This is a genomic window from Myceligenerans halotolerans (genome assembly GCF_054782975.1).
The window spans coordinates 1-46,584 of record NZ_BAAGRL010000042.1 but is presented as its reverse complement, the minus strand read 5'-3'; the positions used below and the strand labels follow the sequence as shown (position 1 = coordinate 46,584).

Annotated in this window: 32 protein-coding genes and 1 pseudogene; 14 read left to right on the top strand and 19 right to left on the bottom strand. The window is 69.8% G+C overall.

Annotated features, from left to right (window positions below):
• Positions 1–500: 500 nt before the first annotated feature.
• Positions 501–1,565, bottom strand: coding sequence for a LacI family DNA-binding transcriptional regulator (locus tag ACYVK5_RS21530; RefSeq protein WP_460708020.1), 1,065 nt, complete (start codon positions 1,563–1,565; stop codon positions 501–503).
• A 339-nt stretch (positions 1,566–1,904) separates the two neighbouring features.
• Here ACYVK5_RS21530 and ACYVK5_RS21525 point away from each other — a divergent pair, with 339 nt between their 5' ends.
• The 4 genes from ACYVK5_RS21525 (at position 1,905) to ACYVK5_RS21510 (ending at position 8,551) form a co-directional block, all read left to right on the top strand.
• The gene (locus ACYVK5_RS21525; protein WP_460708019.1) at positions 1,905–2,306 is read left to right on the top strand and encodes an L-rhamnose mutarotase; all 402 of its coding nucleotides are present in this window, start codon (positions 1,905–1,907) and stop codon (positions 2,304–2,306) included.
• A 474-nt stretch (positions 2,307–2,780) separates the two neighbouring features.
• Positions 2,781–3,944, top strand: coding sequence for an L-rhamnose isomerase (gene rhaI, locus ACYVK5_RS21520; RefSeq protein ID WP_460708018.1), 1,164 nt, complete (start codon positions 2,781–2,783; stop codon positions 3,942–3,944).
• 288 nt (positions 3,945–4,232) lie between these two features.
• On the top strand, positions 4,233–6,545 hold the full coding sequence (gene rhaD, locus ACYVK5_RS21515) for a bifunctional rhamnulose-1-phosphate aldolase/short-chain dehydrogenase (RefSeq protein WP_460708017.1): 2,313 nt from the start codon (positions 4,233–4,235) through the stop codon (positions 6,543–6,545).
• Positions 6,542–8,551 carry a rhamnulokinase gene (locus ACYVK5_RS21510; RefSeq protein ID WP_460708016.1) on the top strand — a complete coding sequence of 670 codons (2,010 nt, stop codon included), beginning with the start codon at positions 6,542–6,544 and terminating at the stop codon, positions 8,549–8,551. The genes rhaD and ACYVK5_RS21510 overlap by 4 nt, the downstream gene beginning before the upstream one ends.
• 75 nt (positions 8,552–8,626) lie before the next feature.
• Here the strand turns inward: ACYVK5_RS21510 and ACYVK5_RS21505 are convergent, their stop codons facing one another.
• The 9 genes from ACYVK5_RS21505 to ACYVK5_RS21465 form a co-directional block, all read right to left on the bottom strand.
• On the bottom strand, positions 8,627–9,205 hold the full coding sequence (locus ACYVK5_RS21505) for an alpha/beta hydrolase family protein (protein WP_460708015.1): 579 nt from the start codon (positions 9,203–9,205) through the stop codon (positions 8,627–8,629).
• Between the two features lie 47 nt (positions 9,206–9,252).
• Entirely contained in the window at positions 9,253–10,023 is a 771-nt protein-coding gene (locus ACYVK5_RS21500) for a hypothetical protein (RefSeq protein ID WP_460708014.1), read from the bottom strand.
• Positions 10,024–10,109: 86 nt separating this feature from the next.
• Positions 10,110–12,455, bottom strand: a complete 2,346-nt coding sequence (locus ACYVK5_RS21495) for a hypothetical protein (RefSeq protein WP_460708013.1) — start codon at positions 12,453–12,455, stop codon at positions 10,110–10,112.
• A gap of 287 nt (positions 12,456–12,742) precedes the next feature.
• Complete coding sequence (locus ACYVK5_RS21490; RefSeq protein WP_460708012.1) at positions 12,743–13,825, bottom strand: sugar phosphate isomerase/epimerase family protein; 1,083 nt, start codon at positions 13,823–13,825, stop codon at positions 12,743–12,745.
• The gene (locus tag ACYVK5_RS21485; protein WP_460708011.1) at positions 13,822–15,249 is read right to left on the bottom strand and encodes a dihydrodipicolinate synthase family protein; all 1,428 of its coding nucleotides are present in this window, start codon (positions 15,247–15,249) and stop codon (positions 13,822–13,824) included. The genes ACYVK5_RS21490 and ACYVK5_RS21485 overlap by 4 nt, the downstream gene beginning before the upstream one ends.
• A 231-nt stretch (positions 15,250–15,480) precedes the next feature.
• Complete coding sequence (locus ACYVK5_RS21480) at positions 15,481–16,635, bottom strand: Gfo/Idh/MocA family protein (protein WP_460708010.1); 1,155 nt, start codon at positions 16,633–16,635, stop codon at positions 15,481–15,483.
• A gap of 234 nt (positions 16,636–16,869) precedes the next feature.
• Positions 16,870–18,384 (bottom strand): LacI family DNA-binding transcriptional regulator, encoded by a 1,515-nt coding sequence (locus ACYVK5_RS21475; protein ID WP_460708009.1) that lies wholly within the window; start codon positions 18,382–18,384, stop codon positions 16,870–16,872.
• Between the two features lie 286 nt (positions 18,385–18,670).
• Positions 18,671–19,882 carry a glycosyltransferase gene (locus ACYVK5_RS21470; protein WP_460708008.1) on the bottom strand — a complete coding sequence of 404 codons (1,212 nt, stop codon included), beginning with the start codon at positions 19,880–19,882 and terminating at the stop codon, positions 18,671–18,673.
• 74 nt (positions 19,883–19,956) lie between these two features.
• Positions 19,957–20,610: a uridine kinase family protein gene (locus tag ACYVK5_RS21465; protein WP_460708007.1), complete on the bottom strand. Its 654-nt coding sequence runs from the start codon at positions 20,608–20,610 to the stop codon at positions 19,957–19,959.
• A gap of 593 nt (positions 20,611–21,203) precedes the next feature.
• Here ACYVK5_RS21465 and ACYVK5_RS21460 point away from each other — a divergent pair.
• The 6 genes from ACYVK5_RS21460 to ACYVK5_RS21435 all read left to right on the top strand — a co-directional run bounded on the left by ACYVK5_RS21460 (position 21,204) and on the right by ACYVK5_RS21435 (position 35,451).
• Positions 21,204–24,185, top strand: a complete 2,982-nt coding sequence (locus ACYVK5_RS21460) for a hypothetical protein (protein WP_460708006.1) — start codon at positions 21,204–21,206, stop codon at positions 24,183–24,185.
• A 140-nt stretch (positions 24,186–24,325) separates the two neighbouring features.
• The gene (locus tag ACYVK5_RS21455; RefSeq protein WP_460708005.1) at positions 24,326–32,107 is read left to right on the top strand and encodes a polymorphic toxin-type HINT domain-containing protein; all 7,782 of its coding nucleotides are present in this window, start codon (positions 24,326–24,328) and stop codon (positions 32,105–32,107) included.
• Position 32,108: 1 nt separating this feature from the next.
• Positions 32,109–32,720 carry a hypothetical protein gene (locus ACYVK5_RS21450; RefSeq protein ID WP_460708004.1) on the top strand — a complete coding sequence of 204 codons (612 nt, stop codon included), beginning with the start codon at positions 32,109–32,111 and terminating at the stop codon, positions 32,718–32,720.
• 682 nt (positions 32,721–33,402) lie between these two features.
• Positions 33,403–33,843: an SMI1/KNR4 family protein gene (locus ACYVK5_RS21445; protein ID WP_460708003.1), complete on the top strand. Its 441-nt coding sequence runs from the start codon at positions 33,403–33,405 to the stop codon at positions 33,841–33,843.
• A 355-nt stretch (positions 33,844–34,198) separates the two neighbouring features.
• Complete coding sequence (locus tag ACYVK5_RS21440) at positions 34,199–34,789, top strand: hypothetical protein (RefSeq protein WP_460708002.1); 591 nt, start codon at positions 34,199–34,201, stop codon at positions 34,787–34,789.
• Between the two features lie 119 nt (positions 34,790–34,908).
• On the top strand, positions 34,909–35,451 hold the full coding sequence (locus ACYVK5_RS21435) for a hypothetical protein (RefSeq protein WP_460708001.1): 543 nt from the start codon (positions 34,909–34,911) through the stop codon (positions 35,449–35,451).
• A 399-nt stretch (positions 35,452–35,850) separates the two neighbouring features.
• On the opposite strand, the gene ACYVK5_RS21430 is transcribed toward ACYVK5_RS21435, so the two are convergent.
• Positions 35,851–36,225 carry a hypothetical protein gene (locus ACYVK5_RS21430; RefSeq protein ID WP_460708000.1) on the bottom strand — a complete coding sequence of 125 codons (375 nt, stop codon included), beginning with the start codon at positions 36,223–36,225 and terminating at the stop codon, positions 35,851–35,853.
• 405 nt (positions 36,226–36,630) lie between these two features.
• Here ACYVK5_RS21430 and ACYVK5_RS21425 point away from each other — a divergent pair, with 405 nt between their 5' ends.
• The gene (locus tag ACYVK5_RS21425; protein ID WP_460707999.1) at positions 36,631–37,278 is read left to right on the top strand and encodes a M23 family metallopeptidase; all 648 of its coding nucleotides are present in this window, start codon (positions 36,631–36,633) and stop codon (positions 37,276–37,278) included.
• Between the two features lie 352 nt (positions 37,279–37,630).
• On the opposite strand, the gene ACYVK5_RS21420 is transcribed toward ACYVK5_RS21425, so the two are convergent.
• The 3 genes from ACYVK5_RS21420 to ACYVK5_RS21410 all read right to left on the bottom strand — a co-directional run bounded on the left by ACYVK5_RS21420 (position 37,631) and on the right by ACYVK5_RS21410 (position 39,922).
• Positions 37,631–38,056: a hypothetical protein gene (locus tag ACYVK5_RS21420; protein ID WP_460707998.1), complete on the bottom strand. Its 426-nt coding sequence runs from the start codon at positions 38,054–38,056 to the stop codon at positions 37,631–37,633.
• A gap of 72 nt (positions 38,057–38,128) precedes the next feature.
• Positions 38,129–38,980 carry an LppM family (lipo)protein gene (locus ACYVK5_RS21415; protein ID WP_460707997.1) on the bottom strand — a complete coding sequence of 284 codons (852 nt, stop codon included), beginning with the start codon at positions 38,978–38,980 and terminating at the stop codon, positions 38,129–38,131.
• Between the two features lie 144 nt (positions 38,981–39,124).
• On the bottom strand, positions 39,125–39,922 hold the full coding sequence (locus tag ACYVK5_RS21410) for a helix-turn-helix transcriptional regulator (RefSeq protein WP_460707996.1): 798 nt from the start codon (positions 39,920–39,922) through the stop codon (positions 39,125–39,127).
• Between the two features lie 50 nt (positions 39,923–39,972).
• Here ACYVK5_RS21410 and ACYVK5_RS21405 point away from each other — a divergent pair, with 50 nt between their 5' ends.
• Positions 39,973–40,386, top strand: coding sequence for a DUF2000 family protein (locus ACYVK5_RS21405; RefSeq protein WP_460707995.1), 414 nt, complete (start codon positions 39,973–39,975; stop codon positions 40,384–40,386).
• A 20-nt stretch (positions 40,387–40,406) separates the two neighbouring features.
• On the opposite strand, the gene ACYVK5_RS21400 is transcribed toward ACYVK5_RS21405, so the two are convergent.
• From ACYVK5_RS21400 to ACYVK5_RS21390, 3 genes and pseudogenes are all read right to left on the bottom strand, one after another.
• On the bottom strand, positions 40,407–41,150 hold the full coding sequence (locus ACYVK5_RS21400) for a LutC/YkgG family protein (protein ID WP_460707994.1): 744 nt from the start codon (positions 41,148–41,150) through the stop codon (positions 40,407–40,409).
• On the bottom strand, positions 41,147–42,625 hold the full coding sequence (locus ACYVK5_RS21395; RefSeq protein WP_460708021.1) for a LutB/LldF family L-lactate oxidation iron-sulfur protein: 1,479 nt from the start codon (positions 42,623–42,625) through the stop codon (positions 41,147–41,149). Before ACYVK5_RS21395 ends, ACYVK5_RS21400 begins: the two co-directional genes overlap by 4 nt.
• Positions 42,626–43,035: 410 nt before the next feature.
• Positions 43,036–43,737 (bottom strand): annotated as a pseudogene (locus ACYVK5_RS21390) ((Fe-S)-binding protein); the annotation flags it as partial.
• Between the two features lie 95 nt (positions 43,738–43,832).
• On the opposite strand from ACYVK5_RS21390, the gene ACYVK5_RS21385 reads away from it, so the two are divergent.
• Positions 43,833–44,678: a FadR/GntR family transcriptional regulator gene (locus ACYVK5_RS21385; protein WP_460707993.1), complete on the top strand. Its 846-nt coding sequence runs from the start codon at positions 43,833–43,835 to the stop codon at positions 44,676–44,678.
• Between the two features lie 208 nt (positions 44,679–44,886).
• On the top strand, positions 44,887–45,570 hold the full coding sequence (locus ACYVK5_RS21380) for a SprT family zinc-dependent metalloprotease (protein WP_460707992.1): 684 nt from the start codon (positions 44,887–44,889) through the stop codon (positions 45,568–45,570).
• 106 nt (positions 45,571–45,676) lie between these two features.
• On the opposite strand, the gene ACYVK5_RS21375 is transcribed toward ACYVK5_RS21380, so the two are convergent.
• Positions 45,677–45,862 (bottom strand): hypothetical protein, encoded by a 186-nt coding sequence (locus ACYVK5_RS21375; RefSeq protein WP_460707991.1) that lies wholly within the window; start codon positions 45,860–45,862, stop codon positions 45,677–45,679.
• 168 nt (positions 45,863–46,030) lie between these two features.
• Positions 46,031–46,584 (bottom strand): HAD family hydrolase (locus tag ACYVK5_RS21370; RefSeq protein WP_460707990.1); only part of this gene is annotated, 554 nt, incomplete at its 5' end.

The window sequence follows — 46,584 nt, the reverse complement described above, 5'->3', positions numbered from 1 at the left end:
CAGAATCGCGAATTGTCGGCGTGTCCCTGCGGCTCGGCGGTCGATGCCGACGTCGGACTGCGGTTCGGCAGCAGGACCCGGGCGGAGGTTGCGGTTCGGCGGCGGGACCTGGGCGGAGGTTGCGGTTCGGCGGCGGGACCTGGGCGGAGGTTGCGGTTCGGCGGCGGGACCTGGGCGGAGGTTGCGGTTCGGCGGCGGGAACCGGGCGGAGGTTGCGGTTCGGCGGCGGGAACCGGGCGGAGACTGCGGTTCGGCGGCGGGAACCGGCGCGAGACTGCGATTCACGGCAGGGCCAGCGGAATGGTGTCTCGAATCTCGGGCGCGGGACACTGGCAGACCCTTCAGGTCCGAACAAATGGATTCTTTTCGAGACCCTGTTGAACGAGACTCGGCAACGGGTTGTCGGTGTGGCCGAGCCTGGACCGCGTGCAGCCGCAGCCGCGTGCAGCCGCAGCCGCGTGGAGCCGGAGCCGCGTGGAGCCGGCTGGGCCAGGGGGCCGTCAGCGGGTCGTCGACGACTCCCGGATCACCAGTTCCGGGGAGAACACCACCTGTTCCGGTGGCGAGTCCTCCGGGCGGAACAGCAGGTCGGCGGCGCGGGTGCCGAGTTCCAGCGTCGGCTGCCGCACCGAACTCAGGGGCGTGGCGAGTTCCGCGGCGAAGGTGACGTCGTCGTACCCGACCACCGCCATCTCCTCCGGGACCGCGACACCCTCCCGCCGCAGCGTCCGCAGCACACCCAGCGCCACCAGGTCGTTCACGCAGAACACGGCCGACGGGCGCCCGGCGGCCGGTAGCGCGAGCGCCTCCCGGATCCCTGCCTCGCCGCCGTCCGGGGTGAGGCCCGGCACGGTGATCTCCACCAGCGCGGCCTCGGGGTCGAGGCCGGCGTCGGCCATCGCGGCCGCGGCACCCTCGCGGCGGTCCCGGCACTGCCGGATCGTGTGCGGGCCGTTGAGGAAGGCGATCCGCCGGTGCCCCTGGGCGATCAGGTGTTCGACGGCGAGGCGCCCGCCGGCGACGTCGTCCACCGCCACCGACGCCAGCTCCGGAACGGGCGACGGCCGGTCGAGCAGCACCGCCGACGTGCCCCGCTCGCGCGCCGCGAGGACATGGTCGATGTCGTCCGTGGCCGGGCTGACGATGACGCCCTGCACGCCGTGCTCCTCGTAGAGGCGCAGGTAGCGGCGCTCGCGGTCCAGATCCTCGTCGGACCCGGCGACCATCAGGGTGAACGAGTCGCGCTCCAGGCGGTCCTGGATCCCGCGCGCGGCGTCCGTGAAGAAGGGGTTCGAGAGGTCCAGCACCACGAGGCCGACGCTGGTCAGCGTGCCCGCGCGGAGCTGCCGCGCCGATCCGTTGCGCACGAAGTTGAGTTCGGCGATGGCGGCCTCGACCCGCTCACGGGTCGCGGGGAGGACGCGGTCGGGCTTGTTGAGGACGTTCGAGACCGTGCCGACGGCGACGCCGGCGGCCTTGGCGACGTCCGTGATCGATGCCCGACGGCGCGGCGTGCGCGCACCCGCCGGGCCTGCCGCGTTCGACGCCTTCGTGGAGTTGGCCATCCCCCCATTATGAAGCGATTCATGCGGGAGGCGGCGCACTGGCCGGTTCCGGGGCCGCTCGGGGGCCGGTGGGCGGGAACGGTGGGTGGCGGGCGGCGACGGTGGGTGGCGGGACCGGGGAGGTAGGTGGGCCGGGAGCGGGGGACGGTTGAGACCGGGAAGGTGGGTGGCGGGCACGGGCGGCGGTAGTGGTCGGCACCTTCTTGAATGATCGGCACGTTGAACTGCCGTTCACTCAAAAATGTGCCGACCACGGTCGCTGGTATCTTTTGAACCGTTTCATCGGATCGTGCGCCGATGGGTGTCGCCCTGCGGTGCGGAAGGTGTGGGAGGTCGAAGATGACGGATTCCACCGGTAGTGCTCGTGCGGAGCGGGGCCCGCGGCGGGGTCGCGTGTGCTTCACCTCGCAGGTCCGGGCCGATCGGATCGACGAGTACCGTGCGGCCCACGCCGCGGTCTGGCAGGAGATGCTCGAGGCGCTGCGCGACACCGGCTGGCGCGACTACCACCTGTACCTGCGCGACGACGGCCTGCTGGTCGGCATCCTCGAGACCGACGACTACGACGCCGCGCAGGCGGGCATGGCCGCCACCGAGGTGAACGCCCGCTGGCAGGCCGAGATGGGTGGCTTCTTCGTCGACGAGGGCAACCCGGACGAGGGTTTTGTGATCCTTGACGAGGTCTTCCACCTGGAGGGCCAGTTGCGAGCGGCGGGCCTGCGGACGACGCCGGGCGATTGAGCGGCTGCCCGGCCCGGGAGGGTGCTTCGGCCGCCGTGTGGTCGGGGGATTCGCGTGTGGTCGGGGGTTTGGCGTGTGGTCGGTCAATCACTTGACCGACCACACGCCAAACCCCCGACCAGGCCGGTTCGGTTCTGGCGATCGCGGCAACCTTCCGGATTCCAGGATGTTGCGGGACTGCTGGAACCGGCCTCTCGGCCAGCCCGATGCCGAGTGGCCAGGCCGATGCCGAGCGGCCAGCCGGATGCCGAGCGGTCGGCCGGATGCCGAGTGGTCGGTACCCCGAGCGGCCGACCATGCGACATCCGGCCGACCACCGCCTTGTCCACCTTGTGCCGGTCCACCCTGTGGTCGGCGGATCCATGCCGCTTGACCGCACGCGGAGGCGAGGGTTACGCTCCCCTTGAATCGTTTCAAGGCGTCGTTCGGCGCCGCATCACAGCGCGCGAGGATGCGCGGAAGGGAACCGTGCCGATGACGCCCGACCTTGCCAAGGCGGCACTCCGAGACCAGACGATCGAGCTCCCGTCGTGGGCCTTCGGCAATTCCGGGACCCGGTTCAAGGTGTTCGGCCAGCCGGGCGTCCCGCGCGACCCCTATGAAAAGCTCGCCGACGCCGCGCAGGTGCACCGGTACACCGGCGTCGCGCCGCGGGTCAGCCTGCACATCCCGTGGGACTTGGTGGACGACTTCTCCGACCTGTCACGCCACGCCGCCGACCTCGGCGTCACCATCGGGATGATCAACTCGAACGTCTTCCAGGACGACGACTACATGCTCGGGTCGCTCTGCCACCCCGACGCGGCAGTCCGGCGCAAGGCGATCGGCCACCATAAGCAGTGCGTCGACGTCATGCGCGCCACCGGGTCGGCGGACCTCAAGGTCTGGCTCGCCGACGGCCTCAACTACCCCGGCCAGGACTCGATCCGCGCCCGCCAGGACCGGCTCGCCGAGTCGCTCGCGGAGATCTATGCCGCCCTCGACGACGACCAGCACATGGTGCTCGAGTACAAGTTCTTCGAGCCCGCCTTCTACTCCACCGATGTCCCCGACTGGGGCACGTCCCTGCTGCACTGCATGGCCCTGGGTGACCGCGCGAACGTCGTGCTCGACACCGGCCACCACGCCCCCGGCACCAACATCGAGTTCATCGTCGCCCAGCTCCTGCGGCAGGGCCGCCTCGGCGCCTTCGACTTCAACAGCCGCTTCTACGCCGACGACGACCTCATGGTCGGCGCCGCCGACCCGTTCCAGCTCTTCCGGATCATGCACGAGATCGTGCAGGCAGGCGCGCTCGCCCCCGACTCCGGCGTCAACTTCATGCTCGACCAGTGCCACAACATCGAGCCGAAGATCCCCGGCCAGATCCGCTCGGTGATGAACGTGCAGGAAGCCACGGCCAAGGCCTTGCTGGTCGACGCCGACGCGCTCGCCGCCGCCCAGCAGGCGGGCGACGTCCTCGGCGCGCACGGTGTCCTCATGGACGCCTACAACACGGACACCCGGCCGCTCCTCGCGGAACTCCGCGAGGAGCAGGGGCTCGCCCCGGACCCCATGGCCGCCTACGCGGCCTCGGGCTACGCGGACAAGATCGCGGCGGAGCGAGTCGGCGGCGCCCAGGCGGGCTGGGGCGCATAGCCCGCCGCCTTGCGGAGTCGGTCGGATGTCGCGCGATCGGTCGGATGTCGGATGATCGGCTTCCCGAGCAGCCGATCATCCGACGTCGGACCGATCATCCGACGTCCAGCCGATCATCCGACGTCGGGCCGATCATCCGACGTCGAGCCGACCACCCGTCGTCGGACCGACTGCCCGACATCCGACCGACCAGCCGACAACAGACCGACCGCATCGCGGGCCGGCGGATCCTTCCCGGCCAAGGGCGCCACGACACGACCGACCTCGCAGGACAGCTAGGAGCAGCAGATGACCACCCCGAACAACCCGGCCGTGTCGGCGCTCGTCGCGCGGTCGAACCGCCTGGGCTCCGACCCGCGCGTCACCAACTTCGCCGGCGGCAACACCTCCGCGAAGGGCACCGCCACCGACCCCGTGACCGGCGAGGACGTCGAGCTCCTCTGGGTCAAGGGGTCCGGCGGCGACCTCGGCACGCTGCGGCCCCAGGGCCTCGCGGTGCTCCGCCTGGACCGCATGCGCGCCATGGTCGACACCTATCCCGGTGTCGACCGCGAGGACGAGATGGTCGCCGCCTTCGACTACTGCCTGCACGGCAAGGGCGGCGCCGCGCCGTCCATCGACACGGCCATGCACGGCCTGGTCGACGCCGCGCACGTCGACCATCTGCACCCCGACTCCGGGATCGCCGTCGCCGCCTCGGCCGACGGCGAGGCCCTCACGGCCGAGATCTTCGGCGACGAGGTGGTCTGGGTCCCGTGGCGGCGCCCCGGCTTCCAGCTCGGACTCGACATCGCCGAGATCAAGGCGAAGAACCCGCAGGCCATCGGCTGCATCCTCGGCGGCCACGGCATCACGGCCTGGGGCGACACCCCCGAGGAGTGCGAGCAGCGCTCCCTGGCCATCATCCGCAGGGCCGAGGAGTTCATTGCCGCCCGCACCGCCGCCCTCGCCGAGCGCGGCGAGCACCCGTTCGGTCCCGTCCGCCCGGGCTTCGAGGCGCTGCCCGACGACGGTCCCGCCGGGGACGCGGCAGGTCCGGCCTCGGCCGATACAGCGAGCCGGGCTGACGGCGGCGTGAGCCCAGCTGACGGCACCGCGAGCCTGGCCGACGACACAGCGACCCACGCCGACAGTGCCGCAGGCCAGGTCGATGACTCCGCAGGCCCGGCCGGCGACACCGCGGGGCGGTCCGGATCCGAGCCCGATCGTGCATCGGCCGGCGACCCCACGTCGTGTCGGCTCGGCCGCCGCGCCAAGGCCGCAGCGCTCGCCCCGGTGATCCGCGGCCTCGCCTCGACGGATGCGCCGCAGGTCGGGCACTTCACCGACTCCGACGTCGTCCTCGACCTCCTGTCCCGCGAGAAGCTCGCCGCACTCGCCGAACGTGGCACCTCCTGCCCGGACCACTTCCTGCGCACCAAGGTGAAGCCGCTGGTGGTGGACCTGCCCTCAGAAGCTCCGGTGGACGACGTCGTCGCGCGCCTGCACGAGCTGCACGCCCGGTACCGCGAGGACTACGCGGGCTATTACGAGCGCGGCGCGGCCGCCGCTCGGGCGCGCGGCGAGGAGCCGCCCGCCATGCGCGGCGCGGACCCGCTGATCGTGCTGGTGCCGGGCGTGGGCATGTTCTCGTTCGGGCGGAACAAGCAGACCGCCCGGGTGGCCGGCGAGTTCTACGTGAACGCGATCAACGTGATGCGCGGGTCCGAGGCGATCTCGACGTACGCGCCGATCGGCGAGTCGGAGAAGTTCCGCATCGAGTACTGGGCGCTGGAGGAGGCGAAGCTCCAGCGCATGCCCAAGCCGAAGCCGCTGGCCACGCGGGTCGCGCTGGTGACGGGCGGGGCGTCCGGCATCGGGCTGGCGACCGCACGTCGGCTCGCCACCGAGGGCGCCTGCGTGGTCGTCGCGGACCTCGACGCGGCGAAGGCCGCCGAGGTCGCCGCCGAGCTCGGCGGGCCCGACGTCGCCGTGGGCATCTCCGCGAACGTGACCTCCGCCGCCGACGTCGCCGCCGCCGTGGATGCGGCCGCGCTCGCGTTCGGCGGCGTGGACCTCGTGGTGAACAACGCCGGCCTGTCGATCAGCAAGCCGCTGCTGGAGACCACCGAGAAGGACTGGGACCTGCAGCACGACGTCATGGCGCGCGGCTCGTTCCTGGTCGCGCGCGAGGCCGCCCGCGTGATGATCGCGCAGGGCATGGGTGGCGACATCGTCTACATCGCATCGAAGAACTCGCTGTTCGCGGGCCCGAACAACGTCGCCTACTCCGCGGCCAAGGCCGACCAGGCGCACCAGGTGCGGCTGCTCGCGGCCGAGCTCGGCGAGCACGGCATCCGGGTCAACGGGATCAACCCCGACGGGGTGGTCCGCGGGTCCGGGATCTTCGCCGGGGGCTGGGGCGCGAAGCGCGCGGCGGTGTACGGCGTGCCCGAGGAGGAACTGGGCCAGTTCTACGCGCAGCGCACCCTGCTCAAGCGCGAGGTGCTGCCGGACCACGTGGCCGCGGCGGTGTTCGCGCTGGTCGGGCCGGACCTGTCGCTCACGACGGGCCTGCACGTCCCGGTCGACTCGGGCGTGGCAGCGGCTTTCCTGCGATGAGTGGCTCCAACGCGGCGTTCATCGCGATCGACCTGGGCGCGACGTCGGGCCGCGTCATGCTCGGGGTACTGCACCCGGCCGCGCTCGCGGTGCGGGTCGAGCTGGTCGAGTGCGGGCGGTTCCCGAACGGGCCTGACGCGCACGACGGCGGTCTGCGCTGGGACTTCGAGGCGCTCTGGAGCGGGATCGTGGCGGGGCTCCGCGAGGCCGCGTCCGTCGCCGCCGAGCGAGGGCTCGACGTCCGGGGGATCGGCGTAGACTCGTGGGCCGTCGACCACGGTTTCCTGGACGACGACGGCGCCCTGCTCGCCCGCCCCTGGTGCTACCGCGACCCCCGGACCGACGCCGTGCGCCGGCGTGTCTACGCGCGGATCCCCTTCGCCGAGCACTACGCGATCAACGGGCTGCAGGACCTCCCGTTCACGTCGGCGTTCCAGCTCGTGGCCGGGGCAGAGTCCGGGGACGTGGCCGGGGTGGGAGACACCGACAGCGAGGCCGACGGCTCGGAGCGAACCGGCGCCGCCGTCGTGCGGGAGACCGAGTGGACCCGCGCTGCCCAGGTGCTCCTCATCCCCGACCTGGTGACGTACCGTCTCACCGGCCGCCGTGTGGCCGAGGCGACCAACGCCTCCACCACGGGCCTGCTCGACGCCCGGACCCGGACCTGGTCCGACTCCCACATCGCGCGCCTCGTGCAGGAGTTCCCGGAACTCGGCAACCTGCGGGCGCGGCTGCCGGAACTGGTGGAACCCGGCGCGGCCGTCGGGCGGCTCCTGCCTGACATCCGTGAGGTGACGGGCCTGGCCGAGGTGCCGGTGTTCGCCGTCGGCTCGCACGACACGGCCTCGGCCGTGGCGGCCGCGCCGCTCCCGCCCCCGCGGGCAATGACTCCGTTCCCGTCGACGACGCCGTTCCCGCCGACGACGCCGACACGGGCGGGGGCGGAGAACGATCTCGTCGACCGTGGTGTCGTTCCCGGCGCGCGGGAGGATGACGCTGCCGGGCGCAAGCAGGACGCGGCCCGGCGCGAGCAGGACGCCAGTGGGCGCGAGGATGACGCTGCCGACGCCCGGAAGGCCGTGGCCGCCTACATCTCGTCCGGGACGTGGTCGCTGGTGGGGCTGGAACTGGACGAGCCCGTGCTGACACTCGCCAGCCGCGAGGCGAACTTCACCAACGAGCTCGGGATCGACGGCACCGTGCGGTACCTGCGCAACGTCATGGGGTTGTGGATCCTCAACGAATGCGTGCGGGAGTGGTCGGAGGCCGACGGCGAGCCGGTCGACCTGTCGGCCCTCCTGGAAGATGCCGCACGCGAGCCGGGCGGACGCTGCCTCATCGAGGTGGACGGCGAGGATTTCCTCGCGCCGGGCGACATGGTCGGCCGGGTCCGGGCGGCGATCGCCAGACAGGCGTCCGGCAGCCTGCCGCCGGACGATACCGGCGGTGCGGTCCGGCTGGATGACGTCGGCGGTGCGGTCTGGCTGGATGGCACCGGCGTTCGGCTGGATACCGCGGTGCACGGCGGTGGTGGGCCGGATGGCCCTGAGCGCGGTGACGGCGGGCTGGACGGCCCGCCGCACTCGGGGGCGCAGGGCTGGTCCGTTGCCTCGGGCTCGGGTGGCGTCGTCGTACCCGACACGCGGCCGGCGATCGCGCGGGTGATCCTCGACAGCCTTGCGACGGCCTATGCCCGTGTGGTGCGGCAGGCCGGTGAGCTGGCGGGAGCCCAGGTCACGGCGATCCACGTGGTCGGCGGCGGATCGCAGAACGACCTGCTGAACCGGCTCACGGCCGAGGCCTCGGGCCTGCCGGTGCACGCGGGTCCCGTCGAGGCGACGGCGCTGGGGAACGTCCTGGTCCAGGCGCGCGCGGCCGGTGCGCTGACGGCCGCGAACGGCGGCCCGGCGTTGCTCCCGGACCTCCGGGCGACGGTCCGCGCCGGTACGGAACTGCACACCTACAAACCCCGGGGGGCTCGGCCGGAATCCCGGCTCCACCCATGACTGATGATGGTTCAGTAGGGCCCGGCGGACCTTTCAGGGCAGTTTAGATCGATTCGAAACCCTGTTGAACCTGACTCAAGAGCCGGGGTCGCCAGTGATCCAGGCCGCGACCGCCTGGGCGACCTCCGGATCCTTGGTGCGCAGGTCATGTGCGCCGGGGAGGGTCACGAGGCTGACGTCTCCCGGGATCGCGGCGGCGTGTTCCGCCAGTTCCTCCGGGGCGCCGAACGGGTCCTTGTCGCCGGACACGAAGAGCACCGGCAGATCCAGGTCGCCGAAGTGGTCCACCCGGAGGCGCTCCGGCTTCCCCGGCGGGTGCAGCGGATAGCTCAGCAGCACGAGCCCTGCCGCGGGCAGCCCTTCGGCGACCGCCATCGAGCACATGCGGCCGCCGTACGAGCGCCCGCCGAGGAGGAGGTGGTCCGTCGTCGTGCCGATCTCCCGCGCGAACTCCGCGGCGACCTCTCGAAGGTGCGCGACGGCGACCGGTGCCCGATCCGGCATCCGCTTCCCGGCGATCCGGTACGGGAAGTCGACCCGCCGCACGGGCACGGGCGGATCGAGGGAGGCCAGGGCGTCGTCGACCGCCAGGAGGGTGTGATGGTCGCGCGACGCGCCCGCACCGGGAGTGAGCAGGAGTCCGGAGACGTTCATCCCACCATCCTGGTCCACGGCCGCTGCTCGCCGCGCCGCGGTGCCGGTCAGAGGGGCCGGCGGAACATCATGAGCAGCACGCCGCCGGCGGTCGCGCCGATCCCGGCGATGACCACCCACATCCAGATCAGGCCCGCGGCCTGGGGGAGCCCGCCCGTCTCGTCGTCGGCCGATGCCGGCCCGCCGAACGATCTGATGATCGCGCTCGCCGGGTCGTTCGGATTCGAGGACAAGGACGGACGCGGCTCGGCCGACGGGCTCGCGCTGGGGCTCGGACTCGCCAGGGAGGGTGTGGGCTCCGGGGTCGGCTCAGGCGTGGCCGGGGTCGGCTCCGGTTCCGGGTCGGCCTCAGGCGTCTCCCGGGCGCCCGCGGCGGGCGGGGACTCCTGCGCCGCCGCGGGGGGTGGCGTGGGTTCGGCGCCGGGCCGGTCGTCGGACTCGCCCCCCGGCTCCTCCGCGTCTGTCGGGGCGGGCTCCTCCGGCTCCCAGCAGGTCGGCCCGTCCATCCACTCGCCCCAGTCGTAGCGGTCGAGGCGGAGCCAGGCGACGCAGTAGCCGTCCGGGTACCGGTCGGGAGCCTCGTGGAGGGCGGCCCAGCCGTCGTGCCACTCGGAACCGCTGAGGTAGCGCCGGACGTAGGAGGAGTTGTCGCCGTCCAGCGGCCGGATCGTGTACTCGAGGCTCGCGTCCCGGGAAACGTGCCATCTGTCGAACGAGACGCCCTCGGCGGTGACGTTCAGGTCGGCGTCGTTCTGGTGCGCGGCGGCGCTGGTTCCGGCCGCGCCGACGAGACTCACCGCGAGAATGGCGAGCCCCAAGAGCCGTACCGTTCTCAGCCGGACCACAGTTGGTGATACTACGGGATTGACGGACTTTTCCCAGGTTTGTCGAGGGTGAAGCTGGGTCAGACCGCGTCGAAGTGGACGCGGAATGCTCCGGTACGGGATTCCTCGCGGGCTGTCAGCGAGAGCCTGGTCAGGCGCTCGCCCCAGACCGCGGCCAGTTCGTCGTCGTCGATCTTCTGGATCTCGAGGGCGGCGTCCACGGACTCCCCGTCCCAGGCGATCCGGAGCGAGCGGACCTCGGAGTCGGGCCGGCCGGCGGCGTGCCGCACCGTGGCACGTCCCGCCGCCGCGTTGAGATCCACGTCCCCGGCCAGCAGCCAGTGCCACTCCGTCGGACCGCGATCCTCGTCGGGGCTGCCCCGGCGCCGGGCATCGAGGGCCTTGCCGGTGGCTGCGCCCGCCTTCGTGGCCGTGCCCGCCTCGGTGGGCGGGGCGGCTTCGTCGGCTGGACCTGCCCCGTCGGCTGCGCGGGCCTCGGTGGCCGCGTCCGCTTCGGTGGCGGCCCTCGCCTCGTCAGCGGCCCTCGCCTCGGTGGGCGGGGCGGCCCGACTGTTTTCCCGGTGGTCGGCGCCGACGTCGGCCGTGAACGTCCACTCGTCGCGGACCGTCACCGACTCCGTGGCGCGATCCAGGGTCACCTCTCGCCACCAGGAGCTGAGCCCGCGCACGGCGTACGCCCCCGCGAGATCGAGCCGCACGGCCCACGTGGCCGGCACCCCGGCCTCCGTCTCCGGAGGCGAGACGTCGCCCCGAGGCCCGGTCGTCGCCGTCATGGAGCGCGCCGCGAACTGCGCGCCCGGGAGCTGTTCCGCGCCGCGGATCAGCGGGACGTTGTGCCAGGCCGAGCGCATCGGCCACTGCTCGTAGCGCGTCTCGCCGAACGTGCCTGCGCGGTACGTCGGCTTTCCGGCGTCGACCACCACGGGCACGCCGTCGAGGGCGACCAGCACCTCGCCGACATCGTTGTGGTTGTGGTTCTCCCCGTTGTGCCCGCCCTTGACGAACGCGGCGACGCCGTCGGCCGCGCCCGGCCGCGCGCGCGCCAGCGCCACCTGCGTCTCCGGCAGCCACACGTCGCCCACCAGCGGAGAAGCGGTGCCTGCGGGGAGGGCCGCCCATTCGTCGTCGGACAGCATCAGGACCGCCCGGGAGAGCGTGACGCGTTCGTCCCACAGGATCTCCGGGCGGCCGCGGTACGAGGCGGCGTGCCGGGCGGCGTCGTCGTCCCCGACGCGACGCGCCCACGAGTGCACCAGATTCCACGGCCACGTCCAGATCGGTCGGGCCGGGCTGTCCGCGACCCCGGCGTACCAGTCGCCGCCCAGATGCATCCGGTGCGGGAAGGCGACGACCTGCCGGATCGTCTCGGCGCGGATCGTAGCGGTGTCCGACGGCGTGCCGGGGGCGGGTCCGGCGGTGTCGGTGTCGTCGGGCGTCGTGCTGGGGGCGGCAGCGTCCGTCCGGCCGGGTTCGTGGGCGGGGGCGGCCGCATCTGTTCGGCCGGGTCGGCCGACTGGTGCGACTGCGTTCGTCTGGCCGGATTGGTCGGCCGCTGCGGCTGCTGCTGCGGGGGTGGGAGCGGCGTCGTCCAGCCCTGCCGGCGGTCGCCAGGCCGGGTCGTGCGTGCGTGCCCAGTCGAGCAGGTCCTGTGCCTCCAGCGCGCGGGCCGCGCCCTGCCACCAGTAGTGGTAGCCCTCGTCGACGCCGCCGTCGATCGGGAGGGAGTCCCAGTAGCGGTCCACGCCCTCGGCGACGAGCCGGGCGATGTGCCGGCGGCGGGCGGCGTCGTCCTCCAGGGCGAGCGCAGCCGTCAGCACGTTGCCCTGGATCCAGACCGTCCAGTTCATCGGCGGGCGTTCGATGCCGAGCCACCACCAGTCGCGGCGGTCGGTGAACGGGCGCAGCACCCGCTGCTGCGCCTCGTGCCGGATTCGTGCGCGGACGCCGGGAGCGCGGTCGTCGATCGCCGGCCCGAGCAGATGGTCCACCCAGGCGAGCTGCGCCGCGACCTCGCCGGCGCCGAGGTCCAGGCACGGGTCGGCGACGTCGGACACGACGTAGCCGTTGCGGTCGTTCGTGTGCTCGTGGGCCGCCCAGCACCAGGTGGACTGCTCGCACAGCAGGATCACGCCGTCGATCACCTCGTCGAGGAGGTGCTCGCCGCCGGTGTGCAGTGCCGCGACCGCCGCGTAGGTGAGTCGCCGCTGTCGCGCGATCACGCCGCCCTCGTACTCCTTGCGGTCCCCGTCCCGCCAGAACCGCGCAAACTGCGAGGCCCGCGCCTCGGGCCAGGGCGTGCCGAGCGCGCGCTCGGCACGCTCGACCGCCGGGGCAAGGGACGAGGCCATTCGTTCGGAGGTCCAGAACTCGCGTGCGGTGACGTCGGGCGCGGGCAGGCGGCTCATCGGGAAGTCCTCTCCTTCGTCGGGTTCACGCTATTCGCTGGAGGGACGGGCCACCATGACGGCGCTCTGGTCGGTTGTCGAGTGGTCGGACCGGTGTCCGTGCGGTCGGCCGCTTTGGGGACCGACCGCACGGACACCGGACCGACCACATCTACCCGCGCGATCTCCAGAAGCGGCAACGTCGAGGCCGATGTCGTCCGCAGCAGGGGCTCGGCTTCGGGTTCCTCGGTCGGGGGACGGGGTCGAGGCCGGCGCCCACCTCAGCGCTGCGGACGTCGGCGGGCTCGTCAGCGGTCCGCGGCGGCCGCGTTCCGTGGCAGCGCGAGGTGCGGGGCCACGTGCTGCTCGTAGCGGGACAGGACCGTGGCTGCCGTTCCTGCCGGAGGGGCCGCCCAGATCTCCTCGTTGAAGATCTCGGTCTCGACGTAGCCGGTGTAGCCGGCGTCGCGCACCCAGCCGGAGATGGTCGGGAAGTCGATGTATCCGTCCCCCACGTGCCCGCGGGAGTTCAGCGGTTCCGCCGCGAGTGGCAGGATCCAGTCGCACACCTGGTACGACGCGATCCGCCCCGCCCGCCCCGCGCGCCCGATCTGCGCGCGCAGCGCCGGGTCCCACCACACGTGGTAAGTATCGACGACGACGCCGACCTCCTCGGGCGCGAACGGCTCCGCCAGGTCCAGCGCCTGCCCGAGCGTCGAGATCACGGCCCGGTCCGCCGCGAAGATCGGGTGCAGCGGCTCCAGCACGATCCGGACCCCGTGCTCGCGGGCGATCGGTGCGAGATCCGCGAGCCGGTCGGCGACCCGGGCCCGAGTGGCGACCAGGTCGCGGTCCGCCGCTTCCGCGTCCGGGCGCGGGCCGGCCCCCGGCGCCGACATCGCGGGAAGCCCGCCGACCACGAAGATCAGCTCCGGCGCCCCGATCGTCGCGGCCTCCTCGAAGGCCCGCTTGTTCTCGTCGAGCGCGGCGGCGATTCCGGCGTCGTCCCGTGCGGTGAGGAAGCCACCCCGGCACAGCGACGACGCCACGAGGCCGGCGTCCGCGATGATCTTCGCCGCCTCGGCGGCCCCCACCTCCTGGACGCGATCCCGCCACGGCCCGACCGCGCCGAAGCCGGCCGCGGCCGCGACCTCGCACGCCTCCGCGAGCGTGGCGTGCTTGACGGTCGCGGTGTTCAGCGAGGCCCGTCGCAGGTCCGTCGGGACCACGGCCGACGACGACGCGGCGGGCGCGGCCCCGGCTGCCGTGGACCCGGCTGCCGGGGCCCTGCCTGCCGCGGCCCTGGCTGTGGTGGACCCGGCTGCCGCGGACCCGCCGCGCACCGTGCTGCCGGGCGCGGTGTGGTCGTGAGTGGTGCTGTCGGTGCTCATGCTTCCACCCCGTTCACCGAGAGGAACGCGGTCATCCGCCGCGCCGCCAACTCCGGGTCGAGCAGCATGCCGCAGCCGTCCGCGAGTCGGAACAGCTCGACCAAGTGCGCCACCGACCGACCCGAGTGCAACCCGCCCACCAGCGAGAACGCCGGCTGGAAGCCGTTCAGCCAGGACAGGAACGCGATTCCCGTCTTGTAGTAGTACGTCGGCGCCTCGAAGATCTTGCGGCCGAGCGCCTCGGTCGCGGCGAGGATCTCGTGCCCGCGCTTCGCGGCGTCGGTCTCGCCCGCGGCCGCGGCGTCGAACGCCTGGAGCGCGGTGGACGCGGCCGGGTAGATCGCCGCGAAGATGCCGAGCAGCGCGTCGGAGTGACCCTGCTCGTCGCCCGCGATGAGCTCCGGATAGTTGAAGTCGTCGCCCGTGTACAGACGGGGACGGGCGAGGCGGTCGCCCGGGCGGGAGCCGTGCTGCGGGTCGAGATCCACCGCGAGCCCGCCGTCGGCAGCCGATCCGCCGCCAGGTCCCGACCTGCCGTCGGAGCTGCGACCGCGCGCGCCGCTCCCACCGGCGCCGTCCGCTGTGACCCCGAATCCGGCCGGCATGAGCGCCGGTTCCAGCGCGGCGAGTGCCCGCCGCAGCCCGACCTCGTGCCCCGCGTCGAGCAGCGACACCTTCACGCCGTCGATCTTCGCCTGGTGCGCCTTGATGACGTCCAGGAAGACGTTCGTGGCGGCGGCGACCGACGTCGAACCCCAGTAGCCCTCGAGCGCCGGGTCGAACATCGTGCCGAGCCAGTGCAGCACGACGGGCTGGTCCGCCTCGGCGAGGACGGCGTCGTACACCCGCGCGTAGTCCTCCGGACCGCGGGCGACACGCGCGAGCGCGCGGGACGCCATGACGATGACCTGCGCACCGGCGTCCTGCACGACGTGCACCTGCTCGCGGTACGCGCCTGTGACGGCGGCCAGTCCGGCCTCGCCCGGCTCCAGCGCCGCGACGGTCTCGGGCGAGAGCTGGTCGGTCCCCGCGCCGCACGCCACGCGGGCGGCGTGCCCGGCGACCGACGTCGCACGGAACGTCGCGGCCTCGGCGGCCGACCGCCGCACCAGCTCCTGCGTGGCCGCCCAGTCCAGGCCCATGCCGCGCTGCGCGGTGTCCATCGCGTCGGCCACGCCGAGGCCGTACGACCAGATGCGGTGGCGGTAGGCGAGCGTGCTGTCCCAGTCGACCGACGCCGGCTCGCCGGGCACGTTCGAGGCGCCGGCGTGCGGGACGACGTGCGCCGCCGCGAAGGCGACGCGGCTGGTCAGGGGCGTGTCCGGGATGGTCCAGGGGCCTGGTCCCTGGAGGTCGAGGACGTGGTTGCCCGACGGCGCCCCGGCGTCGTCGAACACTGGGAGGGTGACCTTGGATGAGCTCACGGGGATTCCTTCCTACGATGGCGGTGCCATCGGCAGTTCGTCGAGCTCGGCACCTCGGATTGCCGAACTCACGACGAACTGCCGAAAGCTACGTCTTAGAGATCGCGGGTAGGGATGGCCCGTACGTGTGTGGTCGGGGGTTTGGCGTGTGGTCGGTCAAGTGATTGACCGACCACACGCCAAACCCCCGACCACACGCAGAACGACCGACCAGCCTGCCCGCGCAGGCTCTTACAGCGTGATCTCCGGGATCTCGACGCGGCGGCCCTCGGCCGACGACTGCAGGCCCAGCTCCGCGAGCTGCACCCCGCGCGCCGCCGACAGCAGGTCGAAGCGGTGCGGGCGCCCGGCGACGGCGTCGCGCAGGAACTCCTCCCACTGCGCCTTGAAGCCGTTGTCCAGCTCACCGTTCGCCGGCACCTCCATCCACTGGTCGCGGAACGACTCCGTGACCGGCAGATCCGGGTTCCACACCGGCTTGGGCGTGTGGGCACGCTGCTGCGCGACGCACTTGTTCAGGCCGGCGACGGCGGAGCCGTGCGTGCCGTCGATCTGGAACTCGACCAGTTCGTCGCGGTAGACGCGCACGGCCCAGGAGGAGTTGATCTGGGCGATCACGTCGTCGCCGGCAGGGGTCTCCAGCTCGAAGATGCCGTAGGCGGCGTCGTCGGCCGTGGCCTCGTACTCCTTGCCCTGCTCGTCCCAGCGCGTCGGGATGTGCGTGGCGGTCTTGGAAGTGACCGACTTGACCTCGCCGACGATGCCCTCCATGACGTAGTTCCAGTGGCAGTACATGTCGGTGGTCATGGAGCCGCCGTCCTCGCGGCGGTAGTTCCACGACGGGCGCTGGGCCGGCTGGATGTCGCCCTCGAAGACCCAGTAGCCGAACTCGCCGCGCATCGACAGGATGCGGCCGAAGAAGCCCTCGTCCACGAGACGGCGGAGCTTGACGAGGCCGGGCAGGTAGAGCTTGTCGTGCACGACGCCGACCGTCACGCCCGTCTCCTCGCGCAGGCGGGCGAGCTCGATCGCCTCGTCCAGCGTCTCCGCGGTGGGCTTCTCGGTGAAGACGTGCTTGCCCTGCTGCATCGCCTTGGTCAGGGTCGCGGGGCGGAGGTTGGTCATCGCGGCGTCGAAGACGATGTCGGCGTCGCTGATGGCGGCGTCGAGATCGGTGGTCCAGTGCTCGACGTCGTGCTTGGCGGCCAGCTCCTTGAGCTTCTCGGGGTTGCGGCCCACCAGTACGGGCTCGACCTGGACGCGCGAGCCGTCGGCGAGGGTGACGCCACCCTGCTCGCGGATCGGCAGGATCGAGCGCAGCAGGTGCTGGCGGTAGCCCATGCGGCCGGTGACGCCGTTCATGGCGATGCGCAGGGTGCGTGTCATGCGGGACTCCTTTGTCGGGCTCTCCGGGTGGGGCCCGGTCGCTTGCTGTGGAATGCGCTTTCCCTAGGGTAGCGCAAGCCATCGCCGATGTGGGCACACGGGCACCAGCGGCGGGGAGGTCGCCTACGGGGGCGGGCCGCTGGGTTGCGAGGCGCGCGCCTTCGAGCCACGAGCTTGCTTACGTTTGAGCGGCCTCAGGCGTAAGCAAGCTCATGGCTCAGCGGTGGGGGCGGCTCAGCGGTGGGGTGTCGAGGCGCGCAGGATGACCTCGCCGTGGACCGTGACCGACGCGGGCGACGTCGCCTCCAAGCCCTCGGTCGTTTCGGCGTCGGCTTCGGGCGCCGGCTCCAGGCCGGTCGGCGCGCCGAGCGCCAGTTTGGTCGCCGCCTCACCGATCCGTTCGAGGGCGATGTGCACGGTGGTCAGCGCCGGGGTCACGTCCCGCAGGGTGGGGATGTCGTCGAAGCCGGCCACGGCGACGTCGTCGGGCACGCTCAGGCCGGCGTCGCGCACCGCGGCCATCGCGCCCACGGCCATCACGTCGTTGACGGCGAAGACGAGCTCGGGGAGGCCGGCGCCCGCGCCCCGATCGTCGGGGCGGATGTTGCCGGAGCCGCCGTCGGCTCCTGGACCGGCCCCCGCGCCGCCGCCCGCGCCGCCAGGGTGACCGTTTCGTCCCGTGTCGGCGGCGGCGTCCGGGCTCTCGGCCGTCGCGGCGCTCGCCTGCCCCGACCGGGTGATCAGTTCCGTCATCGCGGCGTACCCGCCGTCGCGGGTGAAGGCGCCGGGCACGACGTCGTCGTCGCGCACCTCACTGCCCAGCGAGGCGAGCGCGTCACGGAAGCCCACGGTCCGGTCCGCTGCCGTGCGCAGATGGGCGGGCCCGGACAGGATCCCGAACCTTCGGTACCCGAGCCCGTGCAGCTCCCGGGCGAGCGCGGCCGCGCCGCCGGAGTTGTCGATCTCCACGACGGGGAGGCTCCCGATCGCCTGCCCGATCGTGGCGACGCCGCCGCCCGACTCGCGGAACGCGGTCAGGATTCCCTCCAGGTCCTGGCCCGCGGCCGGTCCCGTCGGTGGTTCGGCCGGCCCGCCAACTCGTCCGAGCCCCGTTGTGGCGTCGGCCGAGGCGGCCCGGCCTGCGGTGGCCGACACGGCTTGGGCCCCGGTGGTCGAGGCGGCTTGGGCTGCGGTGGTCGGCAAGGCTTGCGCCGCTGTGGCCGACGGGTCGGTCCGCGCCGCGGGTGCGTCCGTGCGGTCCGCTGACGTGGCGTCAGACGTGTGCGCGTCCGCGTCGTCCACCCGGCCGTCGCCCGCGTCGGGCACGGGCGCGCCCGCGCCGTCGTCGGACACCATGCGGCTTCCCGCGAGGATGACCGCACGTCCCCGCTGGCGGCGGACCAGCTCGACGAAGGCCCGCTCCCGCTCCGGCCGCAGTTCGGTCGACGCGAGCGTGACGATCAGTCCCTCGGCCTCGGCGGCGCGGGTGACGCCGGAGGCGATGGCGGAGAAGTACGGGTCGGCGATGTCGTGCACGACGAGGCCGAGCGCGGCGGTCCGGCCGCGTGCCATGGCCTGGGCGCTCGGGTCGGGGACATAGCCCAGCCGCTGAGCGGCCTCCATCACGCGGTCGCGCAACTCGGGGCGAACGGTGCGGGTGGCGCTCCCGTTGATCGCGCGGGAGGCGGTGGCCAGCGAGACACCCGCTTCGCGGGCGACGCGGCTGAGCGTGACAGGGCCGTCGGACATGGGCTCATCCTGCCGCAAAGTGAACGACGGCGGTCGCGGGCGTGCCCCACCTGTGTCGAACCGCAACGTTGGCCCGCTTCGGCCCTCGAGTCGCAGGGTGGGCCTGTTTTGGCGCGTCGAATCGCAGGGTGGGCCTGCTTCGGCCCGTCGAACCGCAGGATGAATCGTGTCAATCTCTCATTGGCGCGATTCATCCTGCGGTTCGGCAACCTTCTTCGGATCTATCGTGCGGTTCGGGGACCCACTGTGACGTCAGGTTGCGGTTCGGGATGGGGCTGGGTCCGGGTCAGACGCGCGCCAGGCGCCTGCCGGCCTCCTTGCGTGCTCGCTCGATGACCTGGGTGTAGCCGGCGATCATGCGCACGTGGCTGAACCGCGGCCGGGCGGCGTCGCGCGCCGGCTGCAACGATTCCCGGCGGGCCGCCGCCTCGACCCAGGTCGCCGCGATCTCCGCGGGATCGTACGAGGTGACGAACCCGATCCCAGCGACGATCGACGCCGCGTCCCCGACCGGAGTCGTCACCGGCACCGCCCCGCACGTCGCCCCCTCGATCAGGCAGAGCGGAGCGGCCTCGCCGAACGCGGAGGTCAGGGCGACCACGTCCGCCGCCGCGTACAGGAGCTCCATGTCGTGCCGGACGCCGAGCAGCTGCACCCGGCCGAGCAGGTCGGGCCGGTCGCCGAAGATCCGCGTGAGGTCGTCGGCGAGTCCCGGGTCCGCGCTGTCCATCCCGGCGCCGCACATCAGCACCTGGCCGGACTTGTCCAGATCGAGGAACTCCCGGGCGGAGCGCAGGAACAGCTCCGGGTTCTTCATCGCGTCGTAGCGGGCCGCGTAGACGACGGCGGTGCTGTCGGGCGCGATCCCGAGCGAGCCCCGCAGGGCAAGACGCCGCGCGCCGCGGACCGGGCGGAACCGGATCAGGTTGATCCCGTTCGGCACGACCCGGAGCAACTCGCCGGGCACGCCGGCCTCCCGGTACGCGTCGCGGGTGGACTCCGCGCAGCAGACGACGGCGGCGAGCTTCCCGAGTTTCGCCGCCGTGATCAGGTCGTCCAGGGCATGGCCCTGGTGCTCCGGGTCGGACCGGTGCAGACACGCGACGACCGGCCGGTGCGGGAACGCCGGCTGGTTCACGAGTCGCAGAGGCTGCTCCTTGAGCGACAGGATCACGTCGGCCGACTTGGCCTGACGCACCGCCGCCGACATCTCCGCGTCGGTGAAGCCACGGGGGTCGTGCTCCACCTCCGTACTGCGGCCCAGCGACGTGATACGCACGCCGGCGGCGCGAAGCGCGCGGTAGCGCGGATCGTCCTCCATGCGCTGGAGCGTCGACTCCCGCCTGACCTCGTGGTGCAGGCTCAGCACCGAGTGCTGCTGCCGGCCGCTCTGGTGCAGCCCGGTCACAACCGTGGAGTGCAGTACCCGGGCACCACCACTGAAAAAGCCCTCGTAGAGCGAGAGCACTCGAAATCCGTTGCGCTGGATCACAGACATCACCTCCGTCCTCACAGAGTGAGGCGGATTGATGAGAGACATGTGGCGTGGATGTTACGGATGCATGACTTCTTTTACGACGTGCCTCGGGCGAGCTTCCGCAGGGACACCTCGGCCCGCGTGCGCCCGACCGCGCGGCAGCCCAGCGCCGTCCAGCGCCCGACCAGCCGGGGCTCGTCACGGTAGAGCGCCGCGCCGCGGCGCAGCAGGGTGATCAGTGGTTTGCGGGACTCCGCGACGTCGCGCAGCAGTCGGAACCAGAACGTCACGATCCGGGGCCTGGCCAGGCAGATCGCATCCGCCAGGATGCCCTCGGCGCGGCAGGCCGCGATGAGTTCGGCCGCGAAGATGCCTTCCGCGATGACGAGTGGCGCCCCGCCGGTGTCGAGGATGTGCGTACCGGTGCGGCGCGACGTCGGGATGTCGTAGACGGGGAGCTCCGCGCGGCCCGTGGCCGCGATCTCCCGGAGGGCGGCGAGGGCCGCGACGCCGTCCCAGGAGGCCGGGTGGTCCCAGTCGATGCTGCCGAACGCCTGCGGCAGGTCGGGGTGGTCGATGTCGAGGTAGAAGTCGTCAAGCTCGACGACGGGCATGCCGAGGCGCCGGGTCAAGGAGGACTTTCCGGAGCCCGACGGGCCGGTGAGCAGCACGATCTTCGTGCGCGGGTGGCGAGTGCCGGGCGGCACGTCGAAGAGAGCGAGATCGAGAGGCTCGGCGGGGTCGGTCACGAGGGTCCATTGTCTCGCATGCGGCGGCAAGGGTGCCGGGGGGTTTGATCATGAAATATTCACCCATACAGGTCGTTTGTGTCTGGTAACTTCCTTCCCTGGGTCTCATCGAGATGTTGTGGGTGGTGGCCTTCGTCAAAGGTTTCGTCGGCTGCTGGAGGCTCAGGGTGTCGGTTGGATCGGTGCGGGGTGTCGGTGGTGTTGCTGGTGTCCTCGGGGCGATGGCTAGTGGTGTGGTGGCCGTGTATGGCGTGGTGACGGCGTCGCGGGTCAGGTCGGTGGTTGCTGCGGTGACGGCTGGGTCGTTGGTGGTGGGGACTGCGTGGGCGGTGGTCGAGCGGGACGGGATCGTGGCGGCGTTCTCGGGTGATGCGGGTCGGTGTGATGTGGATTCTGCGCGGACGGAGGAGCTGGCGTTCGAGTTGGCCGCGTTGTGCGGTAAGGACATTGAGATCGAGGTGTTGCGGTCTGAGTACGACACGTCGTGGGCTACTCCTTCGGGGACGGTCTTGGCTGATTCTTCTGTGGGCGCGGTACGGACGGCTATCGACGGTTCGTGGCAGGAGACCGATCCGAGTGTCCGGATCGATGAGGTGACTGGTGTGCCGGAGGTGGTGGCGCCGGTGTTCGAGATCGATTTGGTCGGTGGTAGTTCGGGTGGGGAGTTCGTGGCGATGGGGCGGGATGACCTGCGGGTGGCGATGGGGCTGCCGTTCGGTTTGGGCGCGCCCGTGGTCGATGAGGCGGACGACTCGCGGGTCGTGTATCCGGCGCTGGACGGTGCGGGCGAGGAACTGGTGGGCGTGGATGTGGTGGTGCGTGTCCATCCGGATGGCACGGGCGTGACGCCGGTGATCCGGGTGGTGGACCAGTCCGCGGCTGACCGTTTGCTGGAGCTGACGGGCGAGGATGGCCTGGAGTTCACGGTGGAGGCGTCCGGTGGCCTGGAACTGACTGACGTCGAGCCGGTGGACGAGGAGACGGCGGACTGGGACGAGCCCCTCCAGGCGGGAGGCGAGGGGCTTGAGGGGGCCGGCGAGAAGGAGGCCGGTGACTCTGGTGCCGCCATGAAGTCTGGTGCCGCGGAGACGGTGGATGCTGAGCCGCAGGCGGTTGAGGGTACGTTCTTCGCGGTGGACGCTTCCGGGAGTGCCGTTTTCTCCGGTGGTATGGCTCTGCAGTGGGACTCGGCCGCCGGTCAGGATCCTGGGACTGGCGATTCGGGTACGCCGGAGTCGTCCGGGACGGCGGCGGGGACGCAGAAGGCCGGTTCGGCCTCGAGGGCGGCGGCTGACGACAGCGAGGCTGCGGAGTCGTCCGCCGCAGCGAACGTTGACCCGACTGGCAATGCCGGGGTGGAGGAGACCGGTGAGCGGGTGGAGGCGCCGTTGCCGGGCGATGTCGTGGCGGTGATGGATGTCGAGGTGGAGCCGGACGGTTCGGCGGCTTCGGTGTCGGCGGACCTGGAGATGCTCACCGTTGACTCCACGGTGTTCCCGGTGTTCATCGATCCGCCGCTGTCGGGTAACCGGAACACGTGGACGAATATCAAGAAGGCTTGGCCGTCGAGCAGTAGCGGTTGGGAGTTCGGTGGGACTGCTGGTATGGGGTATTGCGATGTCTCGATCGAGCCGGTGTGTTCGCGGTCGGGGAATGTGCAGCGGTTGTTGTGGTGGTTCACGGGGCTGGGTGGCATCGGCCGGATGGAGCAGTCGGATGTCGTGAGCGCTACGTTCCGCGCGAAGGGGACGCATTCGTATTCGTGTGACAAGTGGTCGGTGGAGCTGTGGAAGATCTCCAAGCCGACGTCGGGCACGACGTGGTCGAACCATGTGGGTAATGGTGGCTGGAAGTCGAAGGTGTCGTCCGTCCCGGACGCGTACTACAGCTCGGCGTGCGGGGGCACTCATTGGACGGAGTGGGACGCGACGAGTGTGGCCAAGACGATCGCCAGCGGGGACTACTCGACGGCGGCGCTGGGGCTGAGGGCCGCGACGGAGACGGACATGCGCGGCTGGAAGCGGTACGCGTATGACGCGCGGTTCCAGGTCGAGTACAACCGTGCACCGGAGACGCCCTACGGGCATCGCACGATCGTGGACGGGTCGAATGTCGGGTGTGGAACTTCGGAGGATCCGGCTTACTCGAACTGGCTGCGGCCCATGATGAGCGCGCTGGGAAAAGATCCGGACGGGCAACTGGTGCGGATGCAGTTCCGGGTACTGCGCGCCGGCTCGGACACGCAGGTGTGGGAGTCGGGGTGGACGACGTGGCAGGACCCGGGCGGCAGCAGTGTGCGGCTGTCCAAGCGGGTGACCGAGGGGAATGAGCTGACCAGCGGGAAGATGTACTGGTGGCAGGCTCGGGTTCAGGACAAGGGGGGCCTGGTCACGGGGTATGCGAACTCGAGGCACTGCTACTTCGTGGTGGACAACACGGCGCCGAAGCCGCCGAGGGTGACGCCGTTGCGGGATCATCCGGACGCGGAGGCGTTCTACCAGGACTACAAGGAGGCCGGCGGGGTCGGTCTGACGGGTTGCTTCGAACTGTATGCGCCGAGTTCGGACACGACCACGCTGTGGTGGGGCTACCAGACGCGCACGAACTTGACGAAGGTGACGTTGGGGTCCTCGCGCACGACGCAGGTGTGCGCGACGCCGCAGGGTGCGGGGGAGAAGTTCCTGTACGTGAAGGTCGCGGACGCGGCCGGGCATTCGGCCAAGACGGAGTACGAGTTCCGGGTGGCGACGGCTCGCGAGGACGGGGTCTGGACGTTTGACGACCCGGACAGTCGCGGCGCGGACACGTCGGTGTACGACGCCGATCGTGGCGAGTTCGCTCAGGCGGGTGACCTGAACCTGACGTCTTCGGGTGTGGAGTTCGCCCCGGGTCCCCACGCGGAGTTCGGTGCGCGTGATGACGACGAGGCGATGGTGGCTCGGGACGAGAAGGTGGCGTGGTCCGACGCACCGGTGATCGACACGACCGACTCCTTCGTGGTCTCGGCGCACGTGCGGCTGGACGAGGACACGAGTCCGACGGGCTGGTATACCGCGATCAGCCAGGACGCTCCGCTGTACAACGGGTTCCGGCTGGGTTACAACCCGCGCTACTGCCCGAATGTGGACCCGTGCTGGGGCTTCGGGGTGAACCGGGACCTGGAGTCGGCATCACTGCTGCACGCGAGGTCGACGGTGCCGGCGAAGATCGGCGAGTGGGTGCACCTGCTGGGTGAGTACGACAAGCCTGCGGGCAAGGTGCGCCTGTACGTGTGTGAGATCGGGACGCCCACCGAGCCGGCCGTGGCTGAGCCGAAACTGTACGACGCGGACTATGTCGGTGACTTTCCCCAGGCGTCGGGCCGGTTCGTGGTCGGCCGGGGCCTGAGCGGCGGGAACTTCACCCACTACTGGAACGGGCAGGTCGACAACGTGCGCATCTTCCGCGGCGAGGTCGTGGCCGCGGCCAAGATCCGCCGCTTGTGCCAGGGCGCGGAAGCCAACCAGATGGCCGGCGGCGTGGACGACGTCGACCCGACCGAGCAGGGCAACTCCGGGCAGGAGGTCACCCCATGAGCGCGCACCAGGGGCCCGCGAACCAAGACGGGCGAATCCCCACCGGTCGGCGACCGGCAGGAATCTCAGGCAGCACACGGGGCGGGCGAGCACCGCACGCCGGACAGGTATCGGGCGGGAAGACAGCGTCTGGGGCAGTGATGAGCCAGCAGAACAACACACGGCGCGATGCGGGGCGTGGGCGGTGGACGACGGCGGGCGTGAGCCTGGTCGCGGCGGCGGTGACGGTGCTGGTTGGTGTCGATCCGGCAGCGGCAGCTCCCGTGGTGGGGCAGATCGTCGCGCTGGAGGCAGCAGCCGAGGCAGAGATCGACGCGCTGGAAGCACGTAACGAGAACTTTCAGGAGGTCCTGGCCGAGCTCAGCCCGGAGGACCCGGTGGTGGCGCAGGATCTGACCGCCGAGGAGTGGGAGCCGACTCCCGATCCCTCGGCGGCTCCGCCCGAGGATCTCCCCGCCGAGACACTGCCCCCCGTCTCCGACGATCCCGGCGAGGAGGGTTCGAGCGAACCGGACGAGGATGTGCCGCTTGAGCAAGCCTCGACCATGTCGCAGGTCGAGACGGCCACGGCGAGCAGCGAGCTCGACAAGTCGAGCACGCTCGACAGCGACGTGAGCGGTGAGCCGGCGCCGTCGCCGGACGTGAGCAGTGATCCGGCTCCCTCATCGGACTCTGCTGATGATCAGACGCCGTCATCGAGCACGGCCGACGCGCCGGCGGCGCGGGGCGCCGGCGTCGCCAGCACGACGGTGGATCTCGCTGCCGGTGACGCGCAGGTCGACGTCGACGGTGTCCAGGTGAGCGTGAGCGGGGACTCCGAGGTTGCGGGCAAGGATGCCCCAGGCACCGGGGGTGGTATCCGGGTCGCCGCGGCCGGCGTGCAGGCGGATGCGTCCGGTAGTGTGCCGGGCCTGTTGGTGCGGGTTGAGGCTACCGCGGTGGATGCTGGGAAGAACGCCACCGGCGAGAAGCGTGCTGCGTCGGGCGGGAAGGCCGCCGACCCGAAGCAGGTCGCCCCTGCGGACGGCGTCGTGGACGTGCGGGTGGACTACGAGTCGCTGATCACCGCCGGCGCGGTGCCGGGTGGCGACTGGGCGTCGCGTCTGACGCTGGTGGACGTGTCGGGGTGCGACGCGGACGATCTGGCGTCGGGGGACTGCGAGGCAGAGCCTGTCGAGGAGGTGTCGAACGACGCGGACGCGAAGACTCTCACCGCGCCCATGACCGTGTCTCAGCAGTCGACGACGCTGATGGTCGCCGCGAGCACGTCGGGTGGTGGCGGTGACTGGGGCGCGACGTCTTTGGCGCCTGCCGCGTCGTGGGGTGTGTCGGGCAGTACGGGTGCTTTCACGTGGTCTTACCCGTTGACGATGCCGTCGGCGGAGGGGCCGGGTCCACAGCTGAGCCTGTCGTACTCGTCGGCCGCTTCGGATGGCCGGGTGGCTTCCACGAACAACCAGGCCGGTGCGGTGGGTGAGGGCTGGTCGCTGACCGAGTCCTACATCGAGCGGAAGTTCGCCCCGTGCGCCGATGATCAGGACGCGGTGGACGGGCAGACGCCGAACAACGTCTCGCATTCCACTGGTGACATGTGTATCGGCGTGGACAACGCGACGATGGTCCTGGACGGGCAGGCCGTGGACCTGGTCAAGACCAGTGGCGGGACCTGGCGGCCGAAGAAGGCCGACGGCACCAAGGTCGAGCGCAAGACCGGGGCATCTAATGGTGACCACGAGGGTGAGTACTGGCTGGTCACCACCTCGGACGGGACGAAATACACCTTTGGTCGTGGCGAGCGGACCTCCGACGGTCTCAAGACAGGTTCGTCGTGGACGATGCCGGTCTACGGCAACCATCCGGGTGAGGCCTGCTACAAGACCTCGGGCGACGGCGGGTTCGCGGCGTCGAAGTGCCGGCAGACCTACCGGTGGATGCTTGAGCATGTGGTCGAGCCGACCGGCGGCACGATGACGTACGTCTACTCCACCGAGACGCGCAAGTACGGGCACAACCTCAGCGCCGGAACCTCCACCTACACGGCGGGCGGGTTCCTCAAGCGGATTCTGTACGGCACCCGTACGGGCGATGAGGGCGACGGCCTGGCGCCGGTGCGGGTTGACCTGGAGCACTCGGCCCGGTGCGTCCCCGGCGAAGGCGTGAACTGTGACGCCGGGCGGGTCAAGCAGTACCTGTCGGCGTGGCCCGACGTGCCTGGTGACCTGGTCTGCTACAAGACGGCGTCGGAGTGCGGGATCGATGCGATCTCGCCGTCGTTCTACACCCTGTACCGCCTGGCGCGAGTGACCACACGCGTACACGACGGCAGCTCGTACAAGCCGGTGGACTCCTGGCGGCTGAACCAGTCCTTCATCTCTCCCGGCGACGGGTCGCTCGGGGACGGCGGCGGGAAGGTGCTGTGGCTGCGCTCGATCCAGCACACCGGCCACGGAGGCACCACCTCCACGGGCGATGACCTGTCGAACAACAAGGTCGTCTTCGCGTTCGAGCTGCTGCCCAACCGTGTGGACACGAATACTGACGGCCTGCCGCCGATGTACCGGCCCCGTGTCACGGGCGTGCGCACCGAGTCGGGCGGAGTGGTCTTCCCGAACTACCGCACCGAGTGCGGCCCGGGCGACGTGCCTGCCGACACGGATGCAGCCAAGCGGGACAACACACGTCTGTGCTTCCCCGTCGAGTGGCAGGGGGATGATCTCCCGATCGACTGGTTCCACAAGTACGTGGTCACCAGCGTCACCCAGTCCGGCGCCTCACCGACCGCCGGTGGCGGGGGGATCGTGACCGGGTCCGAGGACCTGGTCACCAGGTACCGGTACGACGGCGGCGCGAAATGGGTCAAGCCCACCGGGCCCCTGACCGACCCCAAGGACGTCACGTGGTCGGAGTTCCGCGGCTTCCGCACGGTCGTGGTCACCGAAGGTGAGGGATCCCAGGCCAGCTCCACCACCACCCGCTACCTGCGGGGCGTGGACGGCTCCAGCTTCGACGTCGGACCTGCCGGGCACCGGTACACGGTGAACGACCACGAAGCCCTGGCAGGGCAGGTCGTGGAGGTCACCGACCACAACGGCAACAGCAATCAGGACGCGATCTCGACCACGGTGACGGTGCCGAAGACGCCGGTGACCGTCGCGACGGGGATCGACGACGTGAAGGCCACGAGGCTGACGGGCACCGTGGCATACGGGTTCTCCATGGACGCGGCAGGCGACGTTGCCACCCGCACCAAGTCCGTGACCACGTTGAACGCCCAGGCGCAGGTCAAGCAGACCGAGGACTCCGGCGACCTGGACAAGACCGGAGATGAGACCTGCTCTCAGATCACCTACGCCCACGTGGGCAGCGGCGCTCACGCCGACACGCTCGAGTCGAAGAACATGGTGGCGCTGGTCGAGCGCACCCAGAGCTTCGCCGTGGATTGCGCGGACGTGGAAGCGGGCACCGTGTCGCGGCCCGGGGACGTGCTGTCTGACACGATCGCGACCTATGACTCCAAGGGCCAGGTGACCGCCACCCGAGGCATCGACCCGGACCTGGACCGCGCCACGGGGACGCTGGGCAACGGGTCGGGTGCGGGCTATGTGACGTTCGAGGAGTTCACCTACGACAGCCTCGGGCGAGTCACCTCCACGACGGACGTCGCGGGCCGCACCTCCACCACCGCATACACCCCGGCGGCCGGTACGATCCCGACGAAGATCGTCACTACGAGTCCGGACCCGGACGGGACCGGCCCGAAGACGGCCATGTCGTCCACGACGACCTACGACCCGGTCACCGGGCAGCTGAAGGCCGCCACGGACACCAACGGGCAGACCACCCGCGGCACCTACGACACGCTCGGGCGCCTGGTGGAGGTGGTGTACCCGCAGCACGAGGGCCTGTCGGTCCCGTCGATCGAGTACGAGTACGTCACCCGCGCCAACGGCCTGAACGTTGTCGTCACGCGAACCCTCGGCGCCGACAGCGACAACAATCCGGTGCAGCACGCCTCGGCGGAGTTCTACGACGGCCTCATGCGCGTCTTCCAGACGCAGGACGAGGCGCTGGACACCGGCGAACAGCGCAACGACGATGCCGCGACCCGCGGCCGGCAGATCACCCAGGCGTTCTATGACAGCGCAGGGCGCACGTGGAAGCAGACCAGCCCACAGTTCGCCACAGGCCTAGTCTCGAATACGCCGGTGCAGCCTGATCTGATCGCGGACTCGGCCACGGTCTGGTCGTACGACGGTGCCGGCCGGCCGGTGGACGAGATCTTCTACGTCGGCAACCCGGACAACCACCTGTACGAGCGGTGGCGGACCGTGACTCGCTACGACGGGAAGTACACGACCGTCGTGCCACCGAAGGGCGGGACGGCCCGCACCACGGTGGCTGACGCGCGCGGCCGCACGACCGCGCTGTGGGAGCACACGGCCCGGCCGACGGTCGACTCGGACACGGCGGATGGGCACTGGTACGTGCCCTCGACGCTGCCGGGATTCGATCCCAGGACGGCATCGGCGTCGTCGTACCAGAAGACGAGCTACGCATACGACCGGTTCGGGCAGATGACCTCGATGACCGGTCCGGGTGGTGACACCTGGACGTATGAGTTCGACATGGGCGGGCGGCAGGTGCGCGCCTCGGACCCGGACTCGGGAACGATGACGACGTCGTTCGACCGGGCGGGGAACGTGGCGCGCACGGTCAACGGCAACGGGAACGCGGCCGGGTCCACACAGGCCGTGGTCGACGCGAACACGCTGGTGTACTCCTACGACCGGCTCGGGCGGCCCACGCAGACCTCTGACGGGGCCGGGCAGGTCCGTTCCCGCTGGGAGTACGACACCACGCCAGGTCCGGACGGGAGCCCGCTGGCAGGTCTGGCGTCGTCGACCACGACCATGCACGACGGGCTGGAGTACACCACCCGCGTGGACGCCTACGACGACGCATACCGGCCGACGTCGTCCACGGTGGTGCTGCCTGACGGGCTTGACCTGCTGACCGGGCTCGTGGGCCGGGAGTTCACCACGACCACCGAGTACCGTATCGACGGTTCGGTACGTCAGCAGGTCCTGCCGCCGGTGTCGCAGCTGGCCGAGGATGGTTCGGTCGCCGGGACCGTGCTCGGCAAGGAGCACGTGACCACGTTCTACGACGACGCCGGCCTGCCGACCTGGATGGGTGGCGGCTTCGGCTGGGGCACCTACGTCGCCGACTCGCAGTTCACCGCCGAGGGCCGGCCGCAGGCCATGGACCTGGGCACCACCTACGGTGCGGTGGCCACCTACGGCTACGAGCACGGCACCGGGCGCCTGGACCGGATCGGTCTGTCACGCGAGCAGTACGACGCGCGCGACGTCGACATGGCCTTCGAGCACGACCCGTCGGGGAACATCACCGCGATCCGCAACACGCCGGGTGTCGGAGACGCGGCCAACGGTGACCCGCAGGCCAACGACGACAACCAGTGCTTCGACTACGACGGGCTCGGGCGCATGATCGGCGCCTGGACCGACGCGGGTGGCACCTGTGCCGATTCGATCGGCGACGTGACCGCCGCGCAGGTCGGTGGGTCGGGCTTCTCCGCGGCGCCGTACTGGAACGAATACGCCTATGACGCGGCCGGGAACCGCACCAGCCTGGTCCAGCACGTGATTGACGGCGGCGACGACGTGGTCAAGACCTCCTACGAGCACGGCGCGACCGGCCCGCACCAGGTCACCCGCGCCACCCAGCAGACCGGACCGGAAGACACGATCGACTCCGCACCGCAGGCAGTCGTGGGCGAGTACGAGTACGACGCGGCGGGCAACCAGACCGTGCGCACCCTGTCCGAACCGGTCGACGGGAGCGATCCGGAGCAGGTCGAGGCCGACACCGACGGGGACGGGCTGGTCACCACCAGCCAGCTGATGGGCTGGGATGTGGACGGCGACCTCGCTACCGTGGCGACCTCGGGGGAGGGAACCGAGGGCGAGAACACGACCGAGGACGGCGAAGCCGAGTACGTGTACACCCCGTCGGGGGAGCGGCTCGTGCGGATGGACGCGTCCGGGGCGACGGTCTTCCTGGGGGGCCAGGAGATCCACGTGGACGGGGCCGGCGCTGTCGGCGCGCTGCGGTACTACACCTTCGCCGGGCAGACCGTCGCGGTCCGGGACGGGCGAGGACTGGGCGGCGTGACCTCCCTGGTGGCCGACCACCAGGGCAGCACCGTCGCCGCCGTGCCGAACACGAACTGGACGCCGGACGCGGTGACCAGGCTGTACACCGACCCGTTCGGCGGTGACCGCACTCCCGCAGTCGTCGATCCTGACACCGGAGAGATGCTGTCCGGGGACGATCGACTACCCGGGGACCGGCGGTTCCTGGCCGCGGCCGGAGGCGTCGAGGATGCCTCGACCGGGCTGGTACTCCTTGGCGCGAGGTACTACGACGTGGGCTTGGGCAGGTTCATCTCGACCGACCCGCAGCTGGACGCGAGCAACCCGGCCCAGTTCAACGCCTACGTGTACGCGGGCAACAACCCCGTCACGTTCTCCGACCCGTCGGGTCTGTCCTGGTGGAGCAGCATCAAGTCCGGGGCGAAGAAGGCCGCTGGTGCCGTGGGTGGGTTCGTCAAGAAGTACCAGGCCGAGATCATCGGTACCGTGGCAGGAGCGGTGGTCTTCGGTGGGTGCATGGCGCTGACCGCCGGAGCAGGATCTATCGGCTGCGCCGTCGCGGGCGGAGCCGTGGGCGGCGCGGTCACCAACCTGTGGAAGACCAAGGTCCAGAAGAAGAAGCCGTTCTCCTGGAAGAGCCTGGCCACCGACACCGCACTCGGCGCGGCAGGCGGCCTCCTCGGGGCCGGCGCCGGTGCCGTGATCGGTCGTGTGGCGCCAGCCATCACCTCCGCAGCATCCGGCGCGATCCGGTCGGCGACGTCCGCGGTCACCAGACGCGTCTCCGCCACGGCGGCGGCCGTTTCACGCACCATCGCGCAAAAGGCATCGGCAGCCAAGAACGCCGCGGCGGCCAAGCTCCGCGCCACCGGGGAACGGATCAGTTCGGCCGTTCAGGGCCTCAAGCAGCGACTGAGCGGCCCTGGATGCTCCTTCGCCGGTGCTACCGGTGTCCTCATGGCCGACGGCAGCATCAAGGCCATCGAGGCCATCAAGCCAGGTGACAAGGTCGTCGCGGCCGATCCCGAGACCGACGAGAAGGCCGTCCGCGAGGTCGAGGCCACGCACGTACACGACGACGTCCTGGTCACCTTGCGTCTGGAGGACGGGCAGACCCTCCGCACCACGGAAGACCACCCGTTCTGGAACGCCACCGACCAGGAATTCCAACGAGCCGACCAGCTTGAACCGGGCGACAAGGTCCTGGACGACCACGGCGACGTGCACACCATCGCGGGGATCAAGAACGACGTGACGTTCGAACCGGCCTGGAACCTCACCGTCGCCGGACTGCATACGTACCATGTAGTCACCGACCCGGCCCGCGGCCCACCGGCCACGGGCACCGTCGGCGGAACCCTCGACGCGGACGCCACCAGCATCCTCGTCCACAACTGCCCTACCGGAAACCTGCAATCCGGAAACAGCGCAGCAGCGTCGGCGGGAACAAAGATCCACAACGGGCCAGAGTGGGCTGAGCACCTGGACTCGCTGAGTTACAAGCCAGGTGCCAAGATTAGTGAAGGAAACGTCCCGGATGGGTTCACCGATGGCGGCTTTCCTGTCGAGCTGAAGCCGCAGACAAAAAGCGGGATCAAGGCGGGAACCCGGCAGTTGCGGCGATACATGCGAGAGATGGGTGTGGACTACGGCGAGCTCTGGACGTATAAGCAAGGGAAGGATGGTGTCGCGTTCAGCTTGACCGCAATCCCAAAGAGTCCGTACCGTTGGTGGAAGTGGAACTGAGATGTCACGAAAGATTGGCCGCGCAAGGTTTCTGCATGAGCTCAATTCTTACGGTGTCTTCCCCCGGGATGTTAAGGTCGGAAAATCGGGAACCGTGGAATGGGTCCAGGAGGATTTCGATTACTTCTTATCGTTGGAGACGCAAGGGCTAGGACGAGCGACCTGGATTCTGTGGGTCGGTGATCAGGGATTCCGTCAAGTTCGCATGCGAGGATTTGGTGCCGCAAAGCTCACACTCCGTCCTGTGGGCGACGCGGCGTTTGTGATTACTGACGATGTAGGCGATCTGGAAGTGTTCGCCAATGAAGTCCGCAAGGCTGCATCTTTTGTCGCCGATAGATCCGACTTCTGTAGGATCCTGATGGCCGAAGAATCGGTCATTCGAGGTGAGATCGAGGCGTGGCAGATGCCGTCAAACTATCCCTCTCGACTCGCTGAGGCACTAATGCTGTCGCGCATTATTGCGAGTTCGGAGCTTGAGAATGAGGTACGCGAAAGAATCGCAAGTGCGCCTGATACGAATATGTTTGGAAAGAAGGTTTCCGCGATCACCTCGGTCCGCCGATGGCTAAAGGAATATTCTCGAGACTTTTACATCAAGGTTGATGTCTGACTTCCAAGGCCAAGAAAAAGCCCAAACCTACCATCTGGGATCTTGAGCTCGGGCGTCGGCCCGCGAGCGTTGCTATCTAAGCCCTTCCGGTCGTGCGAATCCGAACGGCCCGGCAACTCAGTGGGAGATGGCGCGTCTGGGCTACTATGTACGCTCCGGACAGCGGAACTTCGACGACGTCAGGTTCTATCTTGGTGGCAAACTGCAGAAGATTGCTCGCCCCTCAGAATGGGAGCCGTTTGACTGATGGTTGACGTGCAGTCGTTCTCGCGCCCATTTCAGGTGTGGATATACTCCACAAGTCATCGACTGTTGCTTCTCCGAAGCGCGCGGACCGCGGCCCATGACTCGCGGATCGACGTTCTATTCGGATTCGTTGAGCACATGAATGTCGCCACGAACATTGACTACCTCGAATTACAGGAAGCCAGTTCCGTAGAAACTCAGGCGTATGTAGATTCCTACGGGGCGCGCATTCCTGATCGACTGTCTCTGACGTTCCTCAGCCATGAAAAGCGGTTCTTCGTTGTTGGTGCGCCTCCGATGTGGCACGAGGACTCTGGAGGCTACGACGATCCGTCGTATTTCGAGGCCAATTTCCTTATGGGTCATCGCCCATAAGGGGCCGTGTCTGATCTCTCGCATTGCGCAGGCGCCGTTTCGATTCTGTGGGGATCCAGGTATGTGGCGAGAACTGGTCGAGGATATTTGTGGCGACGCCGAGTTTGGTGCCCCCGCCACTCAACACGAGATCGATGCTGCCGCGAGGGTGGTCGGTTTTCCTCTGCCTGATGACCTCAGCTCACTCCTGATGGAGTGCGGTGGGGTTTCTGCCTGGTACGGCACGCCCTATGTCTGGAGCGCAAGGCGTATCGCGGATGAGAATGCGACGATGTACTCGGGCCAGGAAATGGCTGACTTGTACCTGCCATTCGAAGGGCTGCTTTTCTTCGGCGACAATGGTGGCGGGGATCGATTTGCGTTCGTGATGCGAGGGGGCCGAAGAGACGTCTTCGTGTGGGAACATGAATCCGACAGCAGAAGATGGGTGGCTGGCGGATTGGAAGATTATCTGCGGCGCTCCCTGGCTGACGGCGGCGATTCTTGGTATCAGGAAGCATGATGTCGGACGCCAGCTGCCGACTCTCGTCGTTCTGACGTGCGTTGCCGCAGGCTACACCCGAGGTGACGGGCCCGCCACTGCCGACTGTTTCCGTTTCTGGCGGTACCAGCGCCAGTAGTGGACGGAGCACATTCTATGCGGGCAATAGTAATGGCTTTGATACGGGTCAGAAGGCGGCGTTGGATCGACTGGGCATCACACGGGTTCGGAGTCGTGAAGGGTTCCATGCCGAAGAAGAGCTGCTAGAGGAGGTGCCGGACCTCGTTCGGGTCGGCACGTACAAGCGGTTCCCGTGCGGGCCCGACGAGCACAACTGCGCATTGCAATTGGCAGAGCGCGGAGTAAAGGTGGATCAATGAGCGCACTTGGCGACGTCGTAGACCGGTTGGCCCAGGATGTCCGAGCATTGCCGAAGCGAGGCCAGGTCGCTCTGTTCCTTACGGCGGCTGCCGTCCTCGCGGATAGCCGGCGGGATTGGCTTCAAACGCAGCACAGAGTCTCGGAAGATGCTGTTTTCGAGGATGCTCTCGCCAAGGCGGCAGATTTCGCCTCCGGAAGATTGGACTCGGTTCCCCCGCGAGTAATCTCGGCAATCGAGACTGCGGTGATGTCGGAACTGTCCGAAGATGGTGCGAGCACCACTGTTCAGGACTGCTGGATCTGTCTGGACACTGCTCTTAGAGGGCCAACTGAAGGTTACGACATGGCTTCTGCGACCTGGTATATGTTCGAACCCCTGTTCCGATCTGTATCCACTCGGATCTTCGGAGTCGCGGATGTAGGTAGCGAGGCAGAAGAAATGGCAGAACCAGCAATGCTTGAGGACTCGGCGCTGCGCCAAGGCGTCTCAGCAGTCGAGCTCTGTATCGGTCAGATATCCACAAGTTTGATTGATGATCTTCTTCTATCACAGTTGCGGTCCACCATGTCGGCCATTCGCCCGTAAGCCATCCTCCGCCCGATCGCCGACGATGCAAGGGTCGAGCACGGACTGCGGGTGCTTGGGTCCTCCCTTGCCAGAAGCAAGATTCAGAGCGGCGGTCGCTACCTCGTTCGGTTGGGTGATTGATGCTGCAAGAAAATTTCGCGAAGCTAAGAGAGATCCTTCGTTCTGCGGGACGGCCGGTGGTTGACGCTCTACTACCTGGTGCCGAAATAGATGTCCCGGGATCGACGCCGGGTGACTTTCCGGACGACGCCGTGGCGTGGTTCGCGTGGACGTCAGGCTTGAGAGAATCTCCGGTCCTGACCGTCGACGAATCCAGTGTAATTCCGGGCTACTACCCGATTTCACTGGAAGAATCACGACAGTATGTAGCGTCGTGGGGGCCCGATGCGGCGCGTGACGTGGGTGGCGAATTTTATCTCCCATTTCTCGGTGCCCCGAACGGAGACAACTACGCATTCGTGTGGTCGTCGGATAGCTATGTCGGGATCGCAGGATTTCTGGTTGGCGAGAGTGTAGAACTCGAGTTCGCCTCCCTTGACCAGATGCTGAGCTACGTACTCGAATGCTATGCCGAACGGGCGTTCTATGTAGACTCGACGGGTACGCTTTCAATGAATGCAGATCTTTGTGACGCGATACTTGAACAAATTCAAGATTGAACGCAAATCGGGCTAGGGTTCAGGGTACGGATGATGCCCGTAACGCTGGCTACCGGACGTGGGTGTCAACGCAGTGCGGGACGCGACGCTCAGCCTCGATCGGGTCTGTCCAATGGTTGACAGGCTGGCAGGAAACGCCCATCGAGGTCGACACTGTTGCCGCCGCCTCGATAGGCACGGTTACCTCCATGTCGGACATATCGCACCTCCAAGCTAGCCTGGTTCAGCTTCGTGGCCAAGGTGGCCATGGCGGAGTTCACCCGCTGTCAATGACACGTTGGGACTCCAGAGGCTCCAGGACATGAGAAGTAGGGAGAAGGAACGTCCGCTCGCGCATCGCGCCTGAGTGTTGTGCCTGGTGGCTCAGCTTGAAGCGGCCTCGTGGGCGAAGGGAGTGGCTCAGCCTGGTAGGCCGCCCCACCTGACGAACTGGTCTGTGAGGATGCCAAGGAGTGCCAGCCCGCCGAGCCCTGATGCGGCGACGATTCCTCGGCGCTGACTTGCTCTGAGCAGGAGGAGCGTGACGGTGGCGTAGCTGATAGAGATGACGATCGCGGAAGCGAAGGCTGGGGTGAAGCGACTGTCGGGCGAACAGCCGGGCGGAGCGGGGTCGGTCAGCACGCACGCCGTCCCAACCTCGGCCGGTCGGGCGAGCACCCAGATGTTCTCCAGCGAAAGGGCTGCGATCGCTGCAGCAGCGAGAAGGGCGAGCACAAGTACCGTCGCGCGGAGCTTTTCTCGGGCGGTCCGTCCACTCATGTCAGTCTGGCCCACGCTCCAAGAGCGTATCGATCGAGTGCGGGATGGCGCCAGACATTGGAGCGCAGCCGCCGCCGGAGGCGGCCAGGCCTGGGGCAGTGTCGCGGCATGGGCTCGTCGACCAGTCGCTATGGACGACGGACCGGCCCAAGTGCCGATTCGTGGCCGTTGTATCCGGTGCGAGTGCGGCTTGAGGTGGGCTCGTAAAGGGAGCGGCTATCTGCATCCTGACCGATCGTGACCGATCGTGATCGAGTCGTGCGGGCCGAGATCGAACCAGCCACCCATCAGCCGGCTGACCAACCTCCCTGGACATCACAACTAAAGCTCTCAACGCACCCGGCCGACCCGCCACACATCAGGTCGTTCATCGAGTGGCATCATGGAGTCGTTGATCCGCCGGGAGTCAGGAGGAATCCGTTGGCCGCACTCGTTGACCTGGAATACCCCTTCATGGGTCGATGGCTGACCCGGAACAGCCCGGCCAACCGTGTGCCGAGCCACGGCACGACGCTGTTCGGGACGTCCTATGCGATCGACTTCGTTCCTGTGGACGAGGCCGGGCACACGGCCCCGCTCACGTTCGCGTCCCTCGTGCATCCGGAGCCGGCGGACCGCTTTCCGGGCTTCGGACGCCGCGTACTGGCGCCCATCGAGGGCGTCGTCGTGGCCGTGCGCGATATCGAGCCGGATCACGTGGCATATCGTGGTTTGCCCTCGGTCGGCTACGCGCTGACCCAGCGTCGCCGAGCTGCTGGGGGCTGGCCGGCACTCGCCGGCAACCATGTGCTGATCGAAGGTGACGGTGTCGTTGTTGCCGTGTGCCACCTTCAACAAGGCAGCGTCGAGGTTCGTTCAGGCCAGCACGTTCACCTCGGCGACCTGCTCGGTTCCTGTGGCAACTCGGGCAACAGCACTGAGCCACATGTCCATCTGCAAGCGGTCGACGGCCGGGACATCGAGCGAGCCAAGGCCGTCCCCCTGGCTTTCCAGGGCAGGCTCCCGCGAAACGGTGAGATCGTCGACGCCAGAGCAGCCGGCACGCCTGAACAGCCGCGTACCCGATGACGGTGACACCTCTGAGCCAGGCTCTGGAGGCCGGTGTGGCCCTGATCGACGGCTCCCCGACCCCTACCGGCAACCACACGGGCGCCGGCACGACGAATTTCAACGGCAAGCACCGCAAGCAGGCCCTGAACACCCAGGTCGCCGCCCAGCTGAACGGTGCTCTGGCCGCGGTCTCGGTCCCGGTGCGTGGTTCCCGGCACGACTCGCGTGCACTGGAGGAAGTCGGCTGCCCACCTCAAGCAGTGGAAGATCCTGTCCACCAGCGACCGAGGCCGCCTGACCGAACTACCAAGCGTGGTCCACCTGATCACCAACCTTGAGTTTTACCGCCAGACCCCGTGAACAACGCTGACTACGCGGCCGGCGTCGCCACGGCCAGCTTGGCCGCGAACCCCTGTTCGGAGGCGCGCGGGATGACGATGCCGAGCTCCTGGCCGTCCGCGGTGACGGCGTCCCACACGGGCGTGCCCGGGTCGAGGAAGAACAGGTCCTTGGCCGTGCGGGGCCGGGATTCGCGCGAGCGCAGGATAAGCGCGATCGGCTCGCCTTGGGGCTTGACCCAGGTCAGGCGCTGCTCTTCGTCGACCGTCACGACCGCCTTGGTCCACTTCTTGGGCTTGTGCAGGCCGGGCACCTTGCCGGAGCGGGCCCAGATGATGATCTGAACGCTCTCGGTGCCTGTGCACCGCGTCGCCTGCCGACGTGAGATGAACTGGAAGAGGAGCGTGCCGCCGGCGATGCTGGCGAGAGCGACGACAGCAGTACTGATGATCTCCACGATTGTTGCCTCTCGAAGGGGTATGGCCTGCGGCGGAAAACTCCGCCACAGGCCACGGCTGGTGTGGACGGATCAGGCCTTGTCGGCGTCGACGGGCTCTGCCGCAGCAGTCGGCGGTGCGGATTCCCCGGCGGCAGCCGTCTTGCGGTTCCGGGCCGCGCGGATCCCGGCGAAGGTCAGGCCGACGACGAGGCCGATCCCGGCCCCGATGATCACCGTGCCCAGCAGGGAACCCCAGAAGCCGGCCTCCTCCTGCTCGGCGGAGGTGTCGACCGCAGCGGCCTCGCTGGCGGCGGCCTCCTCTGCGGCGGCCTCCTCTGCGGCGGCCTCCTCTGCGGCGGCAACCTCGTCGCCCGTGAGTGCCGAGGCGCGGGCCGTCAGCTTGTTCTCCTCGCCGATCTCGGCAGCCCACGCGACCGTGTTGCCGTCCGTCTCACCGTTGGACTCGATCACCTCGCCCGGGAACGTGAACGCGATGTTCACGGCGAACTGCTTGAGCAACTCCTGGGTCGTCGGGTCGGCGAGCTCCTCCTCCGTCATGTCGAGATCGTCGGTGGTCATCGGAAGGCTGCCGTCGACGGCGAACTCGTCGCCGTCACGAACGATCGACATCTCGTTGCCGGAGAACTCGTCGAGCGGGGATCCCTCGAAGATGTAGCGCTTGCCGGTGAAGCCGTCCTCGGCGTAGGGCTCGACCTCGGAGGCGTCCTTACCCAAGGAATCGACGTCGGCTCCCTCGAGCAGGTCCTCGGGCGTAGCGCCGATGGCCGCAGCCGCCGAGTCCTCGATGGCGACAACGACCTCGCCGTCGACGGTGTCGTTCCCGTTGATCGTGAGGGCCATGTCCATCTTGACGCAGCCTGCGAGCAACAGGGTTGCCGCGGCCAGGGCGGTGGCTGCGAGTGCACGTCTTGCGTAGTTCATGGGCGAATTCTCGCGTGGAAGAAACAGCTCGAATGGCGGTCGGGCGGGACTTGTCGTAACTTCACCCGCTCTCCGATGACATCGTTATACGAGCGTGACGGAGTGCACCCACAGCGCGGTGCTCGGTGCAGGCTGCCTGCCGGCCTACGCCACTCGTCCCCCGCGCTGGTACCGCCCCGGCGTCGTGCGGAGCAGTCTGCGGAAGTGCCGGGCGAGGTGGGCCTGGTCGTGGAAGCCCGTGGCCGCCGCGACGTCGGCGGCGGGCTCCCCCGCGAGCAGGCGGCGTCGCGCCATGTCCAGTCGCCGCCCCACCAGGTAGCGGTGCGGCGGGAGGCCGAACTCGCGGCTGAAGGCGCGGACCAGGTGGGGGACGGTCACGCCGATCTCGCCGGCGACCTCGGCGAGCCGGATCGGCTGCGCGGGGTCGGCGTCGAGCAGCTCACGGGCGCTCCGGGCGGTCGACGTGGCCGCCGGTTCGCGTGGGAAAGCCGGCCGGCCGGAGAGATGCCAGGAGAGCCCCTCCGTGACCAGGGCGAGCAGGCTCTCGGCCGCGACGTCCTCACGCAGGGTGAGTGCGCGGTCGAGCCCGGCGAAGCAGGCCCGGAGCGAGGCGTCCATGACGAGCGGCGTATCGACCGCATGGCCGACCAGTTCGCCGTCAAGCGCGCCCTCCTCCAGGTAGACGACCCGCTTGCGGAAGCCGGCCGCGCTCACCGACCGCCCGTCGTGCACGACTCCCGGCGGCAGCACGGTCACCCCCACGTCCTGCGCCGCGTGCTCCCGGCCGTCCAGGCCGTAGCCGATCAGGCCGTGGTCCACGATCAGCACGGTCCACGTGTCGTGCGTGTGCGCCGGGTAGGAGTGCTCGCGCCAGGCGGCGTGCAGCACCTCGGCGATCCCGGGAACTTCCGGTCGCCACGCGCGGACAACATCCTGAGCCACATCAAGAACGTACAAGATCCGCGCGGCCGCTCGGTCGCAACCTGGGTGTCATGACCTTCGAACAAGCCAAGATCGTGATCGTGCTGCGCGACGACCTGCTCGGCTGGCAGGAGAACAACGTCACCGCCTTCCTGGCCAGCGCCGTGACCGCGGCCTACCCGGAGCTCGTCGGCGACACCTACCGCGACGCCGACGGCCGCGAGTACCTGCCGATGCTCGGCACGCCCGTGATGGTCATGGTGTCCGACGGCGGTCAGCTCGCCACCATCCGCACCCGCGCCGAGTCCCGTGGGCTGAGCATCGGCGTCTACACCGCGGACCTGTTCGCCACGGGCAACGACGACGACAACCGAGCGGCCGTCGCCGCCGTCGCCACCGAAAAAATCGACCTGGTAGGCGTCGCCGTGACCGGCGAGCGCCGCGTGGTGGACAAGGTCGTCAAGGGCGCCAAGCTGCACCCCTGACCGGGCCGAGGCGCCGGAAGTCAGCCGGCCAGCACCACATGCAGCGTCCGCGGCCCGTGTACTCCCTCCACGCGGTTCAGTTCGATGTCACTCGTGGCGCTCGGGCCGCTGATCCAGGTGAGCGGGCGTTCGGGGTGCTGCGCCAGCAGTTGCACCGCCTCCGGGACCGTCTGCACCACCTGGGACGCGCGGACCACGCAGATGTGCACGTCCGGGACCAGAGAGATCGCGCGCCTGCCCTGGTCGGGGCCGGCGTCGAGCACGATCGTGCCGGTCTCGGCGACGGCGACGCGCGCCGCCGTCACGACGCCGGCAGTCCGGTCCAGGTCCGACGGCGCGAGGGGCGCCTCGGGTGTGTCGACGACGACGGTCACTCCGCCGTCGGACATCGCCAAGACCCACTCGGGATCCAGCCCGGCGGGCACGACGACGCGCGTGCCTGGCGCGTCGGACACCGCCTCGGGACTCGGCGCCCCCTCGGATCGGGTGGAGGCGGCGGAACCCGGCACGTCCCCCGCCGGACTCCCCGCTGCCAGTTCACCCGCAAGGCGCGCGACGACCGCGGCCACCTCGTCACCCGACGCGCGATGCACGTGTGCCTTGTAGTCCTCCAGCCGGTCGACCAGCACGTCCAGCACCTCCGCCGACCCCACGGCATGCTCCCCGCGCTCCCGGTACTCCCGAGGAACATCCACGGCGGTGCCTGGAGCACTGCTCAGGGCGGCCCGTATCCGGTCCAGCACCTCGGCCCGTGCGTCCGTCATCGGTCCTCCTTCTCGTGCTTCGCCCACCAGTCGCGGAACGTCTGTTTCGGCGGCACGGGCAGGTCGCGTGAGTCGGTCCACGCCGCCCCGGGCCCGGGCAGCCGCGAGATGACGCCGTCCCGCCCGCCCGCGACACGCCCTACGCGGCCGAGCCGTGCCGCCCGGCGGAACCGGCCGCCGTCGGACATCACCTTTGATGCGGCCTTCATGGCCATGCCCCAGCCCTTCCCGGCCGATCCGGACTCGACCTCGCGCGCCCGCAGGTCCACCAGGATGGACGGGATGTCGATCTTCACGGGGCACACGTCGTAGCACGCGCCGCAGAGCGTCGAGGCGTACGGCAGGTCGGAGGACTCGCCGGTGAGCTGCGGCGTGAGGATCGCGCCGATCGGCCCGGGGTAGACGGACCCGTAGGCGTGCCCGCCGACCCGCTCGTACACGGGGCAGACATTGAGACATGCCGAGCAGCGGATGCAGTGCAGCGCGGCTCGCCCCACCTCGTCGGCGAGCACGCGTGTCCGCCCGTTGTCGAGCAGCACCAGGTGGAACTCCTGCGGCCCGTCGCCCGGCGTCACGCCCGTCCACATCGACGTGTACGGGTTCATCCGCTCACCGGTGGAGCTGCGTGGCAGGAGCTGGAGGAACACCTCGAGGTCCGTGAACCGGGGGATCAGCTTCTCGATCCCCATCACCGTGATCAGGGTCTCGGGGAGCGTGAGGCACATCCGCCCGTTGCCCTCCGACTCGACCACCGACAGCGTCCCCGTCTCTGCCACGCCGAAGTTCGCCCCGCTCACCGCCACCTTCGCGGAGAGGAACTTGCGCCGCAGGTGGGCGCGGGCGGCCATCGCGAGCTCGCGCGGCACGTCGGTGAGGTCCGGCGGCGCGTCGTCCATGCGCTCGGTGAAGATGTCGCGGATCTCGGCGCGGTTGCGGTGGATCGCGGGCACGAGGATGTGGGAGGGCATGTCGTCGGCGAGCTGCACGATGAGCTCGGCCAGGTCGGTCTCGACCGCGTGGATGCCCTCGGTCTCCAGCGCCTCGTTGAGCCCGATCTCCTGCGTGGCCATGGACTTCACCTTGACCACCTCGGTCACCGGGTGGAGCTCCTCCGGCGAACCCGGGGGACGCCCACCGTTCGACGCAGCGTTCTTCGCGTGGATCAGGTCGGCGACGATCCGGTTCGCCTCGGCGGCGTCCCGCGCCCAGTGCACGACGCCGCCCCGCGCCGTCACATTCCGCTCCAGCTCTTCCAGGAGCTCGGGCAGATTGTCCATGACCTGCGTCTTCACGGCAGAGCCGGCGTCGCGGAGCGCCTCCCAGTCGGGCACCTCGCCGACCACCCGAGCCCGCTTGGCGCGGATCGTCGCGGTGGCGTGGCCCAGGTTGCGGCGCAGCTGGTCGTTGCCGAGCTCGCGCCGCGCGGCGTCCGGGAACGACGGCCCCCAGTGCAGGGGGTCGGCCGGCGTCGGCATCCCCAGGAAGACGGCGGTGCCCGACGGCGTGCCGTGGGCGGCCGGTCCCGTGCCCGACGGCGTGCCGTGGCGTGGCGGGGCGTTGTCCGGCGGTGTGTCGGGGCGGGCCGCCCCGTTGTCCGACGACGGCCGCCGGGCGGGCTGTGCGCTCATCGTGTGTCCTCCTCGGGCTGCCAGGGCCGCTCGCGGGTGGCGGCGAGGATCTCGGCGAGATGGATGGTCCGGACGGCGGGCGCCTTCCCCGCGTGGTCGTGGGTTTGCCGCGTGGTCGTGCGATCGATTGACCGACCACGCGGCAAACCCCCGACCACAGCGGGACCGGCGTCCCCGGCCGGCGTACGGTCGGCGACCGCGCCGCCCGGTCCCGCACCGGAGGCGGGGGCGCGCCCTGCGGCGTCGTCGGCCACTGAACCGGCGCGCGACGAGCGCGACAGGCCGCCGCCGATGTGCATCAGGCAGGAGTAGTCGCCGGCGGTGAGGAAGTCCGCGCCCGTGCCGACGACGTTGCGTACCTTGTCCGCGAGCATCGCGGCCGACGTGTCCGCGTTCTTCACCGCGAACGTTCCGCCGAAGCCGCAGCAGCCCTCCGCCTCCGGCAGGTCGGACAGCTCGATGCCCTCGACGGCCCGCAGCAGACGGAGTGGCCGGTCGCCGACGCCGAGCATCCGCAGGGAGTGGCAGGTCGGGTGGTAGGTGACGCGGTGGGGGAACCAGGCGCCGACGTCGGTCACGCCGAGGACGTCGATCAGCAGTTCGGACAGCTCGTACGTGCGGGCGGCGACGGCGGTCGCGGTGCGGGCCTCCGCGGGCAGGCCGGCGCGGTCGAGCACCATGGCCTGCTGGTGCCGGATCGATCCGGTGCACGACCCGGACGGGACGACGACGGCGTCCCACTCGCCGTCGGCCACGGGCTCGAACGCCCGCACGTGGTTGCGGATCACCGGCACGGCCTCGCGCTGATAGCCGGTGTTGACGTGCATCTGCCCGCAGCACGCCTGCTGTTCCGGGACCACGACGGCGTGGCCGAGCCGTTCCAGCAGATGCACGACGGCGGTGGGCGCCTGGGGGAACATCGCGTCACCGAGGCAGGTGGCAGCGAGGGCGATGCGCATTCTGAATCCTTTCAAGGGGCACCTCCGCGGGCGGCGGTGCGCGCTTCGGCACACCGTACCCCATGTGGTCCGACCACAGGGGTACGGTGGCCACCATGCGTACGCACGAGCGCGTTCTCGCGCAGATCGAGGCCGACCTTGCCGCCGGACGATGGGCCCTCGGGGAGCGGCTCCCCGGCGAGCGGGCGCTCGCCGACGAGATCGGGGTGTCACGCGCCTCGGTGCGCGAGGCGATCCGGATCCTGGAGGCGGTGGGCATCGTCCGCACCGCGGTCGGGTCCGGGCCGACGGCGGGCGCGACCGTCGTCGACCGCCCTGCGGCCGGGCTGAGCGTGGCGGTGCGGCTGCACGTGGCGTCGGGCACGCTGCCGGTATCCGACGTGGTCGCGACGCGCGTGCTGCTCGAGACCTGGGCGATCCGGGAGGCGGCGGAGCGGGCCGGGGGCGGGGCCGAGGGGGCGACCGTGAGCGACGGAGCGCCGGCGGCCGAGGGTGGCGGTGCCGGCCACGACCCCGACGGCGAGGCCGGGGGCGGCCGGCGCGGTGACGGCGCTCGCGGTGGCGACGACACGCTGGCCGAGGCACGGCGTCTGCTGGCCGAGATGGAGGAACAGGGCGTGAGCGCTCCCGACTTCATCGTCCATGACCAGGACTTCCATCTGGAGTTCGCGCGGATCGCCGGCAACCAGGTCGTGGAGGCCTTCATGCTCGGCCTTCGCGGGTCGATCGGCGCCTACGTGGCCGAGGGCGTCGAGAGGCTGCCGGACTGGGCCGCGACCTCGGCCCGGCTCCGGGCCGAGCACCGGGCGATCCTGGACGCGGTCGCGGCGGGCGACGGGCCGACGGCGGAGCGACTGACCCGGGAGCACATCGAGGGCTTCTACGCCGAGACCGGGCTGGCGGGCGGGGTGGAGTCCGTTCAGGTCGGCCGACGACGGTGACGATCCGCTGCCATGCGGGCTTGGTTGCTCCCACTCGCCGCTGTACTCCTTCGCGCGCCGGGCTCTGGCCGCCGGGCATTGGAATCGGAGCGAGGGCGCAAGGTTGCTGACCTGCGGGTTGTGGATAACCTCCGCCGCGTGTCAGACAGCGTTCCTAGATTCGATGTCGTCCGGATGGCCCGGGCGGCGACGAATCAAGGGGGCAGTCATGAATCTTGTCGAGGCGCGGAACCTGGCGCGCGACCTCATGGACCAGCACGGTCTGGCGGACTGGAGATTCGAGTACGACGACGCGAAGCGGCGTGCCGGCATGTGTCACTTCGCGCGGCGCCGCATCAGCCTCTCGGCCCCTCTCACGACCGTCTACGACGAGGGCGAGGTCCGTGACACCGTGCTGCACGAGATCGCCCACGCGCTCGCCGGCCGCGAGGCCGGGCACGGCGCGCAGTGGCGCGCGAAGGCCCAGGAGATCGGGTGCTCCGGGCTGAGGTACGTGGACCCCAGCGCGCCGACGCTGGACGGCCCGTGGATCGGGGTGTGCCCTCGCGGGCATCGCATGACCCGGTTCCGTCGGCCGGGCGCGCCGATGTCATGCCGGACGTGCGGCGGCGGCGCGAAGAACTTCGAGCCGCTGCACCTCATCGCGTGGACGTACCGCGGCCACGACGCGGCCATGGGAGAGCGGTACGAGCGCGAACTGCGTGAGCTGTGCGTGCAGGTCGGCGTGCGGGTGTCGGTCGAGCCGGGTACCGAGGAGCGGATCGCCCGCGCGGCATCCGGGCGGTGGCCGCTCCTCGTGGAACCGCTCGACCTGAGCGCGCTCGACCTCGACGAGCCGATGAGCGACGTCCCGGCGGGCGCTCCGTGGCGGAGCCCCGTAGCGAGGCGTTGATGCGGCGAGCCGTCGTTACCGGTGGGGCGCGGGCGAGCCAGGTTCGGCCCGGCCCGCGTCCTGCCATCGAACGCGAATGCCGCTACGACGTGCGGCGTCGCCACGTTCAGTACCAGTAGTCGTTCAGCGATGCGACCGCCGCGGCCGGGTCGCCGACGTCGTACCGGTCGACCATGAGGTAGTTCGGCTTCTTGCGGGCGGCGGGCTGACAGAACCGCTCGGCGCGGTTGAGCGCATTCGCGTTGTCGGTGCGCGCGGTGGTCTCCACGGGCACGTCCCGGAAGTGGTTCATCACGAACAGCGGCCGGCAACCCGGTTCATCCGGGACCGAGGGGCGTCGGTCCCGGCCCGTCTGGGGGCCCGCCCGGGGTGGGCGGGCTTGCGGCCGGGCGCTGCGTGCGGAGGTGCAGGAAGGAAGGGACATCCCGGGGGTGCCCGCCCGGCCGCAAGATGTGGTGGTTCAGGTGGTCGGGGTGAGAGGGAGTTCGAACCCTGCGGGTCGTTCGGAGTGGCGTCCGACGACGACGGCGGTGGTGGAGCGCCATTGCGCGCGTCGCTTGCCCTCGAAGCCGCGGGGGAAGTCGAGGCGGGCTTCGTGGGCGGCGTTCTCCATGTCGCGCATGGTGGCGCCTCGGGCGGCGGGGATGGGCGAGTGGCGGAGCCAGGTTCCGGTGTGGTGGGTCCAGATCTCGGCTCCGGCAAGATCGGTGTTGGTGCCGTGCCAGACGCGCACCGACGTCAGACTTCCGGTGGCGGTGTGGACGGCTGCGGTCAGTTGCGCGGCCAGTGGGGACAGTCCCGGGTCGAGTGCTGCGGCAGGTGTCAGGGAGTGGAGCACGGTCACGACCCCGGCCGCGTCGATCGAGCCGGTGGTCTCGTCGGCGGCGCGGTGCACGACGGCGGGGGCGTGTTGCATCGCGACGCCGCGGGCGGCCCATTCCAGCATCGGGATGTCGTTGTGCGCCACGAGGCGCTGTTTATCCGTGTGGAGGTGAGAGACCTTTGCTGCCAGGC

Bases quoted from the DNA above. Each gene is read 5' to 3' on its own strand.
- ACYVK5_RS21530 (WP_460708020.1), bottom strand. From the start codon at position 1,565: ATGGCCAACTCCACGAAGGCGTCGAACGCGGCAGGCCCGGCGGGTGCG.
- ACYVK5_RS21525 (WP_460708019.1), top strand. From the start codon at position 1,905: ATGACGGATTCCACCGGTAGTGCTCGTGCGGAGCGGGGCCCGCGGCGG.
- rhaI (WP_460708018.1), top strand. From the start codon at position 2,781: ATGACGCCCGACCTTGCCAAGGCGGCACTCCGAGACCAGACGATCGAG.
- rhaD (WP_460708017.1), top strand. From the start codon at position 4,233: ATGACCACCCCGAACAACCCGGCCGTGTCGGCGCTCGTCGCGCGGTCG.
- ACYVK5_RS21510 (WP_460708016.1), top strand. From the start codon at position 6,542: ATGAGTGGCTCCAACGCGGCGTTCATCGCGATCGACCTGGGCGCGACG.
- ACYVK5_RS21505 (WP_460708015.1), bottom strand. From the start codon at position 9,205: ATGAACGTCTCCGGACTCCTGCTCACTCCCGGTGCGGGCGCGTCGCGC.
- ACYVK5_RS21495 (WP_460708013.1), bottom strand. From the start codon at position 12,455: ATGAGCCGCCTGCCCGCGCCCGACGTCACCGCACGCGAGTTCTGGACC.
- ACYVK5_RS21490 (WP_460708012.1), bottom strand. From the start codon at position 13,825: ATGAGCACCGACAGCACCACTCACGACCACACCGCGCCCGGCAGCACG.
- ACYVK5_RS21480 (WP_460708010.1), bottom strand. From the start codon at position 16,635: ATGACACGCACCCTGCGCATCGCCATGAACGGCGTCACCGGCCGCATG.
- ACYVK5_RS21475 (WP_460708009.1), bottom strand. From the start codon at position 18,384: ATGTCCGACGGCCCTGTCACGCTCAGCCGCGTCGCCCGCGAAGCGGGT.
- ACYVK5_RS21470 (WP_460708008.1), bottom strand. From the start codon at position 19,882: ATGTCTGTGATCCAGCGCAACGGATTTCGAGTGCTCTCGCTCTACGAG.
- ACYVK5_RS21455 (WP_460708005.1), top strand. From the start codon at position 24,326: ATGAGCCAGCAGAACAACACACGGCGCGATGCGGGGCGTGGGCGGTGG.
- ACYVK5_RS21450 (WP_460708004.1), top strand. From the start codon at position 32,109: ATGTCACGAAAGATTGGCCGCGCAAGGTTTCTGCATGAGCTCAATTCT.
- ACYVK5_RS21445 (WP_460708003.1), top strand. From the start codon at position 33,403: ATGTGGCGAGAACTGGTCGAGGATATTTGTGGCGACGCCGAGTTTGGT.
- ACYVK5_RS21440 (WP_460708002.1), top strand. From the start codon at position 34,199: ATGAGCGCACTTGGCGACGTCGTAGACCGGTTGGCCCAGGATGTCCGA.
- ACYVK5_RS21415 (WP_460707997.1), bottom strand. From the start codon at position 38,980: ATGAACTACGCAAGACGTGCACTCGCAGCCACCGCCCTGGCCGCGGCA.
- ACYVK5_RS21405 (WP_460707995.1), top strand. From the start codon at position 39,973: ATGACCTTCGAACAAGCCAAGATCGTGATCGTGCTGCGCGACGACCTG.
- ACYVK5_RS21400 (WP_460707994.1), bottom strand. From the start codon at position 41,150: ATGACGGACGCACGGGCCGAGGTGCTGGACCGGATACGGGCCGCCCTG.
- ACYVK5_RS21395 (WP_460708021.1), bottom strand. From the start codon at position 42,625: ATGCCGACGCCGGCCGACCCCCTGCACTGGGGGCCGTCGTTCCCGGAC.
- ACYVK5_RS21385 (WP_460707993.1), top strand. From the start codon at position 43,833: ATGCGTACGCACGAGCGCGTTCTCGCGCAGATCGAGGCCGACCTTGCC.
- ACYVK5_RS21380 (WP_460707992.1), top strand. From the start codon at position 44,887: ATGAATCTTGTCGAGGCGCGGAACCTGGCGCGCGACCTCATGGACCAG.
- ACYVK5_RS21375 (WP_460707991.1), bottom strand. From the start codon at position 45,862: ATGAACCACTTCCGGGACGTGCCCGTGGAGACCACCGCGCGCACCGAC.